This is a genomic window from Pseudomonas alkylphenolica (assembly GCF_000746525.1).
In the GTDB taxonomy this organism is placed as follows: Bacteria; Pseudomonadota; Gammaproteobacteria; order Pseudomonadales; family Pseudomonadaceae; genus Aquipseudomonas; species Aquipseudomonas alkylphenolica.
Genome location: NZ_CP009048.1, coordinates 3,847,501 through 3,904,243, shown reverse-complemented (window position 1 = coordinate 3,904,243; position 56,743 = coordinate 3,847,501). Strand labels below are relative to the sequence as shown.

Here is a 56,743-nt window from a genome sequence, read left to right as displayed (position 1 = left end):
AGTACTACCTGAATGAGCAGATGAAGGCCATTCAGAAGGAGCTGGGCGACAGTGAAGAAGGTCATAACGAAGTCGAAGAGCTGAAAAAGCGCCTCGACGCCGCTGGCCTGCCAAAAGATGCCTACGCCAAGGCTCAGGCCGAGCTGAACAAGCTCAAACAGATGTCGCCGATGTCTGCCGAGGCCACCGTGGTGCGTTCCTACCTCGACTGGCTGGTGCAGGTGCCGTGGAAGGCCCAGAGCAAGGTGCGTCTGGACCTGGCCAAGGCAGAAGAGATCCTCGATGCCGACCATTACGGTCTGGAGGAGGTCAAGGAGCGCATCCTTGAGTACCTCGCCGTGCAGAAACGGGTGAAGAAGATCCGTGGCCCGGTGCTGTGCCTGGTCGGTCCTCCCGGGGTGGGCAAGACCTCCCTGGCCGAGTCGATCGCTAGTGCCACCAACCGCAAGTTCGTGCGCATGGCCCTGGGTGGCGTGCGTGACGAAGCCGAGATTCGTGGTCACCGGCGGACCTACATCGGTTCGATGCCGGGCCGTCTGATTCAGAAAATGACCAAGGTCGGTGTGCGCAACCCGCTGTTCCTGCTCGACGAAATCGACAAAATGGGCAGCGACATGCGTGGCGATCCGGCCTCGGCGCTGCTTGAGGTGCTCGACCCGGAGCAGAACCACAACTTCAACGATCACTATCTGGAAGTCGATTACGATCTTTCCGATGTGATGTTCCTCTGCACCTCCAACTCGATGAACATCCCGCCAGCGCTGCTGGACCGGATGGAAGTCATCCGTCTGCCGGGTTACACCGAAGACGAGAAGATCAACATCGCGGTGAAGTACCTGACGCCCAAGCAGATCAAGGCTAACGGCCTGAAAAAGGGCGAGCTGGAAGTCGACGTCACGGCGATTCGCGACATCATCCGCTACTACACCCGCGAAGCCGGCGTACGGGGCCTGGAGCGCCAGATCGCCAAGGTCTGTCGCAAGGTTGTCAAAGAACACTCAGGCCTCAAGCAAGTAGCTGTGAAGGTCACTGGCGAGCAGCTGGAGCACTTCCTCGGGGTGCGCAAGTTCCGTTACGGTCTGGCCGAGCAGCAGGATCAGGTGGGGCAGGTCACTGGCCTGGCCTGGACCCAGGTCGGCGGTGAGCTGCTGACCATTGAAGCGGCGGTGATTCCCGGTAAAGGCCAGTTGATCAAGACCGGCTCCCTGGGCGATGTCATGGTCGAGTCGATCACTGCGGCGCAGACGGTTGTCCGTAGCCGGGCGAAAAGCCTGGGCATTCCGACCGACTTCCACGAGAAGCGTGATACCCACATCCACATGCCCGAAGGTGCGACGCCCAAGGATGGTCCAAGTGCCGGTATCGGCATGTGCACCGCCCTGGTCTCGGCCCTGACGCAGATCCCGGTACGCGCAGATGTTGCCATGACCGGTGAAATCACCCTGCGTGGGCAGGTGTTGGCCATCGGTGGTTTGAAAGAGAAACTGTTGGCCGCGCACCGTGGTGGGATCAAGACCGTGATCATTCCTGAAGAGAATGTGCGGGATTTGAAAGAAATTCCTGAGAATATTAAGCAGGATCTTCAGATTAAACCGGTCAAATGGATTGACGAAGTCCTTCAAATTGCGCTGCAATACGCCCCGGAGCCCTTACCAGATGTGGCTCCCGAGATTGTCGCCAAGGATGAAAAGCGCGACAGCGATTCCAAGGAAAGAATTAGCACGCATTAGTACGTATTTGGCTGGGGGGCTTTCTTGACAGTATTTTCAGGCCCTTGTTATAAAACGGCGCCTAAGCGTCAATAGGCCACCCAGCGCTCGTTTAGCTTTTCATTACATACTTAGAAACAAACTCAATAGAGATATAAGGGGACTTAGAGTGAACAAGTCGGAACTGATTGACGCTATCGCCGCATCTGCTGACATCCCGAAAGCTGTAGCTGGCCGTGCGCTGGACGCAGTAATCGAATCCGTCACCGGCGCCCTGAAGGCAGGTGACTCCGTAGTACTGGTAGGTTTCGGTACCTTCTCCGTCACCGATCGCCCAGCTCGCACCGGCCGCAACCCGCAAACCGGCAAGACTCTGGAAATCCCTGCTGCCAAGAAGCCAGGCTTCAAGGCTGGCAAGGCACTGAAAGAAGCCGTCAACTAAGACCTTCCTTCAGGCTTACGCCTAACCGAGCTTGGCTCATGCCCGGCTTGGCTGCTGAGCATCGGGACACGCTGAAAAGCGCCTGATGCCCGGCCGGTTACGAGAAGGCGCATCTTCGGATGCGCCTTTCTTCTATCAGGAATCTACCCACGCTCCACGGTTGTTTCATTCAGTACAGCCGTTTCTGGGGGACGCATGCTGCAGAATATCAGGGACAATTCACAAGGTTGGATTGCCAAGACCATCATCGGTGTCATCGTAGCCTTGATGGCACTGACCGGCTTCGATGCCATCTTCCAGGCCACAACCAACAGCCAGGACGCTGCCAAGGTCAATGGTCAAACCATTAGCCAGAACGAGCTGAGCCAGGCCGTTGACATGCAACGCCGACAGCTGATGCAACAGCTGGGCAAGGATTTCGATCCGTCGCTGCTCAACGAGAACATGCTGCGTGAAGCGGCGCTCAAAGGGCTGATCGACCGCAAGTTGCTGCTGCAAGGCGCCGAAGACGCCAAGTTCGCCTTTTCCGAAGCTGCACTTGACCAGTTGATCCTGCAAACGCCTGAGTTCCAGGTTGATGGCAAGTTCAGCGCCGAGCGTTTTGATCAGGTGATTCGTCAGATGGGCTACGGCCGTCTGCAATTCCGCGAAATGCTGGCTCAGGAAATGCTCATTGGGCAACTGCGCGCAGGCCTGGCCGGCAGCGGTTTTGTCACCGATGATCAGGTCAACGCTTTCGCCCGTCTGGAAAAGCAGACCCGCGATTTTGCCTCGCTGACCTTCAAGGCCGATCCGGCTGCGGTCCAGGTGACCGACGAGCAGGTCAAGGCGCACTACGATGAGCACGCCAAAGAGTTCATGAGCCCGGATCAGGTGGTCATTGACTACATCGAGCTGAAGAAGTCGGCGTTCTTCGATCAGGTCAATGTCGACGAAGACGAGCTCAAGGCACTGTACGAGAAAGAAATCGCCAACCTGGCCGAGCAGCGCCATGCCGCGCACATCCTCATCGAAGTCAACGACAAGGTGAACGAAGCGCAGGCCAAGGCGAAGGTCGAAGAGATCCAGCAGCGCCTGGCCAAAGGTGAAGACTTTGCCGCACTGGCCAAGGAATTCTCCCAGGACCCGGGTTCGTCCAACAACGGCGGTGACCTCGGTTATGCCGGGCAGGGCGTTTACGACCCGGCCTTTGAAGAGGCGCTGTATGCGCTGAACAAAGACCAGGTTTCGGCGCCGGTGCGCACCGAATACGGTTTCCATCTGATCAAGCTGCTGGACGTGCAGGCACCTGAAGTGCCGAGCTTCGCCAGCCTGAAAGACAAGCTGACCCGCGAACTCAAGACCCAGCAGGTCGAGCAGCGCTTTGTCGAAGTGACCAAGCAACTGGAAGACTCTGCATTCGAAGCGTCCGACCTGGCTCAGCCAGCTCAGGATCTGGGTCTGAAGGTTCACACCTCGGCGGCCTTCGGTCGTGAAGGTGGCGAAGGCATCACTGCCAACCGTGCCGTGATCCAGGCCGCTTACAGCACTGAAGTGCTGGAAGAGGGTGCCAACAGCACTGCCATCGAACTGGATCCGGAAACCATCGTGGTCCTGCGCGTCAAGGAACACCGCAAGCCTGAGCAACTGGGGCTGGACGTGGTGTCTGACAGCATCCGTAAGCACCTGGCCAAAGAGCAGGCGACTGCCGCCCTGAAAGCCAAGGCTGACAAGCTGATCGCCGGTCTGCGTGACGGTAGCATCGCACTGGGTGCTACCCAGGAAGGTCAGAGCTGGAAGGTCCAGGAAGCGGTCTCGCGCAGCCAGGAGGGCATTGATCCGGTCGAGCTGCAGGCAGTGTTCCGTATGGCCAAGCCAGAGGCCAAGGACAAGCCGGTCTACAGCAGCGTGACGCTCAACGACGGCAGCCTGGTGGTATTGCGCCTCAATGGCGTCAACGAAGGCGCTGCGGCCACCGACGAAGAGAAATCGGCATACCGTCGCTTCCTCGCTTCGCGTGCTGGTCAGCAGGACTTCGCTGCTTACCGCAAGCAGCTGGAAGCCAAGGCCGACATCACTCGCTATTGAGTGATCCGCGCCAGAAACAGAAAAGGCCGCTTATGCGGCCTTTTCTGTTTTCGCTGTTTGGCCCCTGTGGGAGCGGGCTTGCCCCGCGATTGCGGTTTGTCAGTTACATGGCATCGCGGGGCAAGCCCGCTCCCACAGCCCCCGCAGGCGCCAGGAAGGCTGCCTCCAGCAGCTGTCGGGTATAGGCATGCTGCGGTGCGGCGAAGATATCCGCCGCTGCACCTTGTTCCACCACCTTGCCCTGCTTGACCACCATCAACTGATGGCTCAGCGCCTTGACCACCGCCAGGTCATGGCTGATGAACAGGTAGGTGAGGTTGTATTTGCTCTGCAGTGAACGCAACAGCTCGACCACTTGGCGTTGCACTGTCCGGTCCAGTGCCGAGGTCGGCTCGTCCAGCAGGATCAACGCCGGCTTCAACACCAGTGCGCGGGCGATAGCGATGCGCTGGCGCTGGCCACCAGAGAACTCATGCGGGTAGCGGTGGCGGGCCTGGGGATCCAGGCCAACTTCGTGCAGTGCGGCGATGATTGCCTGCTCCTGTTCGGCCGCAGTACCGATGCGATGAATACGCAGGCCTTCGCCGACGATGTCGCTGACGCACATGCGCGGGCTGAGGCTGCCGAACGGGTCCTGAAACACCACCTGCATCTGCCGGCGTAGCGGACGCACCTGTTGTTGATTCAGGCTTTCAAGCGCGGTGCCCTGGAAGCGAATGGCACCCTGGCTGCCGAGCAAGCGCAGGATCGCCAGACCGAGGGTGGATTTGCCCGAACCACTTTCGCCCACAATTCCCAGGGTTTGCCCTTGCGGCAAGCTGAAGTTGATACCGTCCACCGCCTTGACGTGATCGACGGTGCGCCGCAGCAGGCCTTTTTTGATCGGGAACCAGACGCGTAAGTCTTCGACTTCCAGCATCGGCTTGCCTGCCGGGTTGCCGGCCGGACCGCCGCTGGGCTCGGCACCGAGCAGCATCTGTGTGTACGGGTGCTGCGGGCTGTGGAACAAGGTCTCGCAGTCGGCCTGTTCGACGATGCAGCCGCGTTGCATTACGCACACCCGGTGAGCAATGCGCTTGACCAGGTTGAGGTCATGACTGATGAGCAGCAGGGCCATCCCCAGGCGCGCCTGCAGCGATTTGAGCAATTCGAGAATCTTCAGCTGCACGGTGACGTCCAGCGCCGTGGTCGGCTCGTCGGCAATCAGCAGCTCCGGCTCGTTGGCCAGGGCCATGGCAATCATTACCCGCTGGCGCTGGCCGCCTGAGAGCTCGTGTGGCAGGGCTTTGAGGCGTTTGTGTGGCTCAGGGATGCCTACCAGGTCAAGCAGCTCCAGCGTGCGCGCAGTGGCCTCCTTGCCACGCAGGCCCTTGTGCAGCAGGAGGATCTCGTTGATCTGCTTTTCGATGTTGTGCAGCGGGTTGAGCGAGGTCATCGGCTCCTGGAAGATCATTGCGATGCGGTTGCCACGAATACGGCGCATCTGCTTTTCATCCAGGGTCAGCAGGTCGCGCCCTTCGTAGTGAATCGTGCCGGACGGATGGCGCGCCAGCGGGTAGGGCAACAGGCGCAGGATCGAATGGGCGGTCACCGACTTGCCCGAGCCGCTCTCACCGACCAGGGCCAGGGTTTCGCCGCGGCGGATGTCGAAGCTGATGCCTTCGACCACCCGTTGGCTCTGCTCGCCGGTGATGAACTCGACCGCCAGGTTGCGCACTTCGATCAAGGTTTCATTGCTCATGTCATTTCCTCGGGTCGAAGGCGTCGCGGGCGGATTCGCCAATGAATACCAGCAGGCTGAGCATCAGCGCCAGCACAGCAAAGGCGCTGATGCCCAGCCAGGGCGCTTGCAGGTTGGACTTGCCCTGGGCCACCAGTTCGCCCAGCGATGGCGCTCCGGGTGGCAGGCCGAAGCCGAGGAAGTCCAGGGCGGTCAGGGTGCCGATGGCGCCGGTGAGAATGAAGGGCATGAAGGTCATGGTCGAGATCATGGCGTTGGGCAGGATGTGGCGGAACATGATCGGGCCGTCCTGCATGCCCAGGGCGCGCGCCGCACGAACGTACTCCAGATTGCGGCCCCTCAGGAACTCGGCGCGCACCACATCGACCAGGCTCATCCAGGAAAACAGCAGCATGATCCCCAGCAGCCACCAGAAGTTGGGTTGCACAAAGCTGGCAAGGATGATCAGCAGGTACAGCACCGGCAGGCCCGACCAGATTTCCAGGAAGCGTTGCCCGGCCAGGTCCACCCAGCCGCCGTAGAAGCCCTGCAGGGCGCCGGCTATCACGCCAATGATCGAGCTGAGAATGGTCAGGGTCAGGGCGAACAGTACCGAGATGCGGAAGCCGTAGATCACCCGCGCCAGCACGTCACGGCCCTGATCGTCGGTGCCCAGCCAGTTCTGGGTCGAAGGCGGCGCCGGAGCGGGCACCTTGAGGTCGTAGTTGATGCTCTGGTAGCTGAACGGGATCGGCGCCCAGAGTACCCAGCTGTCCTTGGCGGCCAGCAATTCGCGGATGTAGGGGCTCTTGTAATTGGCCTCCAGCGGGAATTCGCCGCCAAAGGTGGTTTCCGGGTAGCGCTTGAGTGCCGGGAAATACCATTCGCCGTCGTAACGCACAGCCAGGGGCTTGTCGTTGGCGATCAGTTCGGCGCCCAGGCTCAGGCCGAACAGGATCAGGAACAGCCACAGCGACCACCAGCCGCGGCGGTTGGCCTTGAAACGCTCGAAGCGTCGACGGTTGAGGGGGGACAAGGTCATCTCAGTGCTCCCGGCTGTCGAAGTCGATACGGGGGTCGACCAGGGTATAGGTCAGGTCGCCGATCAGTTTCACCACCAGGCCGAGCAGGGTGAAGATGAACAGGGTGCCGAAGACTACCGGGTAGTCACGGTTGATGGCCGCTTCGAAACTCATCAGGCCCAGGCCGTCGAGGGAGAAGATCACCTCGATCAACAGCGAGCCAGTGAAGAAGATGCCGATGAAGGCCGAGGGGAAGCCGGCGATCACCAGCAGCATGGCGTTGCGGAACACGTGGCCATAGAGCACCCGGTTCGGGCTCAGACCTTTGGCTTTGGCAGTGACTACATACTGCTTGTTGATCTCGTCGAGGAAGCTGTTCTTGGTCAGCAGGGTCATGGTGGCGAAGTTGCCGATCACCAGTGCGGTTACCGGCAGGACCAGATGCCAGAAGTAGTCGAGGATCTTGCCGGTGGTGCTGAGTTCGTCGAAGTTGTTCGAGGTCAGGCCGCGCAGGGGGAACCAGTCAAGGTAGCTGCCACCGGCAAACACCACGATCAGCAAGATCGCGAAGAGGAACGCCGGAATCGCGTAGCCGACGATGATCGCCGAGCTGGTCCAGACGTCGAAGTGGCTGCCGTGACGGGTGGCTTTGGCGATTCCCAGAGGAATCGACACCAGGTACATGATCAAGGTGCTCCACAGGCCCAGGGAGATCGACACCGGCATCTTTTCGATGATCAGGTCGATGACCTTGGCATCGCGGAAGAAACTGTCACCGAAATCCAGGCGGGCGTAGTTGTTGATCATGATCCACAGACGTTCCGGCGCCGACTTGTCGAAACCGTACATCTTTTCGATTTCCTTGATCAGAGCAGGGTCCAGGCCTTGCGCGCCGCGGTAGTTGGAGCCTGCCACCGAGACTTCGGCACCGCCACCGGCGATGCGGCTGGTGGCACCCTCGAAGCCTTCGAGCTTGGCGATCATCTGCTCGACCGGGCCGCCGGGTGCGGCCTGGATGATCACGAAGTTGATGATCAGGATGCCCAGCAAGGTCGGAATGATCAGTAGTAGACGCCGGAAAATGTACGCCAGCATGTTATTGCGCCCCTGCGGTCGGTGGCGCATCTGGCGCTGGATTCAGCGGCACGGCCGGTTCTACGTCCGGCTTGATCCACCAGGTGTTGATGCCGATGTCGTACTTGGGCGATACCTTCGGGTGGCCAATGTGGTTCCAGTAGGCAACTCGCCAGGTCTTGATGTGCCAGTTGGGGATCACGTAGTAGCCCCACTGCAGGACCCGGTCGAGGGCGCGGCAATGCTCGATCAGGCTTTGCCGGGAGTCGGCATTGATCAGGCCTTCGACCAGGACGTCGATGGCCGGGTCCTTGAGGCCAATGAAGTTGCGGCTTCCCGGGTTGTCGGCTGCGGCGCTCTGCCAGAACTCGCGTTGTTCGTTACCCGGCGAGTTGGACTGCGGGTAGCCACCGACAATCATGTCGAAATCACGCGAACGCAAGCGGTTGATGTACTGGGAGACGTCGACCCGGCGAATCACCAGGTCGATACCGAGGTCAGCCAGATTGCGTTTGAACGGCAGCAGAATCCGTTCAAATTCAGTCTGGGCCAGGAGAAATTCGATGGACACCGGTTTGCCCTGAGCGTCGACCATCTTGTCGTCGACGATGCGCCAGCCGGCTTCCTGCAGTAGCTTGTAGGCCTTGCGTTGCTGTTCGCGGATCATGCCGCTGCCATCGGTGACCGGATTGGCGAAGGCCTGGCTGAAGACCTGTTCGGGGACCTTACCGCGCAAGGGTTCGAGAATTTTCAGCTCGGCTGCATCAGGCAAGCCCTTGGCGGCCATTTCGGAGTTTTCGAAGTAGCTGTCGGTGCGGGTGTAGGCACCGTTGAACAGTTGTTTGTTGGTCCACTCGAAGTCCAGCAGCAAGCTCAGGGCCTCGCGCACCCGCACATCCTGGAACACCGGGCGGCGAAGGTTGAAGACGAAGCCTTGCATGCCGGTCGGGTTGCCATTGGGCAACTCCTCCATGATCAGGCGCTTTTCACGGACGGCGGGCACGTCATAGGCGGTGGCCCAGCTTTTCGCCGCCGTTTCCAGGCGGTAGTCGAACTGACCGGCCTTCAACGCTTCGAGGGACACGGTACTGTCACGGTAATAATCGGTGGTCATCACATCAAAGTTGTAAAAGCCGCGATTGACCGCCAGGTCCTTGCCCCAGTAATCCTTGACCCGCTCGTAGCGGACCGAGCGTCCGGCCTTGACCTCGGCGACCTTGTACGGGCCGCTGCCCAGCGGAATCTCCAGGTTGCCTTTGGTGAAGTCGCGCCCCTCCCACCAGTGCTTGGGCAGTACCGGCAACTGCCCGAGGATCAACGGCAGTTCGCGGTTGTTGCTGTGCTTGAACTTGAACAGCACCCGCTGCGGGTCTTCGGCGATCACTTCGGCGACATCGGCGTAGTAACCACGAAACAGCGGCGCACCACTCTTGATCAGGGTGTTGAAGGTGAATACCACGTCTTCGGCGTGAACCGGGTGGCCATCATGAAAGCGTGCTTGCGGGCGCAGGTAGAAGCGCACCCAGCTGTTGTCCGGCGCCTTTTCAATCTTGCCGGCCACCAGGCCGTACTCGGTGAAGGGCTCGTCCAGGCTCTGGGTCATCAGGGTGTCGTAGATCAGGCCGATGTCATCGGCCGGGACGCCCTTGTTGATGAACGGGTTGAGGCTGTCGAAGCCACCAAAACCGGCCTGGCGGAAAGTGCCGCCTTTTGGGGCGTCCGGGTTGACGTAGTCGAAGTGTTTGAAGTCGGCCGGGTACTTCGGTGCTTCGTCGTACAGGGTCAGGGCATGTTGCGGGGCAGCCAGTGCCTGGAAACTGAAGCAGGCCAGCAGCAGGGCGAAGGCCTTCAGGCGCAGGCCGGGCAGTGACATCATTGGGCGTTCTCCGAAGGCTTTATCCACCAGCTGTTGAGCCCCAGGGTGTAGGGCGGCGTGGTGACGAAGGCGAACCGGTTACGGTAGGCCAGACGGTGATTGTCCAGGTACCAGTTGGGAATCATGTAGTAGTGCCACAGCAACACCCGGTCCAGAGCCCGTGCTGCTGCCACTTGTTCGTCGCGGCTTTGGGCGGCAAGCAGGGTATCGAGCAGGTGATCGACCACCGGGTCTTTGACCCCAGCGTAGTTCTTGCTGCCTTTGGTCGAGGCCTGGCTGGAGTGAAAGTACAACCATTGCTCAAGGCCGGGGCTGAGGGTCTGGTTCAGGGTCATCAGAATCATGTCGAAGTCAAACTGGTCCAGACGTTGTTTGTACTGGGCCCGGTCCACGGTACGCAAGCGCGCATCGATGCCGATGCTGGCAAGATTTTCGACATAAGGTTGCAGGATCCGCTCCAGGTTCGGATTGACCAGCAACAGCTCGAGCTTCAGCGGGTTGCCTTTGTTGTCGAGCAGGCGCTGACCATTGAGTTTCCAGCCAGCCTGACCGAGCAGCTTAAGGGCTTGGCGTAGCGTCTGGCGGTTGATGCCGCGCCCGTCGGTGTGGCTGACTTTGTAGGGCTCGGTGAACAAGGCGGCAGGCAACTGCTCGCGATAGGGCGCAAGTAGCAGCCACTCTTTGCCTACCGGCAGGCCACTGGCCGCGAATTCGCTGTTGGGGTAGTAGCTGCTGGCGCGGCGATAGGCACTGCTGAACAGGGCGCGGTTGGTCCACTCGAAATCCAGCATCAGTCCCAGGGCCTGGCGCACCCTTGCGTCGCTGAAGGCTGCGCGGCGGCTGTTCATGAACAGGCCTTGGGTCTGGGTCGGGATCTTGTGTGGAATCTGCGCCTTGATCACCTGGCCACGGCGCACCGCCGGGAAGTTATAACCGTTGGCCCAGTTCTTGGCCTGGTGCTCGATGTAAATATCGAACTCGCCGGCTTTGAACGCTTCGAAGGCCACGGCGCTGTCGCGGTAGAACTCGTACTCGACCCGGGCGAAGTTGTATTTGCCGCGGTTGACCGCGAGGTCCTTGCCCCAGTAATCCTTGACCCGCTCAAACACCAGGCGCCGCCCCGGCTGGACCTGGGTGATGCGGTAGGGGCCACTGCCCAGCGGCGGCTCGAAGGTGGTGGCCTTGAAGTCTCGGCCTTTCCAGTAATGCGCCGGCAGCACCGGCATCTCGCCCAGGCGCAGGATCAGCAACGGATTGCCGGCGCGCTTGAACACGAAGCGGATACGCCTTGGGTTGAGGATGTCGACCCGCTGCACTTCCTGCAGGTTGGTACGGTAGATCGGGTGACCTTCCTTGAGCAGGGTGCGATAGGAAAAAGCCACGTCGCTGGCCGTGATGGGATGGCCGTCATGAAAGCGCGCTTCCGGGCGCAGGTTGAACACCACCCAGCTACGATCCTCGCTGTACTCCACGGAGCCTGCAATAAGGCCGTAGCTTGAGGTCGGCTCGTCGCCCGAGGGGTCGTACTGTCCGGTGCCGACCATCAGGGGTTCATTCAGCTCGGTTACCCCGTACTGCAAGAAGTTGGGGGTGGTGACCGGGCTTGAACCCTTGAAAGTGTAGGGGTTGAGCGTATCGAACGTGCCGAATGCCATGGCGCGCAAGGTGCCGCCCTTGGGCGCTTGCGGATTGACCCAGTCGAAGTGGGTGAATTTGGCTGGATACTTGAGCGTGCCGAACTGGGCGTAACCATGGCTTTCGCTGATTGTTGCGCCCGCGGGAAAGCTCAAGACCAGGCTGATTGACAGCAACAGGAGGGGACGTATCAAGTCGGCGATCCGATCCAGGCGGCTTGGGCTTTGTTCCAGCTACAGTAACAGCTTGTATCGGCTGGAAAAAGAGGTCCGCCAGGACGGTTGGTGTGGCTCCGGTCTAGGGGGCGGAGCCTGGTGCTCAGTGTGGCAGGTAAACAGTCAGGGTCTGGCCTGGCTTGAGGGCATGGCCGCTGCGCGGATTCCAGCGCTTGAGGTGCTGCATTTCGACGTTGAAACGCTTGGCCACCAGGTACAGCGAGTCGCCTTTGCGGACCTTGTACTGGGTGGATTTTTTCTGGTTCTTGTCCTGCACCGGCTGGGTGCTTTGCATGACCAGCGTCTGTCCGGCCTTGAGGCCATGACCAGACAGTTTGTTCCAGCGCTGCAGGTCTTTGACGCTGACCTTGTTGGCCTTGGCGATGCTGCCCAGGCTGTCGCCACGTTTGACCCGGTAACGGCTGTTGCGGGTTGTGGTTGTGCGCGGTGCGGCTTCGGCCAGTGCGGCCTCGAATACGGCCTTTTTCGGCTGCAGCGAGAGCAGCTCTTCGGGTTTCATGTTCGACAGGCTGGCGGTCAGCAACTGCGCCTTGGCGGTCGGTACCAGCAGTTGCTTGGGACCATCGACGGTCATGCGTTTCTTGAACGCCGGGTTGAGCTGGAACATCTCGTCTTCGTCGATATCGGCCAGCTCGGCGACCCGCGACAGGTCCAGGCGGTCATTGATGGCGACGGCTTCGAAGTAGGGTTCGTTGGCGATCGGGTTGAGATTCACGCCATAGGCCTGCGGCGTCATCACTACTTGCGACAGGGCCAGCAACTTGGGCACATAGTTGCGGGTTTCCTGAGGCAGTGGCAGGTTCCAGTAGTCGGTCGGCAGGCCGAGCCTCTCGTTGCGCTCGATGGCCCGGCTGACGGTACCTTCACCGGCGTTGTAGGCGGCCAGGGCGAGCAACCAGTCGCCATTGAACATGTCATGCAGGCGGCTCAGGTAGTTCAGTGCGGCGTTGGTCGAAGCGGTGATGTCGCGACGGCCGTCGTAGAAACGGGTCTGGCGCAGGTTGAAGTGGCGACCGGTGGACGGAATGAATTGCCACAAACCTACCGCATGGGCCCGGGAGTAGGCCATGGGGTTGTAGGCGCTTTCGATGGCCGGCAACAAAGCCAGCTCAAGCGGCATGTTGCGTTCTTCGAGGCGCTCGACGATGTAGTGGATGTACAGGCTGCTTCGGTCGCCGGCGGTTTCCAGGAACGAGGGATTGCTGGCGAACCACAGGCGTTGCTGCTCGATACGCGGGTTGGCCGCCATGTCGTCCTGCAGGGCGAAGCCCTGGCGCATGCGCTCCCAAACATCCTGGGGTGCCTGCTCGGCCTGCTTGACCGGCACAAACACCGGTTTCTGCTTCATCCTCGCCTGGTAGTTGTGCGCGCGAACGCTCTCGGATTCGTCGAGCTGACGGGTGCTCTGGCAGCCCACCAAGGTGGCGGCCAGGGCCAGCGCACTGGCTTGGGCCAGGCGCGTCAGGGCGACGGAATTGAAGGTTATGCGGCTATTGGACGACATTGGCTGGGACAAAGTTCCGGGCAAAAATGTCGGGCGATTCTAGAAAGCAGGCCCTCTGTGGTCAACCTTTGAGAACTTTCAGGACCTAGCAGCGGCTGTTTAGAAGCTGTCCTTCCAAGCACGCAACCCAGCAAAAACAGCACTTGGCGTAGGGTTTATCAGGGCGTTCCGTTCGTCTAGTTTTTCTTTAACGGATGTTTCGGTGGTACGTAAAAAGGGGTTGGTCAGCTTTTCCAGGGCCAGGGTTGATGGCAACGTGATGCGATCGTGCGCCCTCAGTTGGGTAACGTCGTCGAAGCGTTGGGCAATGTGCTGGTTATCGGGCTCAACTGCCCTGGCAAAACGCAGATTGCTCAGGGTGTATTCGTGAGTGCAGTACACCAGGGTCTGGGCAGGCAGGGCCGCCAGGCGCTCGAGGGAGTGGTGCATTTGCTCGGGGGTGCCTTCGAACAGACGGCCGCAGCCCGCAGCGAACAGTGTGTCGCCACAAAACAGCAGCGGTGTGGCGGTTTGCCCGCAATAATAAGCAATGTGTCCCAAGGTGTGTCCGGGAACCGCAATGATCTGGAAATCCACTCCGAGGACGCGCACGCTTGCGTTGTCGTCCAGGGCCAGGTCACGGCCTGGGATGCGTTCCTGCGCTGGCCCGCACACCCGAGCGCCGGTGGCTGCTTTGAGCTGCTCGACCCCGCCGACATGGTCGTGGTGGTGGTGAGTGACCAGAATGTCGCTCAACTGCCAGCCCGGATGACGCTCGAGCCAGGCCAGCACCGGTGCCGCATCGCCCGGGTCGACCACCGCACAGCGCTGGTTGGCAGAATCCTGTAACAACCAGATGTAGTTATCGCTGAAAGCGGGCAGGGCATCGATCTGTATCATGGTGCGATTCGCCAAACGTTGGACATGGGTGCATCTTAGTAGTTATGCACGCTGTCGAGAACCTTCAAGGGAGACTGCAATGACCGATCAAGCCTTCGCCCAGGCCGATCCGCAGTGGCTGGAGCTGATCAGCCTGGCCCGCGACTGGTTCGCCGGCCCCCTGGGGCAGTTGATGCTGCATGAAGAACAACGCCTGCTCGAAGAAGAGCTGGGGCGCTACTTCGGCGGCTATCTGGTGCACTACGGTCCCTGTGCCGAAGCGCCGCCCAAGGCTCCGCAAGTGCAACGCAACGTGCGTCTGGGCGCACCGTTGCCCGGGGTCGAGATCGTCTGCGAAGAACAGGCCTGGCCGCTGAGCGAGCACGCCGCCGATGTGGTGGTGCTGCAGCATGGCCTGGACTTCAGCCTGTCGCCCCACGGCCTGCTGCGTGAAGCCGCCAGTAGCGTGCGTCCGGGTGGGCACCTGGTGATCATCGGTATCAACCCCTGGAGCAGCTGGGGTGTGCGTCGGGTGTTTGCCCATGATGCCCTGCGCAAGGCACGCTGCATTTCCCCGTCACGGGTCGGAGACTGGCTTAACCTGCTGGGCTTCGCGCTGGAGAAACGCCGCTTCGGGTGCTATCGTCCGCCGCTCGCATCGCCGGCCTGGCAACAGCGCCTGGCGGGCTGGGAGCGGGTCGCCGGTGGCTGGCAAGGCGCGGGTGGCGGCGTCTACCTGCTGGTGGCGCGCAAAATGGTGGTCGGCCTGCGGCCACTGCGTCTGGAACGTCGTGAACCGATGGGCAAACTGCTGCCATTGCCGATGGCCAAGGTCAACCGGCGCCATTCCGAACCCTGAGTTCCGGGCCCGCAAGGCGCGGGCTCCAATCATTGATGAATAGGCTGTAAATGAGCGATAGCGTCGAGATCTTTACCGATGGTGCCTGCAAGGGCAATCCTGGCCCGGGCGGCTGGGGAGTCCTGATGGTCTGCAAGGGCGTCGAAAAAGAGCTATGGGGCGGCGAGCCGGAGACCACCAACAACCGCATGGAGCTGATGGCAGCGATCAAGGGCCTGGAAGCGCTCAAGCGCGAGTGTGAAGTGCTGCTGGTCACCGACTCCCAGTATGTGATGAAAGGCATCAACGAGTGGATGGTCAACTGGAAAAAGCGCGGCTGGAAAACCGCTGCCAAGGAGCCGGTGAAGAACGCCGACCTCTGGCAGTTGCTCGATGAGCAGGTCGGGCGCCACAAGGTGACCTGGAAGTGGGTGCGCGGGCACATCGGCCATCACGGCAACGAGCGTGCCGACCAGCTGGCCAACCGTGGCGTTGACGAAGTACGCGGGCTGCGCTGAGCACACCAGCCGCCACTTGCCCACCAGCTGAGGTAGAATGCCCGGCTTTCACCAGACAAGCTGTACGCGACAGGAGACCACCGGCGTGGAGATTCAGAGCAACAGGTCGGTCGTCCTCGACACCGAAACCACGGGTATGCCGGTTACCGACGGTCACCGGGTCATCGAGATCGGTTGTGTCGAACTGATGGGCCGGCGCCTGACCGGGCGGCACTTCCACGTCTATCTGCAACCGGATCGCGAAAGTGACGAAGGCGCCATCGGCGTACACGGTATCACCGACGCCTTTCTGGTCGACAAACCGCGTTTTGCCGAAGTGGCCGATGAATTCTTCGACTTCATCCAGGGCGCTCAGTTGATCATCCACAACGCGGCGTTCGACGTTGGCTTCATCAACAACGAGTTCGCGTTGATCGGCCAGCAAGACCGCGCCGATATCTCCCAGCATTGCACCATCCTCGATACCCTGATGATGGCCCGCTCGCGGCATCCGGGGCAGCGCAACAGCCTCGATGCATTGTGCAAGCGTTACGGCATCGACAACTCCGGCCGTGAGTTGCACGGCGCGTTGCTCGACTCGGAGTTGCTGGCCGACGTCTACCTGAGCATGACCGGCGGCCAGACCAGCCTGTCACTGGCCGGGCAGGGCGCCGATGGCGAGGAAAACGGCGAAGAAAGCCGTGGCAGTGAAATCCGTCGCCTCATCGGTCGTCAGCCGGGGCGCATCATTCCGGCTACCGAGCAGGAACTGGAAGCTCATCTGGCGCGCCTGGAAGCCATTGCCAAATCGGCGGGTGGTCCGGCGTTGTGGCAGCAATTGTCCGAAGCCAACTGAGGCAGAATCCGCGCAAGGGGGCTGGCGAGCTTCTACCCTGAAATGACCGACCCGTCATTCGGAGCAGGCGCCCCCTCATGTACAAGGACCTCAAGTTCCCTGTTCTGATCGTTCACCGCGACATCAAGGCCGATACCTTAGCCGGTGAGCGCGTGCGCGGCATTGCCGAGGAACTGGCCCAGGATGGCTTCAGCATTCTTCCGGCGATCGATTATGCCGAAGGCCGCTTGCTGGCCTCGACCCATCATGGCCTGGCCTGCATGTTGATCGCTGCCGAAGGCGCTGGCGAAAATACTCATTTGCTGCAGAACATGGTCGAACTGATCCGTCTGGCCCGGCTGCGTGCGCCGCATCTGCCGATCTTTGCCCTGGGCGAGCAGGTGACCCTGGAAAATGCCCCTGCCGATGTCATGAGCGAGCTGAACCAGTTGCGTGGCATTCTCTATCTGTTCGAAGACACTGTGCCGTTTCTGGCCCGGCAAGTGGCGCGCGCGGCACACAACTACCTGGACGGCTTGCTGCCCCCGTTTTTCAAAGCACTGGTGCAGCACACCGCACAATCCAACTACTCGTGGCACACGCCGGGGCACGGCGGCGGGGTGGCCTATCGCAAGAGTCCGGTGGGGCTGGCGTTTCATCAGTTTTTCGGTGAGAACACCTTGCGCTCGGATCTCTCGGTTTCAGTCCCCGAGCTCGGCTCGTTGCTGGATCACACCGGTCCTTTGGCAGCGGCTGAAGTCAGGGCGGCAAAGAACTTTGGTGCCGACCACACGTTCTTCGTCATCAACGGCACTTCCACCGCCAACAAGATCGTCTGGCATTCGATGGTCGGTCGCGATGACCTCGTGCTGGTGGATCGCAACTGCCACAAGTCGGTGGTGCACGCGATCATCATGACGGGTGCCATTCCCTTGTATATGTGCCCGGAGCGCAATGAGCTGGGCATCATCGGGCCGATTCCGCTGAGCGAGTTCAGCCCCGAGTCGATTCGCGCCAAGGTTCAGGCCAACCCCCTGACTCAGGGGCGGGCGCCCAAGGTGAAACTGGCGGTGGTAACCAACTCCACCTATGACGGGCTTTGCTACAACGCCGAACTGATCAAGCAAATGCTGGGCAGCAGTGTCGAGGTGCTGCATTTCGACGAGGCCTGGTATGCCTACGCGGCGTTTCATCCGTTTTTTGCCGGCCGCTATGCCATGGGCACCTCGTGCACTGCTGACAGCCCGCTGGTGTTCAGCACCCACTCGACCCACAAGTTGTTGGCGGCCTTCAGCCAGGCTTCGATGATCCATGTGCAGGATGGTGGCGCACGACAGCTGGACCGTGACCGTTTCAATGAAGCGTTCATGATGCATATCTCCACGTCGCCGCAGTACAGCATCCTGGCCTCGCTGGATGTGGCTTCAGCGATGATGGAAGGGCCGGCCGGGCGTTCGCTGCTGCAGGAAATGTTCGACGAAGTGCTGAGTTTTCGTCGCGCCATGGCCAACTTGCGCAAGCATATCGCCGCCGACGACTGGTGGTTCAGTATCTGGCAACCGCCGCAGGTCGAGGGTGTGCAGCAGGTGAGTACCAGTGACTGGTTGTTGGCGCCGCAAGCGGACTGGCACGGGTTTGGTGAGGTCAGCGATGACTATGTGCTGCTTGATCCGATCAAGGTCACCCTGGTCATGCCAGGGCTTAACGCAGGCGGTGCCTTGAGCGAGCACGGGATCCCGGCGGCGGTGGTCAGCAAGTTTCTCTGGGAGCGTGGCCTAGTGGTGGAAAAGACCGGGCTCTATACCTTCCTGGTACTGTTCTCCATGGGGATCACCAAGGGCAAATGGAGCACTTTGCTGACCGAGCTGCTGGAGTTCAAACGCAACTATGACGCCAACACCGACCTGCTCGAAAGCCTGCCCTGCGTCGCCCGCCTTGACCCTGAGCGCTATCAGGGGCTGGGCCTGCGCGACCTGTGCGACCAGTTGCATGCCTGCTACCGCAGCAATGCCACCGCCAAGCAGCTCAAACGGCTGTTCACGCGTCTACCTGACGTGGTGATGAAGCCCGCGGATGCCTATGACCGGATGGTGCGTGGGGAGGTGGAAGCGGTGCCGATTGACCAATTGCTCGGGCGTGTTGCCGCCGTGATGCTGGTGCCGTACCCACCGGGGATTCCGCTGGTCATGCCAGGCGAGCGCTTTACCGAGGCGACCCGTTCAATCATTGACTATCTGGCCTTTGCCGCCGCGTTCGACAGCGGCTTTCCAGGCTTTGTTGCCGACGTTCATGGCCTGCAACATGAAGCCAGCGGGCAAGGGCGGATCTACACTGTCGATTGCATCACGGGATGCGGATGATCTCGACACCGCTGCGCGCCAGTTCGAAGCGGTTGTCGCCCAGGTGGTTGACCTTGTCACCGATGGCCAGTTTGTAAGTGGTGACAGGCAGGGATGCGGCACTACCGTCGGCCTCAAGGGTGGCTTCCTGAAACTCATGAACGGGGTAGATGCGGCCTTCTGCGTCCCGTGCATGAAACTGTCCGACCAGTACTGCTGTCATTTACCGTGCAACCTCTAAAAGTTTTCTGTCAGGCATAGACCACTGATTTGCCGGGTAAGTTTTGCTTGTGTGGAAAAAAACTTCAGGCGCTGGGTAGATCATCTATACCTACAAGTTCCTTTGTCCTACATGTCAGGAAATCGCCATGAGCCAGGTGTATTCGGTAGCCGTTGTCGTCGGCAGCTTGCGCAAGGAGTCCTTCAATCGCAAAGTCGCCCTGGCGCTGGCGGAGCTCGCGCCCTCGAACCTCAAATTGACGATAGTCGAAATCGGCAATCTGCCTCTCTATAACGAAGATATTGATGTCGACCCGCCAGCGGCTTACCAGGCTTTCCGCGAGCAGATCCGCCACAGTGATGCGGTGCTGTTCGTCACCCCGGAGTACAACCGCTCGGTGCCGGGGGTGTTGAAAAACGCGATTGATGTGGGCTCAAGGCCTTATGGAAAGAGTGCCTGGAGCGGCAAGCCAGGTGCGGTGATCAGTGTTTCGCCAGGGGCGGTGGGCGGTTTTGGGGCCAACCATCATCTGCGCCAGTCATTGGTGTTTCTCGATGTGCCGTGCATGCAGCAGCCTGAGGCGTATATCGGTGGGGCAGCCAGCCTGTTCGACGAAAATGGCAAGCTTTCGGAGAAAGTCCAGCCGTTTTTGCAGACTTTCATTGATAAGTATGCCAGTTGGGTGGAGCGGCATAAGGGCTGAAATGGTACGAGCGGGCTTGCTCCGCGATGCGATGTGACTGACAGATCGCAATCGTGGGGCAAGCCCGCTCCCACAGAGTGTCTTACACTGACTGCGGCATCTCTCCGCGGGCCAGACGCTTGTTGATGTCGGCGATCACTTCCGGCAACTCGTTGATGGTGTCGATCAGGTAATGCGGGCGTGAGCCTTCGAACAGCGCGTGGATGCGCTTGCGCTCGCTGTCCAAGGTGTCCGAGGCCAGGGCACGGTAGCCTTCGTAGGTCAGGCCCAGGGCATTGCCCGAGCACACCAGCGCCACCGTCCACATGCCGGCGCGGCGGCCTTCGAGAATACCGGGCACGGTATCGTCAACCTTGACGCAGGCTGCGACATCGTCGATCCCTAAGGCAATCACGTTAGCCAGTGCCTGCGCAGGCCAAGGGCGGCCGTTAGGGGTTTCATCGGTTGCCACGACGTGATCGGCGACATAGCCATTCTGTGCGGCCAGCTCAACCACCTTGTCCATCACCACTTTTGGGTAGCCGGAGCAGGAGCCGATCTTCAGGCCGTCCTTGCGCAGGCCGGTCAGGGTGTCGAGGGCGCCGGGGATCAGTGCCGAGTGCACGGCGATCTTCTCGATCTGCAAGGGCATGAAGCGCTCATAGATGGCCGTGACATCGTCGTCGGTCGGGGTGCGACCAAACACCTTGCGATAACGTTCAGCAATCTGCGGTTGGTCGCACAGGGTGCGGATATGGTCCCACTTGCCCATGCCCATCGGGCCACGGGCTTCTTCGATGGATACTTCGACGTCGAATTCGGCAAAAGCTTCGACGAAGATCTGGGTCGGCGCGAAGGAGCCGAAATCGACCACGGTGCCGGCCCAGTCGAGGATGGCGGCTTGCAGTTGCGTTGGGTTGCTGTAGTTCATGTGCGAATTCCTAGAGAAAGTGGCAACGCTTCAGATATCCAGTACTTCCATTTCCCGCAGCACTTCGGCCACCGCATTCACCGCGGCTTGCATGCCGTCCGGGCCGACGACGCCGATGCAACCGACGCGGAAGGTTTCGACCTGGGTCAGCTTGCCCGGGTAGAGGATGAAACCCTTGGCCTTGACCCGTTCGTAGAAATCCTTGAACTGATAGCGTGGGTCGTTCGGAGCGTGAAAGGTCACGATGATCGGTGCCTGGATCTCGCTCGGCAGAAAGCTGCGCAGGCCGATCGCCGCCATGCCGTCGAGCAGCACTTTGCAGTTGCTGGCGTAGCGCTGGTGACGGGCAGGCAGGCCGCCTTCCTCGTTGTATTGCAGCAACGCCTCGTGCAGCGCGGCGACCACATGGGTGGGGGGAGTGAAGCGCCACTGGCCGGTCTTGGCCATGTAGGCATGTTGATCCTGCAGGTCCATGGCCAGGGACGGCGAGTTACCTTCGGCGGCGGCCAGGGAGGCTTTGTTGGCGAAGACGAAACCCATGCCAGGCACACCTTCCAGGCACTTGCCGGAGGCGGCGATCAGGGCGTCGAATGGCACTTCGCGGGCATCGATCGGCAGTGCGCCGAATGAGCTCATGGCATCGATGATCAGACGCTTGCCGTGACGGGCGATCACCTCGGCGATTTCCGGCAGTGGATTAAGGATGCCGGTGCTGGTTTCGCAGTGGATCAGCGCCACATGGGTGATGCTGCTGTCAGCGGTCAACAGGCGATCGACATCGGCAGCAGTGGTCGGTTGGTCTTCAGCGGTTTCAAAGGTGCTGTAGGCGCGGCCCAGGACCTTGCAGATCTTCGCCAGGCGCTGGCCATAGGCACCGTTGATCAGTACCAGAACCTTGCCATCGCGAGGTACCAGGGTGCCGATGGCGGCTTCCACGGCGAAGGTGCCGCTGCCTTGCAGGGGCACACAGTGGTGGCTGTCGGCGCCGTTGACGATGGCCAGCAATTGTTCACACAGGCTGGCGGTCAGCTGGTTGAAGTCACGGTCCCAGGAGCCCCAGTCCACCATCATCGCTTGGCGGGTGCGGGACGAGGTGGTCAAAGGACCAGGGGTCAGCAGGATAGGGGCGTTGCTCATTCCGAAGTTCCTCACAAGCGGTGGGCTGAAACTACGGGGCCTAAGTTGCAATTCTGCGCGCCATCAATCAAATTGTTTGTTGTTATGCCAGCCATAAGTCAGGCCGATAGATATGAATTTGTTCCAGCTCCGCGCGTTTGACGCCGTGGCCCGCGAGGGCAGCTTTACCCGTGCTGCGGCGCGGCTGTTCATCAGCCAGCCGGCGGTCACCGGGCATATCAAGGCTTTGGAAGAGCATTACCAGATCACGTTGCTGCGGCGCACCGCACGGCGCGTCGAGCTGACGGAGGAGGGCACGCGTCTGGCGGCGATCACCCGGGCGATGTTTGGTCTGGCCGAGGAGGCCCAGGCCATGCTTGAGGCCAATCGCCAGTTGCTTACCGGGCGCCTGGAGGTGGCTGCCGATGGACCGCACCGGGTCATGCCGATGCTTGCCCAGCTCCGTGCACGTTACCCTGGCATTACCGTCAACCTGCGCTTGGGCAATGCCCAGGAAACCCTGGCCGCACTGCTTAGCGAGCATGCGGATGTGGCCGTGTTGACCGAAGTCGAGCCGCGCAAGGGGCTACACCTGCAAAGCCTGGGTGAGTCGCGGATGTGTGCTCTGTTGCCCGTCGGCCATCCGTGGGCGGATGGCAAGGGCGAGTTGCCGCTGGCCAAGCTTGATCGGCAGATCATGGTACTGCGCGAACCCAGTTCGATTACCCGGCGCACATTCGATCAGGCCTGCGCCGAGGCCGAGGTGCAGCCACGGGTGTTGCTGGAGCTGGACAGCCGCGAAGCGGTCACCGAGGCGGTGGCGGCGGAGCTGGGCATCGGCATCGTCTCGTCGGTGGAAGTGGCTCATGATCCGCGGGTGGTGGCGCGTCCGATTGCCGGCAACGGCCTGATCAACCGGCACATGATCGGTTGTTTGCAACGGCGTCGTGAGTTGCGGCTGATCCAGGCGTTCCTGAGTCTGGCTGAGCAGCATTGATGCAGCGCTGGCATTCTTCACCGGTCGGCCTAAGATGGCCGGCACCGAGCAACCTGGCGCTGGATGGCCGATGAGCGAGAAAGACACGATTTCCATGCAGCTTGTGCGCGAAGCGCTGTTGCAGACCTGTCCATCGGGATTGCCCGATGCCGGTATGCTGCTGCGTGCCGGTATCGATCCGGAACAGCTCGAGTTGCCCCAGGCACGGGTTTCCGCGGACGCCTATGCACGACTGTGGCGGTTGCTGGCGCGGCGCTGCAACGATGAATTCTTCGCCATGGACCAGCGCGGTCTGCCCAATGGCAGCCTGGCTTTTCTGTGTCGTGCGGCGATGGCCCAGCCGACTTTGGGGACGGGCCTGGATGTCGCCTTGAGCTTTTTGTCGTTGATGCTCGAAGACTTGCAGCCGGCACTGGTCCGGCAGCAGAGTCTTGCCGAAATCGTCATTGGCGAACCGCGTGAACAGCCGCGGCGCGCTTTCACCTATTTCACTTTCTGGATGATTGTCCACGGCGTGGCCTGTTGGCTGGCCGGACGGCGTATTCCAATCTTGGCCATCGAGCTGCGCTGTGGCGAGCCACCGTTTTGTGACGACTACCGGGTGATGTTCTCGGAAAACCTGCAGTTCAATCGCCCGCGCACGCGGATGATTTTCGCCGCGGACTGCCTTGACCTGCCCCTGCGACGCAGCGAAGAAGAATTGCAACGCTTCCTCGCCGAGGCGCCCGGAAACATCCTGGTCAAGTACCGCGACCCGGCCAGCCTGGCACGTCGTATCCGCCATGACTTGCGGCAGTTGGACCCTGGTCACTGGCCTGACGTCGACAGCCTGGCACGTCATCTGTGCCTTTCGGCATCTACCCTGCGCCGCCGTCTGGCTGAGGAAGGGCAGACCTATCAAGGGCTCAAGGACAGTGTGCGCAGGGAGCTGGCGATTACCTGGCTGGCTGAAGTAGAACTCGGGTTTACCGAAATTGCCGAACGCCTTGGCTTTGCTGACAGCAGTTCGTTCTACAAGGCATTTCGCAAGTGGTTCGGTTGCAATCCGGGCCACTACCGAACGGTGATCCTGCAAGGACAGGCACCGGGCTGAGGGCGAGTGTTTTCCATCTGCATTAGTGGTAATGGGCGGTGGAAGCTTGATGGTTACGACTATCACAGGGAAGACCATCATGACCCAAAGCCAACCTAGCGCTGAGCCGGTTGCCGTTGCGCAAAAAATTGCCAATGCCACCGATGATTTCATCCAGGCACGTCATCCTGCCTGGTTGCTGCGCGCTTCACCTGAGCAGATCAATGCCGTGCGCGATTGTATGCAGGCCCATGCTTTGACTCAGGATCACTTGCATCAGGCATGCGCCGGGCTCACGTCCCCGGACGAGCTTGCCGTCAGCAGGCTTCAGCCGTTGTTGCAGGGTCCCCTCAAGGTAAAGGCAAAGCTACGTGAGCTTTATTGGCGGGAGCTGAGACGCTCATTTCGAGTTCCCCCTGGAGGGCTGCTGCCTGAGGACACTATCCGCTATGTCCATCAGCCAGCGTTGCAGCGATTGATGCAGAACTTCGAGCCTGATGCGAGTTTCTTCCTCGGCACCGGCCTCGCTTCTTCGGACAAGGATCCGGTGACCGACCAGGCTGATCTGGTCAGTACCGAGGTTGACGTCTTGGCCTTGTTTTGTCGCGAAGATGATATGGGCGAGGACTACCAGAGGCATCTTGGGCAGGCCTTCGATGAGCGAACGCAGAGCATCCTGGCCCAGGACAAGCGAAAAGGGCTGGCGCTGGCGGCGGAGATCGCCGTGATCAAGGATGAGATTGTTCAGTCGGACTTGCTGATGTTACGCCAACTGGTGGCGGAATCGTCGTTGCCTCACGCGCCGGGGCCTGATTGGCGCGTCATGCAGTTCAAACTACTGGGCTGTCAGATTGATGGCGCTTTGGCGGTTGAGCATCGCGATGCTAGCGGACAGGTGCAGCGCGTAATGCTGTACCTGCCTGACGCTCCGGGGCGCTCCTTGTTCGGTTTCGATTCCTGGGCGCAGTTGAATGCCGGCTTAGCTGTGGATCTGCGCCGTGCGGACATTGATGGCTACTTTCGTCAAAGAGTCAGTCTTGGGCAGTTGCCAGGCTTTCTCAACACCTTGGGTCAACGCCTGGCGGATTCCTCTCCTGACCTGGAACCGACCGGTGCGATTCCCTCTATTGATATCTTCGACAGTCTGGCTGCTCATCAGGTCTGGCGCATCAAGGATGATGCCCGCAAGATCCTGGTGCCGACAGCGGATGCCGATCACGCGGCATCCCGGCAGCGTATTGAGGCGTTGCAGGGCGTCGGCCTGATCCTGGTCAACGTGGCAGGGTTGTTCGTACCTGTAGTGGGGGGGCTGTTGCTGGCGCAGACGGCCGTGCAAATACTCTCGCAAACGTTCGAAGGCGTGCGTGACTGGTCTCGAGGCCATCAGCACGAAGCCCTGGAACACCTGCTTGGCGTGGTTGAAACCGTGGCGGTCGGGGCCGCGGTAGCGGCCGGGGCGCAGGTAATAGCCCGGGGTTTCAAACGCAGCAGTTTTGTTGACGGTTTGGTGCCCATCAATACAAACGAAGGTGCCAAACGGTTGTGGTCCGACGACTTGCGTGTCTATGCAGCGTCAGATGTGCCCGCGCAGACACAGGTGCTGGACAACGGTCTGCACGGCAATGGTCAGCGCCAATGGTGGCGGCATGACAATGCTTACTACGAGGTTCGCCAGCGCCAGGGTCGTTGGCATTTGCAGCATCCGCAACGGGAAGGGGCCTACGCACCTTTGTTGCAGTTCAACGGAGAACGCGGCTGGCGCCTGGGCTTTGAGCGTCCTCTTGAGTGGCAAGGCAGCGCACTGCTGTTGAGTCGGCTGTGGCCCGAAGCCGCCAATCTCGATGCTCAGCGGATCGGGCAGATCCTGCAGGTGGCAGGCGTCGATGAAGATGAACTGCGCGGTCTGCTGGTGGAGAACCGGTCAATGCCGGTGAGCCTGCGCGACACGCTGGAGCGCTTCAGTGTCGATGCAAGGATCGAGGTGTTTTTCACGGCGCTGGCACAATCCTTGACTGCCCAAACGGATCTGGAGTTTTACAGCTGGTGTCAGACGCAAATCGATACTGCTGGCCTGAGTGCAGCCGAGCAGCGTGCCGAAATACTGGATCAGACCAACTATTTGCGCGAGGGGCTGTTTGCGCACTTCACCCGCCAGTACTTGCCCGCTGATGACGGGTTGGCATTGCTCCGCCGGGATTTCCCCGGGTTGCCGGATGCTTATGCTTTGCACCTGCTGCAGCAAGCGAATGACGCCGATCGGCTGCGCATGGCCGAGGAACAACGCATTCCGCTGGCGTTGGCAGAGCAGGCGCGGTCGCTGCTTCGCCATGCCAGATTGACCCGGATGCGTGAAGGATTGTTTCTACGCAGCAGCTACCAGGCCGACTCGATTGACCTGGCCTTTAACCTGTTGCGCAAGCATGCGAGTTGGCCGGGTAGCATCAACCTTGAGTTACGCGAAGGTTCCGACAGTGGCCGCCGCCTTGCGGTGCTGGACCCGCAGAACGAAGACGTGCGTGTGATGGTGTGGCGCGGCGGACGCTTTTGGCTGTACGACAACCTGGGTCGGCCATCGGGTCTCGAGATCCGCGAGCCGGCAGGCTTGCCTGAAGTGCTGCTTGCCGTCTTGCCGGATACCGAGCGCACGCGTTTGCGCTGGACTGGAAGTGATGCCGCAGATCAGGTAGAGCGAGACTTGCAACGCTGGTTGCCGACAAGCCGCCAGCAACTCGAGCGGCTGCTGGGCTGGCGTGAGGTCAAGCCCTGGTTCAATCCAGGTCAGCGCCTGGCCGATGGTCGGGTTGGCTATTTGCTGAGTGGGCGTGGGGCAGGGCGCAACCAGGCCGAAAGCACGCTGCGTGACCGGATCCGTACGCTTTATGTCGGTTTCAGTGAAAATGAGGTGGAAGATTACCTCAACATGCTGCTGCAGTCGCGTGTTTCGGCCTTCGATGTTCTGCTGAACCAGGAGCACCAGTACCAGCTCTTGGATGCGGCTCTGGCTAGTTGGGAGACCGACACCACACAACGGTCCACACATCGTGCGCGCCAGGCCATTGCCGAAGAGTTGCGGCGTTGCTGGCGATTGCAGGGCGATCCACTCAGGGATCACAGTGGGCAATCGCAGGGCATGCGGCTGAGCTTGGCCGGCTCGGCAATTCATGAGTTACCGGAGCTGCCCGTAGGGGTTGATTTCACCCATGTCTCCGATCTCAGGCTGATCGGCCTCCAATTGCAGCGACTTCCAGCCAACTTCCTGCAGTGTTTCAGTGGGGTTCGCTGGCTGAACCTGAGCAGTAATGTGCTGACTGTGCTGCCTGCGGGTATTGAACGGCTCAACGAGCTACGTGTTCTGCGACTGAACGAAAACCGTATTCAAATGACCCAACTCAGCACGCAGGTACTGGTCAACTTGCCACGGCTAGGCGTCTTGAACCTAAGTGACAACCCGCTTGGGTCGATCAGCCTGCAGACTCCCCAGCGTTCACGCTTGAGTGAGTTGTATCTGCGCAACTGCAGGCTACGGGTCTTGCCATCCGGTCTAGTCGGGTGCGGATTGCTTGAGCATGCTGACCTGCGCGATAACCAGATTACCAATGTACCGGCAGAGATACTTCGAGCGCCGTACTCATTCCGACGAGCGTTGTCATTGCAGGGCAATGCCCTGCCCAGGGCGATCATGACGAGTCTGCGTGCACCCGATCCATTGGTTATCCGCCCCTTGGCGTCCGACATGCAGCCCAGCAGAGATACGTGGACTCAGGCCATGGACCCCCAATTGCAGCAACAACGCGGCGCATCATGGGACCGTTTGCAGGCCGAGCCAGGTAGCCAGGATTTCTTCCAGTTAATCAGCGAGCTGTCCGGTACCAGCGACTTTCGACAGGCCCGCGAGGATCTGGGGCGACGGGTATGGGAGGTACTCGACGCGGCACTGGAAAACACAGAACTTCGTCAGGAGTTGTTCAACCTGGCCGCCAGCCCGCGCACCTGTGTGGATAGCGTCGCTTCGTGTTTCAGTACACTGGAAGTCCGGGTCTTTGTTGCGCGCGCCTTGCAGCGCAGCGTGCCTGAGCAGGCCCGGGCTGCGCGCCTGGACATGGCCAGACGACTGTTCCGCCTGGATCAGGTCGAGCAGATCGCACGTGCGGACATCCAATCGCGCAGCGCTGCCGGGCGGGGCGTCGATGAGATCGAGGTGAGCCTGGCCTATCGCAGTGGCCTTGCGCATCAGCTTGGTTTGCCGGGGCAGCCCAGCACGATGCAGTTTCAGGCCGTTGCCAGGGTCAGTGACGCACAACTTGCCGATGCTGCCCAGGCTGTTCGGGACGCCGAAAACAGTGAAGCGCTGGCGGCACATATCAGTCAGCGGGACTTTTGGCTGGAGTATCTGCGCCGCGAGTACGCTGAGCGTTTCAGCGCTGTTGAGCAACCTTTCTGGGATCGGCTAGGCGAACTGAGCGAAGAGAATGAAGGTGTTTATCTGGAGCAGGCCAATCAGCTGGCCAGCGAGCGCGAGCAGGCGCTCAAGACGTTGGCACTGGACCTGACCCGTGAGGCACTGGCCGCTGACCGGGCTGGCGAAGGGGGCAATTGAGAGCAGCCTCGGGGCGCGGCCAAACCAGTCATCCAGTTTGACAGCTTTGGCCATTGTCCCTGGGACCGTCCGGCGCGACTATCGTCAGATTCATGGTGCTACTCCAACAATAAGAACCAGGAGTCTGACGATGCGTGATTATTCCGTGGCCGCAAGCAGCTTCGACTATCCCCGGGTGGCCAGCGCAACCCTGTTTGGCAGTCTCGATGCGCTCAATGCCTGTGTCGAATGCTGTGACCGGCATGTCGGCGGCAATCGTGTTGCACTGAACTGGGAGGGCCGCGATGGCAGCAGCGCCCAGTACAGCTTCGAGCAGTTGCAACAGTCCGCCGCGCGCCTGGCCAATGTGCTCAAGGCCCAGGGGGTGGGCGTCGGGGACCGGGTCGCCGGGTTGATGCCGCGTACCGCCGAGTTACTGATCACCGTACTGGCCACCTGGCGCCTGGGTGCGGTGTATCAACCTTTGTTCACTGCCTTCGGACCTAAAGCCATCGAGCATCGGCTGGAACAGTCGGGCGCCAAGGTAGTGGTCACCGAGCCACTCAACCGCAGCAAGCTCGACGATGTGCATGGGTGTCCGACGATTATCTGCGTCGGTGCCCGGGACGGATCCGGTGATGTCGATTTCCACACGGCGCTGGCGGCTGCCAGTGATCGCTGCGAGCCGGTGTTGCTGGGTGCCGACGCGCCGTTCCTGCTGATGTTCACCTCCGGTACCACCGGCCCGGCCAAGCCGCTGGAAGTACCGTTGCGTGCCATCGTCGCCTTCCAGGGCTATATGCGCGATGCCATCGATTTGCGCCCTGAAGACAACTTCTGGAATCTCGCCGACCCGGGCTGGGCCTACGGCCTTTACTACGCCGTCACCGGACCGCTGGCACTGGGCCATTCCACGACCTTTTTCGATGGCCCGTTCAGCGTTGAAAGCACCTGCCGGGTCATCAACAAATACGCCATCAGCAATCTTGCCGGCTCGCCTACCGCCTACCGTCTGTTGATCGCGGCCGGCAGCGAATTCAGCGCACCGATCAAGGGCCGTCTGCGGGTGGTCAGTAGCGCCGGCGAGCCGCTCAACCCGGAAGTCATCCGCTGGTTTGCCGATGAGCTGGGGGTAACCATTCACGACCATTACGGGCAAACCGAGCTGGGCATGGTGCTGTGCAACCACCATGGCCTGCAGCACCCGGTGCACCTGGGCTCGGCGGGGTTTGCCATTCCCGGTCACCGCATCGTCGTGCTGGACGAGCAGGCCAACGAGCTGCCGGCCGGCCAACCTGGCATTCTCGCTGTGGACCGCGAACAGTCGCCATTGTGCTGGTTCGCTGGCTATCACGGTTTGCCGACCAAATCCTTCGTCGGCAAGTACTACCTCAGCGGTGACACTGTCGAACTCAACAGCGACGGCAGCATCAGTTTTGTCGGCCGCAGCGACGACGTAATCACTACCTCCGGTTACCGGGTCGGGCCCTTTGATGTCGAGAGTGCGCTGATCGAGCACCCGGCAGTGATCGAGGCTGCCGTAGTTGGCAAGCCGGACCCGGAGCGTACCGAACTGATCAAGGCCTTCGTGGTGCTGGCGAGTGGTCAGCAGCCCAGCGAGGAGCTGGCCGAAGCACTGAAACAGCATGTGCGTCAGCGCCTCTATGCCCACGCGTATCCACGCGAAATCGAATTCGTCAGCGAGCTGCCCAAGACCCCGAGCGGCAAGCTGCAGCGTTTCATCCTGCGCAACCAGGAAATAGCCAAACAACAAGCCGCCCTGGCCTCGACCGCCGGCGCCTGAGGAAAGACCATCATGCAGATTGCCAACAAGAACTTCATCGTCAGCGGCGCCGCCTCAGGGCTGGGCGCTGCTACCGCGCAGATGCTCATCGAAGCCGGTGCTCAGGTGATGCTGGTCGACCTCAATGCCGAGGCGGTCGCCGCCAAGGCTCAGGAGCTGGGCGCCAAGGCGCGCTTTGCGGTCGCCGACATTAGCCAGGAAGCCGCCGCCAAGGCGGCGGTGGATGCGGCGACTGGCGCTTTCGGCAGTCTCCACGGGCTGGTTAACTGCGCAGGCATTGTCGGTGCCGAGAAAGTCCTGGGCAAGAACGGCCCACACGGTCTGGAAAGCTTCAGCCGAGTGATCAACGTCAACCTGATCGGCAGCTTCAACCTGCTGCGTCTGGCCGCCGCGGCCATGGCCGAAGGCGAAGCGGCTGCCGATGGTGAGCGAGGGGTGATCATCAATACCGCCTCGATTGCCGCCTACGACGGGCAAATCGGTCAGGCCGCCTACGCCGCGTCCAAGGGCGCGATCGCCAGCCTGACCCTGCCGGCGGCGCGTGAACTGGCGCGCTTTGGCATCCGCGTGATGACCATCGCCCCGGGTATTTTCGAGACGCCGATGATGGCTGGCATGACTCAGGAAGTGCGCGACTCGCTGGCCGCCGGAGTGCCGTTCCCGCCACGCCTCGGTCGTCCACAGGAATACGCTGCGCTGGCGCGGCATATCATCGAAAACAGCATGCTCAACGGCGAGGTGATCCGTCTTGACGGTGCCTTGCGTATGGCCGCCAAGTAATTGCAGGAGTACCTATCATGACCCTCGCCAATGATCCGATTGTAATCGTCAGCGCCGTGCGCACCCCCATGGGCGGCCTGCAGGGCGATCTGAAAAGCCTCACCGCGCCACAGCTGGGCGCTGCGGCCATCCGTGCTGCGGTCGAGCGTGCCGGGGTTGCCCCGGACAGCGTCGAACAGGTTCTGTTCGGCTGCGTGTTGCCAGCCGGTCTGGGCCAGGCGCCAGCACGCCAGGCGGCGTTGGGCGCCGGGCTGAGCAAGAGCACCACCTGCACCACCCTGAACAAGATGTGCGGCTCGGGTATGCAGGCGGCGATCATGGCGCACGACCTGCTGCTGGCCGGCAGTGCCGATGTGGTGGTGGCCGGCGGCATGGAGAGCATGTCCAATGCCCCGTACCTGCTGGACAAGGCGCGCAGCGGCTATCGCATGGGCCACGGCAAGATCATCGACCATATGTTCTTCGACGGCTTGGAAGATGCCTACGACAAGGGCCGTCTGATGGGCACTTTTGCTGAAGACTGCGCCGAGGGCAACGGCTTTACCCGTCAGCAGCAGGACGACTTCGCCATTGCCTCGCTGACTCGCGCCCAGCAGGCGATCAAGGACGGCAGCTTTGCCAGCGAAATCGTCCCGGTAGAAGTGACCGAGGGCAAGACGCAACGCCTGGTCAGTGACGACGAGCAGCCGCCCAAGGCGCGGCTGGACAAGATTCCCCAGCTCAAGCCGGCGTTCCGTGACGGCGGTACGGTTACGGCAGCCAACTCCAGCTCCATTTCCGACGGCGCTGCGGCCATGGTGCTGATGCGCCGTTCCCAGGCTGAAAAGCACGGCCTCAAACCACTGGCAGTCATCCATGGCCACGCTGCCTTTGCCGATACCCCGGCGTTGTTCCCGACTGCACCGATTGGCGCTATCGACAAACTGATCAAGCGCACCGGCTGGAACCTGGCCGAGGTCGATCTGTTCGAAATCAACGAGGCGTTTGCCGTGGTCACGCTGGCGGCGATGAAGCACCTGGACCTGCCGCACGACAAGGTCAATATCCACGGTGGCGCCTGCGCCCTGGGCCATCCGATTGGCGCTTCGGGCGCACGAATCCTGGTCACCCTGCTGGCCGCCCTGCGCCAGAAAGGCCTGCGTCGCGGTATTGCGGCGATCTGCATCGGTGGCGGTGAAGCAACTGCCATGGCCGTCGAGTGTCTGTACTGAGGTGCACCATGCTAGTCAATGACGAACAACAGCAAATCAGTGACGCGGTCCGTCAGTTCGCTCAGGAGCGCCTGCGGCCGTTTGCCGAACAATGGGACCGTGAGCATCGCTTTCCCAAGGAGGCCATCGAGGAGATGGCCGAACTGGGTCTGTTTGGCATGCTGGTGCCGGAGCAATGGGGCGGCAGCGATACCGGCTACGTGGCCTACGCCATGGCGCTGGAAGAGATTGCCGCTGGCGATGGCGCTTGCTCAACCATCATGAGCGTGCACAACTCGGTGGGTTGTGTGCCGATCCTCAAGTTTGGCAACGACGCGCAGAAGCAGCAGTTCCTCAAGCCTCTGGCCAGTGGCGCAATGCTCGGTGCCTTTGCGCTGACCGAGCCCCAGGCCGGCTCCGATGCCAGCAGCCTGAAGACCCGCGCCCGGCGTGAGGGTGATCATTACGTGTTGAACGGCTGCAAGCAGTTCATCACTTCCGGGCAGAATGCCGGGGTGGTGATTGTCTTCGCCGTGACTGATCCCGCTGCTGGCAAACGCGGCATCAGCGCCTTTATCGTCCCGACCGACTCCCCCGGCTATCAGGTTGCCCGGGTCGAGGACAAGCTCGGCCAGCACGCTTCCGACACCTGTCAGATCGTTTTCGACGATGTGCGGGTGCCGGTCGCCAATCGCCTTGGCGAGGAAGGCGAAGGCTACAAGATCGCGCTGGCCAACCTCGAAGGCGGCCGTATCGGTATCGCATCGCAGTCAGTGGGCATGGCTCGCGCCGCCTTTGAAGTGGCCCGCGACTACGCGCGTGAGCGCCAGAGTTTTGGTAAAGCGCTGATCGAGCATCAGGCCGTGGCCTTCCGCCTGGCTGACATGGCAACCCGTGTCGCTGTCGCCCGCCAGATGGTCCTGCATGCCGCCGCACTGCGCGATGCCGGGCGTCCGGCGCTGGTCGAAGCGTCGATGGCCAAGCTGTTTGCCTCGGAAATGGCCGAAAAGGTCTGTTCGGATGCCTTGCAGACCCTCGGCGGTTATGGCTATCTGAGCGACTTTCCGCTGGAGCGTATTTACCGCGATGTGCGGGTCTGCCAGATCTATGAAGGCACCAGCGATATTCAGCGCATGGTTATTGCGCGCAATCTTTGAAGGGAGCAGCTTGCATGTCATTTGAAACCATTTTGCTGGACATCCACGGCAAGGTCGGTCTGATCACCCTCAACCGTCCGCAGGCACTCAATGCGCTCAATGCGCAGATCGTCGGCGAGATCAATCAGGCTCTGGATCAGCTGGAAGCCGACCCGAACATCGGTTGTGTCGTGCTTACCGGCTCGGCCAAGGCCTTTGCCGCGGGCGCCGATATCAAGGAAATGGCTGACCTGCGTTATCCGCAGATCTATGTCGATGACCTGTTCAGCGATGCCGACCGTATCGCCAACCGTCGCAAGCCGGTCATTGCGGCGGTATCCGGTTTCGCGCTTGGCGGTGGTTGCGAGCTGGCGATGATGTGCGACTTCATTCTCGCCGCCGACAATGCCAAATTCGGCCAGCCGGAAATCAACCTCGGCGTATTGCCCGGTATGGGCGGTACCCAGCGTCTGACCCGTGCCGTCGGCAAGGCCAAGGCCATGGAGCTGTGCTTGAGCGGTCGTCTGATGGGCGCCGAGGAAGCCGAGCGGGCAGGGCTGGTGGCACGCGTAGTACCGCAGGCCGAATTGCTCGAAGAAGCCTTGAAGGTGGCGGCAACCATCGCCAGCAAGTCGATCCCGATGACCATGATGGTCAAGGAAAGCGTCAACCGTGCCTTCGAGGTCAATCTGGCAGAAGGCGTGCGCTTCGAACGCCGGGTGTTCCATGCCGCCTTCGCCACCGAAGACCAGAAGGAAGGCATGGCGGCGTTCATCGCCAAGCGCGAAGCGCAGTTCAAGGACCGTTGAAAACAAGGGGCTGCTACGCACCGGTGCGAACCAGCCCCTATTTCTCTTGCTACAAACTGAAGAAGTACTTTGCTGCTGATGCCGCATTGATGGGCGCGCGGTAAACGTCGACGGTTTTTCCGGTGCGGACATCGATCATGCTGGACCCGGCGGCATGGCGCTGGGCGGCAGTTTTCAGGTGCCCGACGATGAAGCCTTCGCGCGGTGTGCTCATGACGGGATAGTGGAAGTGGGCATACCACAGCCCCGTGTCATGGTGGCTGATCTCGTATTCGTCGAGAAAATCGTCTGCCCGGCCTTTGACCTTGGCCAGTTGTCTGCGCGGGCCTGCAGTGCGTACCTGTACCTGATCGTGATCAATCAGGTACTGCACCTCACCCATTCTCGGGTTCTGTCTTAACGCAGCTTGGGTCCGCAGCTCCAGAGCCTGGGCCATGAGGGTTTGGGCCAGCTCGTCGAGTGCCCTCATCGTCAGCGCAGCATCCTCGGCGCGGGTTGCCTCATCGGTCTGGTTATCATCGGTCAAGCGCTGTTCGATGGCCTGACGCTCGGTTTTCAACAGCGATTGCTGGTGTTCAAGCAGCTCCTCGATCTCGATCGGCAGATAGCTGGCCGACGCTGTCGTTTGCAGGCTTTCAAGGACCTGGCGCGCGTTTGCCATCCGCGTACGGCTGTCCTTAAGCAAGCGTTTCAACGATCGTGATGTGCCTTGCGAAAGGCTGGGGGCCGGGCGCTCTGGTACTTCGATCCAGTCATCCTGCTGCCGTCGATAGGTGCGTGAGGGCGTCTTGTTGTCCGGGCCTGGAATGTCGACCAGCGAATCATCACCTGCCCGGGGTTGTGCCAGCAGCAGACCATTCTCGGTTGTCTCGATCAAGCCGGGCGCCTGATTGCGCAGTTGGTTGACTGTGCTGCTGGGCGGGTAGTCAGGAAATTCGGCCAGGTCCTGCTGCACACCATCGGTTATATGTTGTACATCACCACGCAGCTCGCTCAGTACCTGCAACTCAGCGGGGTCATTGAGCCGTGATTTCAGGTTGTCCAGCTGGCGCAACGTGGCACTGAGCTGCTCATCGATGCTACGCAGCAGGCGTACCTTCAATTCGACCGCAAGCTGCTCAAGACCGGTCAGACGCAAGCGTTGCGCGATACTCAGGTTGAGGGACTTCCAGGCACGGTCCAGCCAGTAGGTGCCCAGGTCGTCCAGTGAGTAGAGCAGGCTCAACCGGTTGAAGTTGTTTTCCGCCCGCAGGAAATGCCACATCAGATGCTCTGAGGTGGGTTCCAGGTTTGACTGTACCTGTTGATTGAGCTCGGCGATTTTTGCCTGGTGTCGACTGGCCAAACGCTTTAGCTGCCCGCGAGCGTCGTTCAGCGCCTCAGTACCGATGATCAATTGGTCAAGCAGCGACTTCATGGTGTCCAGGCGATTTCTGCTGATTCGCTTATCGGCTTCGGGAAGCCCTTCAAGCTCAGGCGTCTGATTGACCAGAGCGACCAGTTGCAAGCGCAGTGGACGATAGAGTTTTTTCAGTGAGCTATAGCTCGACCGCTCGCAGCGAACAAGCTCGTATAGCGCCGTTGCCCGCACCACTTTGTACTGTTGGAATGATTCGTCTTTGTTGCTTTCCTGCAGTGTGTGCAGATGCTCGGTCCAGAACCTGGCATAGCCTTGGGTTTTCTCCAGAAAGCTGCGCACCAGACGTTCATCGGTGGCGGTTAAGGCCATCTCCAGCACCCTGTCGCGTGTCGCTTTCTGGCTTTTGATCTGTTCAACGTCGCTGAGTAGTTTGGTTTTCAGGGCATCGCTTGCTTGCGCTCTTTCCTGTTTACGCTGCTCCACTTGCTTGCTCAACGGCATACCTGCGCGCAACCGCAGCGCCAGGTCAAACCGCCAGCGACCGGCCTCGTCTCGGGCCAGCCAGGGGCCGGCGTCATCTGTGGTGGATGCCCCGACGACGCGCGGCTGCTCACGCTGTGGGTCAATCTCGACCCGGTAGACCTGATTGTCCAGACTTGCCCAGAGCTGATCGTTGTGCAGGAACAGGCCGCGTAGGGGACCGCTTGGTATCGGGCTGCGCAACTGTGACAGGGGGATGTTGGCCTGCAGCTTTGCCAACGCTATGCGTTGCGTTGCGCTGAGCGTGTGATCGGGGCGGGCCCAGCTGAATTCCAACGGGCTTTCATTGGCTTGGACAGGTATCAGCGGGGGTGGTGACGGCTCGGAGGGAATCGCCGGTAGAGGCTCAACGTCCTGCGTGTCCAGGCTCACACCCTGGTAGGAATGGGAGAACAACAGCACCGCGACGTTGACCAGCAGGTTGATCAGGCTGATACGGTGGCCCACCGGGTCGCGCTGGGCATCCGAGCGGATGAAGTCGGCCAGGGCAACACTCATCTGTACCAGCCAGGCGGACTTGGCCAGGGTGCTGCCTGCCAGGGGCAAGAGTGTGTTGAACAGCAGCCAGCCCAATGTCTGCCAGCGCGCCCAGCGCGTCGCCGCAGTGCTGCTGGACTGTGACTTGAAGTGCTGGATGGTTTCCTCGACACATGCCTGGTAGAGCGATGTACCGATGTCCGGTACGGAGGCTTCGAGCGAAAGCCTGGCTGGAGTCGGTGTACCGAATGGCACGCTGAAATCATCCTCGACGGAGTGATACAGGTGGGGCTCCATAAACCCGCCGTGAGCATAAATGCGGCGGGATGCTTCGGGCAGCCGCTGGAGCAGATCGTCCTGCAGCTCTCCCGGGTGACTGATGGCAACGAACAGGGCCAGGCGGTCAGAGAACTCCAGCAAGGGTTGTGGATGCAAGGGGCGATAGAGCACACAAGGGCGTTCAGCCGGATTTTTAGGCTCGATCACCCAGGCGTTGTGCAGCAGGTCCGGCGTTGCCCCGGCCTCGCTGATCAAGCCCAGCGGCCGCATCAGCCAGTCTTCTGGCGTGGCCGGGGGCAACGCCTGGAATACTTGGCTGATGCCGTTCACCGCGGTCTCGCTCAAGCTGTTGTCACGCAGGTGCAGTTCCAGGGCGAATGCGGGGATCTGTGTGCGTAACTGGGCAGCGAACAGGCGCTGGCGTAGTTGTCGCTGGTCAGCGTCATCGAGCATGTTGTGCTTGAGCATTTGCGGGTAGGACGTCCCGATGTCCAGCGTACTGATTAGCTGACGCATGTAGCGTTCGTCCAGCCAGGCAGGCAAGGTCTGCCCTGAAGCCGAGGTCAGTTCGACCCGGCCGGGTGCCAGCAGGCCGAGGTTGCCGATCGCTAGCTGGGCCAGTGAGAAGCGCACTGGATGCACCGTTCCATCGATGATCAACGCGTCCTGGCCGGGTATCGCTGCGGCTTCGACCTGATGGTTGATGACCACAACGTCGCGAACTGCCAGATCGCTGCCCGGATGGTCAGTATTGATTTGCTTCGCCAGCTGCTGGTAGCTGAACGATTCGGCGTCGTCTATTCCATCGAGCCAGAATTGCCCCGCTGCGTCGTCGTAGCTTTGGGCTGCATCGAGGAGCATCGCGCCATAGCGGCGCATGAGTGGACCTGTGGTGTTGCGCAGCCAGTCTGGAAGGTGTTCGACAAGTTGCCTGCGCAGATTCTGCTCCGTGGCACTGCACAGGGTGATCATGGAAGTCAGGCGGTCCATTTCGAGACTCATCAGCGGGGCGCTGTACTCGGATTGATACTGCTGCGCCAATGCGGCAATGGTCCGCAATTGTTGATGGAGTACTCCCTGGGCCTGCGCCTCGAAATTGTTGGTTGTTGTTTGCGTCAGTTGCAGCTTCGGGCGCGAGGCGGTCAGGTTCGGCCAGAGTCGGCCAAGCCCGTCGAGCAGTGCTTGGCGTGAGGCAATCGGAACTAGCTGTCCGGAGGTTGTGTAAATCAGTGTGACAGAACGTTCCGGGGCACTGTCTGGATGTTCGAGCAGTAGCGCACTGGCCAGATCGATATCGAGGTAGGCGCTGGCTGAGGTGTCCAGTTCGAGTTGCAGCAGGTCAAGCTTACTGGCATTGGGCCGGGCGCTACGGTCCTGGGGGGCAGGGTAGCTGTAGATCAGTCTGGCCATGGCAGCGGCACTCTGGCTCAACGTGCCAGCGTCGAAGTTGCTGTCGATGGCTGACTTGAAGTGTTGCCTGAGGTAGTCGGCATACCATTGCCAAGGCGTCTGCCCTGATCGGTCCGCTTCGCTCCAGAACGACACCAGGGCACGCTGGTATTGTTCCAGCAGGAAAGGACCGCATTCATTGATCAGCTGTTCAATGGCATGCAGGTCGATGTCAACGGCGCTTTGCGGGTCTGCGTCTTCATTGAGGCTGAGAAAGTCCTCTCCAGAGGTAAGGTTAAGTGTCGCACGACGGCAAAATCGCTCCGCCAGGGATTGGTACAAGGGCCGCACGTAAGTCTTTTGCGGTGTGCTGTCGATGCTGACCAGAAAGAGCAAGAGAGGGTCGTGATGACTTATCTTGCGCTCGGACCATTGCTCGACCAGGAGGCGTGCGCATACCTCGAACAGGGTCGGGCGCAGACTGAAATGATCGGCGACAGCGCAATCGAGATCGGTGTTGAGGGCGAGACGTTCTTGCAGGCTCATAGGGGCGGCTCCACAAAGGGTGAAGCGCTGATTCAGCCGTAGGTATCGGTCAACAGGGTCGTAACGGGATAGCACCCGCGGCGACAGGACTTTCGGTTTCGGCAAGCGACTCTTGCTTGAGCTGTGTTCAGTGCCCGTTGCTGGGCTGGCAGCAGGGCAATTGTTACTGCATGTTAGGTATTTTCTGCTCCAAGGACGGGTAAACAGGCATGCCTTGGAGCGCTGGCGGGCAGGTCTACGGGGCCGATTGGCGGATTCCAGGCCGTTTAAGCCTGTTGCGCTGTCATTTTTGTTGCCCAGTGCGACGTGGCGCCTTAGACTCCCGCCCCTCGTAAATAGAGTGCCGTAGGGTGCTTGAAGAATTCCGCCGTCGGCGAACTGTCGGTGATGGCAATCCAATCGCTTAAATGCACGTTATTTTCATAGAGAAATCGATGACCAAGGAAAAGTTGCTGGCCATGCCGGCCGATGACTACATGAACGCCGAGCAACATGCGTTCTTCACCAAGTTGCTGCAGTCGATGAAAATCGAGACCCAGGAGCGCATCGAACAGAGCCGCATAGCTATCGAGAGTCTGGACACTCCAGCTGACCCTGCAGATGCCGCCTCTGTTGAAGAAGAACGTACCTGGTTGGTCAACGCTATCGATCGCGACCAGCGCCTGTTGCCACAACTGGAGATGGCCCTGGAGCGAATCAGGGACGACAGCTTTGGTTGGTGTGACGACAGCGGTGAGCCAATTGGCCTCAAGCGCCTGCTGATCAGTCCGACCACCAAGTACTGCATCGAAGCTCAGGAGCGTCACGAGCAGATCGACAAGCACCAGCGTCAGGCCTGACAGCCAGCCTTTCCAAGGCCCCGCGGAGCGATCCTCGGGGCCTTGGTGCTTTTCGTCTGTTTGTTGCTTGCGATGCAATACAGCTATACCGGCAATAGCTTTTTCCGCCGCGGAAGCGGGCGTATGATGGTGATATCGTTAGGTTGCTAATTAAATTCCGGAGGGAATGATGGATAGCCGAGTCGATGTCGCCGTGATGATTGGCAGTGGCGTTCCTGCGTCCCTGCAAACGGTTGGCAAGCGTGTTTGTTGGGTAGTGCTGGTCAATGGCGAGCGGCGTGGCACTGCGTTCGCCAGCCGTGATGAGGCTGAGGAATGCCGGCTTGCATGGCTGGAGCAATTACGCGGCAAGCAACAGCCTGGAGCAGTACGCCAGGCTGTTTGAAGGCGGGCTCAACGCTCCAGTGTTCGCGCCAGTTCGCAGGCATCGATGTGTCGGCAGCGAAAACCTTTCACTTGCCCGGTAGTGTGCTCGGTGATGTGGAAGAAGTTGACCCCGGCAGGCACCACGATGTAGCGCGTGCTATGCGCGCTTGAACCTTGGTTTGTAATATTGAGGTAAGAAATGTTGCTTGCCTCTCGACGGATTTCGGTATTTTCGTGCATATTCCTTCCCTGTGATATGTAGATTGATCCGGGGGCCCGTTCTGCCGAGGGGCCTGGATGTATCTATCGCATTTTCCTGGCAGTTTTGATGTCAGAAAGTACGTTTCCGTTGACGGAAATCCGCCGAATGCCTGTCGTGAGGTTTTGGCTGGCCTGCAAGGATGACGAATCCTTCAGGCTGCAGCACCCGCCCGCACAGACGCTTCGTGCTTATACCCATTAGTCTTTCAGACTTCGACATTGAAGTGACGTTGCCTTCACGGAGCCATGCTGTTCCTGTGGGGAGGCGTCGTGTAATCGGTTTGAGGAATTCTTCATTGGCAGTCAGTAATCTGGATACACACGCCTTGTTTGTGCTTGGCGATCTTCGGGCCAAACTGGTCAAACAGTTTCAATCGCGTTTTGTTTATGTCACCGAACAGAACGCGGAAGGCCTGTACATGGCCGAAATCGACACTGAAACCGCGCTGGTTGTCGATGACAAGCAGCGATTGGAACTCAAGGTCGGTGATCATTTCCGCGCTGCGGTATTGCCCAGTCGCGAAGGTGGCAAGCTGGAAGTTCGTTTCCGTGATATCAAACTTACCGTCTACGGTCTGGGTGATTATGCGTTTGTTTCGGTACCTGAAGGTGAGGGCATCGTCCTGCGTGAAGGCCAGGGCGTGGTGATGATCTTTGCTGCTCACGAGCAACTGCAGGAAGGCCTGGGCAAGATCCTCAAGGCTGCCACCGGCAAGGCGGCGAAATGGCGCAAAGGCGAGCTGACCACGTTCAAGGCCAGCGAGTGAGCGAGCCGGATGATGCCTCACTGGGGCGTGCCGATTTTCATGCGCGGCATCAGGCCCAGGCCCGTGAGCAAGCCGAGCAGTGGCTTGCGCAACGTGAGCGGCTGCAGGGGCGCTGGTTCGATTGGGTGGCCAGCCAGTTGTATCAGTTGAGCCCGCCTGAGTATGCAGCCATGGTCCGCCGCGAACTGCAGGCGCTGACCCAATAGCGCTTAGTGGCCACGATCACGCCCGCTACTGACTTCCTCTGGCACGTCATCACCAGCCATGCGCTTGCGAAACAGTGCAGCGCGTGCCAACAGCAAGGTGGTCACCGGCACCGTGATTGCCATCAGGATCGGGATCAGCCAGGCATGCAGCACAGGCCCTTGCTTGAGCGCCGAAAAATACAGGATCGAGGCCAGTGCGACGCACCAGGTTCCCAGGGTCGAGGCCAGGGCCGGCGGGTGCATGCGCTGAAAGAACGCTTTCAGGCGGATCAAGCCCACCGCCCCGCTCAGGGCGAACAGGCTGCTCAGTAACAGTAATGCGGCAACCAGCAACTCGACCCAGAAAGGCAGTTCGTTCAGGTTATTCATTCGATCACCTCGCCACGCAACAGGAATTTGGCCAGGGCAAACGAGCCGACGAAGCCGAACAAGGCAATCAGTAGTGCCCCCTCGAAGTAGGTGTCGCTGGCATAACGAATACCCAGTACCAGCATCATCAGCATCGCCAGGATGTACAGGTAGTCCAGCGCCAGAACCCGGTCCTGGGCCGAAGGGCCGCGAAACAGCCGGAACAGGGTCAGGGCCATGGCCAGGGCAAAGATGAACAGGCTGGCGAGAATGGCATTGGCAAGCAGGCCAGTCATTCGAAGATCTCCATCAGCGGACGTTCATAGGTCTGTTTGAAGTGTTCGATAAATTGCGCTTCATCGTCCAGGTCGAATACATGCAGCAGCAGGATGCTGCGATCCAGTGCCAGCTCCGACCAGATAGTGCCGGGGATCACCGTGGTGATCATCGACAGCGCCGCCAGGCCGTGGGCGTCGCGCAGGTCCAGTGGAATATGCACGAAGCGAGAACGCGGCGCACGACGCTTGGCAGACCAGACCCCACGAGCCACTTGCAGGTTGGAGATCAGCACGTCAATGCCGACTCGCATGATCAGGCGCAGGACCGTCCAGGGGTGGCGGATGCGTACTGTCACGGGCCGCAACGGTGCCATCAGCAGTGGCGCAAACACGCCCAGCAAGACAGCAAGCAACAGGTTGCCCGGGCTTACCGAGAGGTTCAGCAGCAACCACAACAGGCACAGGGACAACGACAGCAGCGGAGCGGGAAACAGGCGTCTCATGGTTGCACCTGTGCGCTGGCGGCCTGGCTGGTGGGGCCGGGGATTGGCCGGGTAGCGAGCACCGCGCTGACATATTGCTCAGGGTCCTGAAGGCTTGCAGCGGTGTCCTGGGTATAACGCAGCAGCGGTTCAGCGCGTATGCTCAAGGCGATACACAGCCCGAGCAGAACCACGATGGGAATGCACTCATAGCGACGCAGTGCCGGCGAGGGGCGATCCTGAGGTGTCCAGAAGCGCTGGATGCCGACGCGGGCCAGGGCAACCAACGAGGCCAGGCCGGAGAGTATCAGCAGCGCTACCAGGGTCCAGCCCTGGATCGAGAGCGGTTGCTCGGGGGTGGTGCCCAGACCCTGGGGATTGAACAGTGCAGCAATCAGGCTGATCTTGCCGATAAAGCCTGAGAGTGGCGGCATGCCGATGATCAGCAGCGCACAAGCGATAAAGCTCAAACCGAGGAAGGCCATGGTCCAGGGGATCACCTGGCCGATGACGGCCTTCTGTTCGTCATCGAGGTTGATGCCTTTCGGTGGGTGCAAGGATTCGAGCGGTGAAGGGTGGCAGTCGTCGTCATCCAGTGGCAGTTCGTTGGCCGAGCGCGAACGCTCGATCAGCTCGGCCAGCAGGAACAGGGCGCACAAAGCCAGGGTTGAGCTGACCAGGTAGAACAGCGCCCCGGCCGTCAATGCGGTCTGACCAAAGCCGATGGCCGCCATGAGCGTGCCCGCCGAAGCCAGGATGCTTATGCTCGCCATACGCTCCAGGCGCTGGGCGGCAAGGATCGACACGGCTGCGCAGCCCAGCGTTGCCAGGCCGCCATAGACCAGCCATTCGCCACCAAAGAAGGATGAGGCGCCCGCCTGACCGGAAAACAGCAACGTCCACAGGCGTAGCACGGTATAGATGCCAACCTTGGTCATGATTGCGAACAGCGCCGCCACGGGTGCGCTGGCGGCGGAGTAGGCCGGCACCAACCAGAAGTTCAACGGCCAGATCCCGGCCTTGGCCAGGAAGGCCGTGGCCAGGATAGCAGCACCTGCGTGCAGCAGGCCGCGGTCGGCTTCCGGCACCAGCGGGATTTTCAGGGCCAGGTCGGCCATGTTCAGGGTGCCGGTGACACCATAGAGCATCGCGGCACCGACCAGGAACAGCGACGAGGCGAACAGGTTGATGGCGATGTAATGCAGGCCGGCCTTGACTCGCGCCCGCCCGGAGCCGTGCAGCAGCAAACCGTAAGACGCCGCCAGCAGTACCTCGAAGAATACGAACAGGTTGAACAGGTCGGCAGTCAGAAATGCCCCGTAGAGGCCCATCAGCTGAATCTGGAACAGCGCGTGGAAGCTGGCCCCGGCGCCGTCCCAGCGGGCCATGGCGAAAATCAGTGCGCTGACACCGACGATCCCGGTAAGCACCAGCATCAATGCCGAAAGTCGGTCAACCACCAGTGCGATGCCAAACGGTGCCGGCCAGTTGCCCGGCAGGTAAACACCAATCGAGCTGGCTTGCCCCTGGGCCTGGACCCACAGCAGCAAGGTAATCGAGATTGCCAGCCCCAGGAGGCTGGAGAACAGGTTAAGGCGGGCCTTGAGGGGCCTGCGTTTTTCGCCCAGCAGCAACATCAGTGCCGCAGTGAGCAGCGGCAGCAGGATCGGCGCAACAATCAGTTGATTCATGAAACTCATTCGTTGGGCTCCCGGCCGTCCACGTGGTCGGTGCCGGTCAGCCCGCGCGATGCCAGCAGCACCACCAGAAACAGTGCGGTCATGGCAAAGCTGATGACGATGGCGGTAAGCACCAGGGCCTGGGGCAGGGGATCGGTATAGTTGAGCAGGTCCTGGGGCACGCCATCCTTGATGATCGGCTCCTTGCCGATGAACAGGCTACCCATGCTGAAGATGAACAGGTTGACGCCATAGGACAGCAGGCACAGGCCCATCACCACCTGGAAGGTTCGCGGGCGCAGGATCAGCCAGACCCCGGAGGCAGCGAGTACACCAATGGCGATTGCGATGACTTCTTCCATCAGGCGGCTCCTGTCTGGGTGGCTTTGGGCTGGCTGGCCGGACGGTGTCCGCGCACCGACTGGTGAGCCAGGGCAGTAAGAATCAACAGGGTCGAACCGACCACCACGGTGAAGATGCCGACATCGAAGAACAATGCACTGGCGAAATGGATATCGCCCAGCAGCGGCAGATGCAGGTGTGCGGTGTGCGTGGTCAGGAAGGGGTAGCCGAGCAGCATCGCGCCGCCGCCAGTGAGGGTGGCGCAGAGCAAGCCGGTACCCATCCAGCGCAACGGACGCAAGCTCATTTGCGCTTCCACCCACTGGGTGCCTGCGACCATGTATTGGAGGATGAAGGCCACCGACATCACCAGTCCCGCGACAAAACCACCGCCGGGTTGGTTGTGTCCGCGCATGAACAGGTACATCGATACCACCAGGGCAATTGGCAGCAGCAGGCGCACCAGCACCGCCGGAACCATCATGAAGCCCAGCGCCGTGTCGGCAGCCTGACGCGGGTTGACCAGATCGGTGACCACGTCAGGTGCCAGCAGGCGTTGCTGGGCCGGTAGTTGCATGCTCTCGCGGGGAGGACGGAAGCGCCGCAACAGGGCAAACACCGCCAGCGCCACGGCAACCAGCACGGTCACTTCACCCAGGGTGTCGAATCCGCGGAAGTCGACGAGCATGACATTGACCACGTTGCTGCCGCCGCCCTCGGGCAGAGCGCGGCTCAGGTAGAACGAAGAAATGTCGTTGGGGGTCGGGCGCGTCAGCATCGCATAGGACAGCAGCGCCATCCCGGTACCCACCAGCACTGCAAGAATCAGGTCGCGCAGGCGCCGCAGGCGTGCCTGCTCCTGGCTGCCAGGCAAAGGCGAAACCCCCTCGATACGTCGTGGCAACCAGCGCAAGCCGAGGAGGATCAGTACCGTGGTAACCACTTCAACCGCCAGTTGGGTCAGGGCCAGGTCCGGTGCCGAGAACCAGACGAAGGTGATACAGGTCATCAGGCCGCAGACACTGACCATGGTCAGGGCTGCCAGCCGGTGGTACTTGGCTTGCCAGGCGGCGCCCAGGGCGCAGGCAATAGCGATCAGCCAGAGCGTGACGAACACCCCGGAGCCCGGGATTTTCGGCCGGTCACCCCAGCTCAGGCCGCTTTGCAGCATCGGCAGCAGGCCTGCCAGGAACGCTACCAGCACTAGCATGAACAGCTGCTTTTGCAAGCGCCGGGTGGTCATGGTGCGCTCAAAGCGGCGGGCCATGCGCATCAGCTGCACCTGGCCGTGTTCGAACAGACGCTTGCCATTGAATCGTTCGATCAGTGGCGGATAAGGGAAGCGGCCCAGCTTGAGCTGGTTACGCAGTAGCAGGTAGAGCAGGATGCCGCCGCTCATGGCGATCAGACTCATGATCAGCGGCGCATTCCAGCCATGCCAGATCGCCAGGCTGTATTCAGGCAGCGTACCGCCCACTACCGGCAGCGCGGCGGCAGCCAGCAGCGGTCCGACCGACTGGGCCGGAAACATGCCGACCACCAGGCAGGTCAGCACCAGCAACTCGACCGGCGCGCGCATCCAGCGCGGCGGCTCGTGCGGGGTATGGGGCAGGTCGGTGGCCGGCGGGCCGAAGAACACATCGACGGTAAAGCGCAAGGCGTAGGCCACGCTGAACGTGCCGGCCAGGGTGGCGATTACCGGCAGGGCGGCTTCGATCCAGGCGCTGGAGTTGATGAACACGGTTTCGGCGAAGAACATTTCCTTGGACAGGAAGCCGTTCATCAACGGGACCCCGGCCATCGAGGCGCTGGCCACCATGGCCAGGGTCGCAGTGAACGGTATCAGCCGGAACAGGCCGCTAAGGCGCCGGATATCACGCGTGCCGCTTTCGTGGTCGATGATGCCTGCAGCCATGAACAGCGAGGCTTTGAAGGTGGCATGGTTGAGGATATGGAACACTGCCGCCACTGCCGCCAACGGGCTGTTCAGCCCCAGCAGCAGGGTGATCAGCCCCAGATGGCTGATGGTCGAATAGGCCAGCAGGCCCTTGAGATCGTTCTGGAACATGGCCGCGAAAGCACCCAGCAACAGGGTGCAGGCCCCGGCGCCGCCGACGATCCAGAACCATTCTTCGCTGCCGGAAAGTACCGGCCACAGACGTGCCAGGAGAAATACCCCGGCTTTGACCATGGTCGCCGAATGCAGGTACGCCGAAACTGGCGTCGGCGCAGCCATGGCATGTGGCAGCCAGAAGTGGAAGGGGAACTGTGCGCTTTTACTCAGGGCGCCGAGGAGAATCAGGGGGAGCAGGACGGGATACAGGGCATGATTGCGAATCAGCTCACCGGCAGCGAGGACCTTGTCCAGGTCATAGCTGCCAACCACATGGCCGAGCAGCAGCACCCCCGCCAGCAGGCACAAACCGCCAGCACCGGTGACCATCAGGGCCATGTAGGCACCGCGGCGGGCGTCGGCGCGGTGATGCCAGTAGCCGATCAGCAGGAACGAGAAAACGCTGGTCAGTTCCCAGAAGAATACGATCTGGATCAGGTTGCCGGAGATCACCAGGCCGAGCATTGCGCCCATGAACGCCAGGAAAAAAGCGAAGAACCGCGGTACCGGATCTTGCGGCGACATGTAGTAGCGCGCATACAACGACACCAGGGTACCGATACCCAGCACCAGCAGGGAGAACAGCCAGGCAAAGCCGTCCATGCGCAGGACCAGGTTCAGGCCCAGGCTCGGCAGCCAGAGAAATTCTTCGCGGATCACCCCTCCATGGGCAATCTGCGGGTACAGCAGGGCTACCTGGACGGTACCGACCAGAGCGACGAGCCCGGCAAGCAACGACTCGCTGTTGCGGGCGTTGTGCGGCAAGACAGCCGCCAGGCAGCTGCCGATGAACGGCAGAAGCAGTAGCACTATCAAGGACATAGATTTCTAATCTGCAGGAGTTTGTAAGGGATCATACGTGGCGTACCGTCGATCACCAACACAGAAGCTGTGGCAGAATTCTACAAAGGCGCTGTATCAAACGTTTTTTTTATAACAGTTTTTTTCAAAGGATAGACCGGTTTTGGCCTCTACAGCCCCGCTTCTTGTCCTTGTTCAGGCGCTTCAAGTACGTTGGGCGCCTGTTCCCGGCGTTTGATTTTCAGTTCGCTGACGATCACGGCAATGACAATCAGCAACCCGCCAAACAGCGCGATACCCGGCAAGCGCTCGCCTGCGATGCGTCCAACGATACCGGCCCAGACCGGTTCGCCTGCATAGATCAGCGTTGCCCGGGTCGGTGAAACCGATTTCTGCGCCCAGTTCATGGCCACCTGAATGACCGCGCTCATGGCGCCAAGACCCAGGGCGCTGAGCAGCAGCAGCCAGGAGAAATCCGGCAGTGGTTCCTGGGTAGGCAGCACCATCAAGAACGACAGCACCGAGGCCGTTGCCAGTTGCACCACTGTGACCCGGCGTACATCGACCTTGCCGGCATAGCGGCTGATCAGGATGATTTCCGCGGCGATTGCCACGGCACTGACCAGCGTGACGATCTCGCCGGTACTCAACTGCAGCGAGCCGCCTTCCGGGCCAGCCAGCAACATCAGGCCGACAAAGGCCAGGCCAATCCCCAGGCTTGGCATCAGGCCTGGACGCCGGCCCAGTACCAGCCATTGCAGCAAAGGCACAAAGGGCACGTACAAGGCAGTGATAAAGGCCGACTGGCTGCTGCTGATGGTCTGTAGTCCATAGGTTTGCAAGCCATAGCCGAGCATGATCGAGATCCCGATCAGTACGCCGGCTTTGAATTCGGTAGCAGTCAGTCCCGACAAAGCACGGGCCGAGACCAGGCCGACGAACAGGGTGGCAGCGGCAAAACGCAGGCCGACAAAGAACATCGGTCCGCTGACGGTCATGACGTTATGTACCAACAGGAAGGTTCCGCCCCAGAGCATGGTGATAAACACCAGGACCAGTTCGGCCCTGCTCAGCCGGAACGAAACGGAAGGGCGATCTGCGCGGTTAATGGAAGTCATGGCCTTGCACACGGAAGAAGGGCGACGCACAATTGCGGCGAAGTGGGCAGTATACTGCGCAAATACTATTGGTGAGCAATATAGTGCACAAACATTCCAGCCAGCGCGCCTCGGTGCTGCAACATGTCAGCCAAAACGTTCGTCGCCTGCGCCACGCCGCTGAACTCAGTCAGAATGCTCTGGCAGAAAAGTCCGGCGTCAGCCGACGCATGCTTGTGGCCATCGAGGCCGGGGAGAACAATGTCAGCCTGACCACCCTGGATCGCCTCGCCGAGGCGCTGGGAGTGGCCTTTACCGATCTGATCCAGGCCCCTGACAACCGCGACCCGAGCCGTATCAACGAGCTGGCCTGGGCCGGGGTCCATCCCGGCAGCCGCGCGGTTTTGCTGGCCAGTTCGGTCGCCAGTCGCGAGGTGGAGCTGTGGGAGTGGCGACTGGAGCCGGGCGAGGTTTATCAATGCGAAGCTGACGCCGATGGCTGGAGTGAGCAACTGTATGTGGCCGAGGGTTGCCTGACCCTTGCCATCGGCGATCAGCAACACGTGCTCCGGGCCGGTGACTTTTTCAGTTATGCCAGCAATTGCATTCATGCCTATCGCAACGATGGCGAGGTGGCTACGCGCTTTGTGCGCAACGTAGTGATCTAGTTGGCCGCATCGCGGTGGTTGCCAGACAGATAGTCCTCGGTGGTGATCACCTGGGCATAGGCGAATGCCAGTGAAGCCATGTAGGCCGCATGCACCTGGGCGGCAGGCACGGCCACACCATTGAATTCCAGGTCTCGGCTGGCGCAGGCATCATGGATCACTGTGACGGTATAGCCGAAGTCGGCTGCGGCACGGGTGAAGCCGTCAATGCACATATGGCTCATGCTGCCGATCACCGTCACCGCTTCGACTTTGTGCTCGTCCAGCAGCGCCTTGAGTTCAGTGTTCAGGAACGAATTGACTTTATGCTTGAGCACGACGGGTTCACTTGCCAGCGCGGCAACCTTGGGGTGGATCTGCGCACCTTCTGATCCCGGGGTGAAAAACGGTGCATCAGCCGATTCGAACTCATGGCGCACATGCACCACCAGGTCACCTTTGGCCCGGGTTGCGGCAAGAATTCTGGCGGCATTGTCGGCGGCGCGATCGGCACCATCCAGAGTCCACTTGCCACCTGGGAAGTAGTCATTCTGAATGTCGATGATGATCAGGGCGTGCTTGCTCATTTCAAAAGCCTCTATGGGTGAGTGGTTGTGGCCTGGTGATAGTTATAGGCTTGAGCGCTAGGCTTGCAGATTGGCGCGAACGACAAATTGGCGGGAAAAACTGACAATGACAAAAGGCTGCGACACGCTGGAAATCGGTCTGTTGGTCTACCCTGGCGCACAGGCGGCAGCGGTGCATGGGTTAACCGACCTGTTCGCTATCGCCAATCGCCTGCGTCATGAACTGGGTGCGCTGGAGCGCCCGGAGCTGCGTATCAGTCATTGGAGCGAAACCACAGCTCAGCAGCTGACAGCGGTGTTCGATAGCCACCCAGGGGGGCACCATCGGCTGCGGGTAATGATCATTCCGCCGAGCCTGACCCAGACGCCGTCCCCTGAATTACTCGAACGTTATCGCCAGGATCTGCGCCAGTGGCATCGCGATGGCGCCTTGCTGGTGTCGGTGTGTGTCGGGGTGTTTTTCATTGCCGCCAGCGGCCTGCTCGATGGACGGCCAGCCACGACTCACTGGAATTTCGCTCAATCCCTGGCTGAGCGCTTCCCGGCAGTAAAAGTCGAGGCCAATCTGCCACTGCTCGATGACGGTGACATCATTACCTCAGCCGGACTGATGGCCTGGACAGACTTGGGTTTGAGGTTGGTTGAGCGTTACCTGGGCGAGACCCTGGCTGCCGAGACTGCACGGTTCCTTGCGGTGGAGCGCGTGAGTGGCAGCGCTCCCGGCAGTGTTTTCAGTCCGCGCCTGGATCATGGCGACGAAGCGGTGCTCAAGGTTCAGCACTGGTTGCAAAGCAGCGGTGCGCGGGATGTGAGCCTGAAAGTCATGGCTGATTGCGCAGGCCTGGAATCGCGTACTTTTCTGCGTCGGTTCCGCAGCGCCACGGGCCTCAAGCCTACCGAGTACTGCCAGCAGGTGCGGGTTGGACGTGCTTGCCGGATGCTCGAGTTCACCAACCGCAGCATCGACCAGATCGCCTGGGGAGTGGGGTATCAAGACCCGGGTGCCTTTCGCAAGGTCTTCCACAAGGTTACCGGGCTTGCGCCCAGTGACTATCGGCGGCGGGTGGCGGGCAGTATCGGCTGATCCTGCTTGCTGGGGGCTGGTCCTGAACCTGGCCTAATCGGCTGCTTCCGGTCCGGGCTCCAGTAACTGCGGACCCGGTCCGTGCTCACTCAACTGGTCATCACAATTGCGCAGCGGGCAACTCTGCAGCGACATGCAGCCGCAGCCAATGCAGCCATCAAGCTGGTCGCGCAGCACCAGCAGTTTGTCGATACGCCGGGTCAGGTCCTGGCGCCATTGCTCGGACAACCGTTGCCAGTCCGTGACGCTGGGCGCACGCCCCACGGGCAGTGTCTGCAATGCAGTATGAATGGTCGCCAGAGGGATACCCAGGCGCTGCGCCATCTTGATCACCGCCACCCGGCGCAGGGTTTCACGGGGGTAGCGCCGTTGGTTGCCGCTGCTGCGGGTGCTGTGGATCAGCCCCTTGCTTTCGTAGAAGTGCAGGGCGGTGACCGCAACCCCGCTGCGGGCAGCCAGCTGGCCGACGGTCATGATCTTCTCGGCGGTGCAAGGTTGAGGCATGGTGATAAATCTCTTGACCTTGAGTTAACTAGAGGTTTTACCCTGCCTGCCGTCGCGTCGCAAGTTCAATGGCAGGGAGAAAATGCCGATGATGGTTTCAGAGCGCAGCTTGTGCTTTATCCAGATGATCGAATTCGAGGTGATGCCAGAGCGTCAGCATGCTCTGGCCCAGGCGCTGAACGAGCGAAGTGAAGCGCTGGTACTGCGCCATTCGGGCTTGCTTGGTGCGAGCATCCAGGCCAGTGTCGATGGCTGCCGTGTACTGCAGTACCTGCAATGGCAGTCGCGTAGCGCCTGGGAGGCGGCGGCCAGCAGCTTTGCACAGGAACCCTTCCTGCAATTGATTCAGCAGCATCAGGCCAAAGGTGTGAATTTCGCCGCTTTCCAGACCTTGAGCAGCTTGTCACGTAGCGCGACGGAGGGACTGCATTGTCAGCTGCCGGTCGCTCAGGAATACCAGGGCGAGTGGTGAGGGTAGTGGTCCAGGCGGGCACCGATGACCATTTCGCTGATCCAGGCGCCGAGAATCGAGCTGTAGGCTTTCTGGCTGCGGTCGCTGGATAGCGCGTGATCAGCACCGTCAACGATGCGATGGGTCAGGGAATGGGCGCTGACGAACGCTGAGCGGTAACTCATCAGCGTGCTGTGCGGGACATAATCGTCCTGCTCCGACTCGACCAGCAGCACGTCACCGGCGAATTCGGCGCAGGCCCCCAGGGCGCGATTATCGGCGGGCCCCAGCGGGCGTCGGCGATAGTCGTTCAAACGTTGGCGATCAAGGCCGTGCTTGGGCATTGTCCAGTCATCGTCCCAGTACAGCGCCGGCACCCTCAGGGCCAGCCACTTGACTGGTCTCAAGGCGGTCAACAAGGTCGCCAGGTAGCCCCCGTAACTGCTGCTGATTATGGCAATCGCACGAGTGTCGACGGCAGGATGGCTGACCAGTCGGTCATAGGCAGCCAGCAGATCTGCCAGGTTCTGCTCACGAGTGACACTCAGGCGCTGGCTCTCGGTTTTTTCATGGCCGCGCAAGTCGAAGGTCATGCACACGCAACCCAGGCCAGTGATCTGCTTGGCGCGGGCCAGGTCGCGCTGCTGGCTACCGCCCCAGCCGTGAACGAAGAGAATGCCCGGCACCTTGTCGCCAGGACTGACGATGGTTGCGACAATTGTCTCATCGTCGACGTGGATCTCGATGGGCTCGCTATGGATGGTCATAGTCGCGTAACCGTGCATATTTGCAGACTCTTCCGAGTTCACTGTCATCCCCCTGATAGAAAATGGTCGCATCGGCAGGCAGGTCGGGTGTGCCAAAGACTTCATGGGTCGAGGCGCGCAGGCGTGTCAGTGCAGGGCCCGCTGCAAATGCCTGCAAGGCCAGGATTTCGGCGCTGCTGGCACCGCCGATGCGCCAGGATTGCTCGAGCACGCCGCTACGCGGTCTGCCCTCACAGTTCAGGCCCCGGGCGACGTCATAGTTGCGGCGTGAAGCGATAAAACCGGGAAAGTTCTGCAAGGCCGCCTGCTCATAGGTTCTGGCCTGCGTGATGGCGAGGCGCAGAGCGTCTTCGAGCCCGAGTTGCAGCAAAGTGTCGTAGTCACCGCGTACCAGCACCAAGTCCGAACCACCGTAGATTTCTTCGCCGCTATGGTCGTGAGTCAACTGCTGGGTGCCGTAGTAGCTGCACAGGATGCCAGCCACCAGAGCCTGGCCGACACTGAAGGTCTGCACCTGGGTCAGGTTCTCTTCCAGGGTAAGCCCCCAGAGCGCGAGCTCTTTCTCATCAAGGCCGGTAAGTGCCTGTTCGACCTCCGCCATCGATGTGACCATGGTTTGCCCTCTGCCTGCCGTGGCGCGAACCGGTTTGATCCGTAATGGGCCGTCACGCAGCAACAGTGCGGCTGCATGCGCAGCGTCCTCCAGGCTGAACGCCGTGTAGCCGCGCAGCAAGGCATCACTGGCCTGACGCGCAAAGTCATCGGTCCAGCCTAGCGGATAGCGGGCATTGGCGGGCAAGGGGTGGGAAATGGCTTTGGTGGCCATGTAGGGTCTGGCCACCACACCACCGAACAGGTCCTGGGCCGAGGCAATGCCGATTTCTTGATAACGGGCGGGATCGATCAGGGTTTCGGTGGGTAGGTAATAGAAGTTGTCATGTGCGGTTGGAAGGTGGGTTGGCACAACCACCTGTGTATCGAGCAACTGCGCCAAGCGTTCGGCAAGCTTCAGGTGCACGATGTGTTCGTGTTCGGGTGTGTGCTGGCGGGTATCGAGCAGCACGACGCCTTGCTTGTGGTCGGTCGAACGGGGCATGGGCGAGTTCCTCGGCGACGTCAGGTCGTCCAGGCATGAGGTAATTCCCCATGCAAGGACTGTAATGTTGTGAAGGCCTGAGGGCTCGGAAGTTCACTAGAACTGAAGCGAAATTGATTTTGAGTTATATAAATATATTTATTGATAATTTATTGTTCTAATAGGTTGTGAGGCACAATAGAGTCAATGCTTGCCTGCGCATATAAAAGCAGCGTCTTCTTTACTAGGCATGGACAACCAGAGAGCCTGCAGCAATGAACAGCTTCCCGTTGTATTTCGACTACGCCGCCACGACACCTGTCGACGAGCGAGTCATCCAGGTGATGGTCGAGTGCCTTGGTGCCTCGGGCAACTTTGGCAATCCGGCATCCGGGTCGCACCGCTATGGTCAGCAAGCACGCGTGGCTGTGGAACAGGCGCGTGTCCAGGTTGCCACGCTGGTCGGTGCCGAGGCCGGGCAGATTGTCTGGACTTCGGGGGCTACCGAGTCCAACAACCTTGCGCTCAAAGGCGTTGCCCAGGGGTACCGGGCAGGCCATATCATCACCAGCCAGATCGAACACAAGGCTGTGCTTGATAGCGTTTTTCAACTGGAGCAGGCAGGCTTTGCCGTGACGCGTCTGGCCCCTGACGCCCAGGGCCTGATCAGCCCTGAGGCTGTAGCTGCGGTGCTGCGCGATGACACCGTGCTGGTCTCACTGATGCTGGTCAACAATGAGCTGGGCACCGTCAATGATGTTGCTGCAATCGGCCAGCTTGTTCGTGATCATGGCGCGTTGCTGCATGTGGATGCTGCCCAGGGGGCCGGCAAGGTCGGTATCGACTTGAGGCAGTTGCCTGTAGATCTGATGTCGTTCTCGGCCCATAAGGTCTACGGGCCCAAGGGGATCGGCGCCTTGTATGTCGGTGAGCGCGCCCGGCCGTTGCTTCACGCGCAGATTCATGGTGGCGGACACGAGGGCGGCTTGCGTTCAGGAACGCTGGCCACCCATCAGATTGTCGGTATGGGCGCGGCGTTTGCCCTGGCGGGTGATCTGCAGGCAGACGAAGCGCAGCGCATTGGCCAGTTGCGCCAGCGCTTGCTTGAAGCTCTTGGTGAAATCTCCGGACTTCAGATCAACGGTAGTCCTGTGCAGCGCATCGACCATACCCTGAGCCTGACCTTCAAAGGCGAGAGTCCGCACTTTGCGACCCTGGCCGATAGCCTGGCGTTCTCTTCGACCTCGGCCTGCAACTCGTCCAGCAATAAGCCCTCGCATGTGTTGCTGGCATTGGGGCTTACACCGCAGTTTGCGCGCCAGACCATGCGCTTGAGCCTTGGGCGCTATACCCGGGAGCAGGATGTCGATCAGGCTGCAGTGGCAATCAAAGCCTCGTTACAGTCGCAACCTTTCTGGGCGGTTGCCGGGGGCTGAAGCCTGCTCCATTATCTGCGGCTACAACAACGGATGCCGTGGTAGCAGGAGTCAGCATGAACAGTCAGTCTTCAACGCAGGGAGCGGTGAACGCACGCCTGGCAGCGATTCGCCAGGTGATGAATCGGGAAGGGGTCGACGCCCTGCTGGTGCCGTCGGCTGACCCGCATCTTTCCGAGTACCTGCCAGAGTATTGGCAAGGCCGGCAATGGTTGTCCGGCTTCCAGGGCTCGGTAGGCACTTTGATTGTTACGCCAGCATTCGCAGGCCTGTGGGCTGATAGCCGATATTGGGAGCAGGCCGAGAAAGAGTTGGCCGGTAGCAGTATTCAGTTGATGAAGTTGCAGCCGGGCAAGCCGGGTCCTCTGGACTGGCTGGCCGAACAAGTGCCCGAGGGCGGTGCGGTAGCGGTTGATGGTGCGGTCATGGCGTTGGCTTCGGCGCGCCAGCTGGCCGAGCGCCTTACTGCCCGCAATGCACGCCTACTGACAAAGAGCGACCTGCTTGCCCAGGTTTGGAATGATCGTCCAGAGTTGCCAGGCAACCCGGTGTACCAGCACCTGCCGCCCGAAGCGACGGTGAGTCGCGCCGAAAAACTTGCCCGGCTGCGCCAGACGCTACGCGAACGTGGCGCCGATTGGCACTTCATTGCCACCCTTGACGATATCGCCTGGCTGTTCAACTTGCGTGGCAGTGACGTCTCCTACAATCCGGTGTTCGTATCCTTTGCACTGGTCGGCCAGGATAAGGCGATCCTCTTTGTTGCGCTCAGCAAGCTGGATGCATCGCTGTGCCAAGTGCTCGAGGCCGATGGCATTGAAGTGCGCGATTACACGGCTATCCATGCGGCATTGGCCGCCGTTCCGGGCGGCGATAGCCTGCTGATCGATCCGGCGCGGGTTACCCAGGGATTGATTGACAGTTTGTCGACTGAAGTACGTTTGGTCGAAGGTATCAACCCCACGACCCTGGCCAAATCGCAGAAAAGTACGCAGGACCTGGCCCACATCCGCAATGCCATGGAGCAGGATGGTGCAGCCTTATGTGAGTTCTTTGCCTGGCTCGAGGCCGCGCTGGGGCGTGAGCTGGTTACTGAGCTGACCATCGATGAGCAGCTCAGCGCTGCCCGTGCCCGTCGCCTCGGTTTCGTGTCGTTGAGCTTTTCGACCATTGCCGCTTTCAATGCCAACGGAGCCATGCCGCACTACCGTGCGACCGAAGCGTCCCATGCACGTATTGAAGGCGATGGCTTGCTGCTGATTGATTCGGGTGGGCAGTATCTGGGCGGTACCACGGATATCACCCGCATGGTGCCAGTGGGCACACCAAGCCTTGAGCAGAAACGGGACTGTACCCGGGTGCTCAAGGGCGTGATTGCACTGTCACGTGCGCGCTTCCCGCGAGGCATCCTTTCACCGTTGCTCGATGCCATCGCCCGGGCGCCGATCTGGGCCGACCAGGTCGATTATGGTCATGGTACCGGGCATGGTGTCGGTTACTTCATGAATGTGCATGAAGGACCACAGGTCATTGCCTACCAGGCGGCAACGGCACCGCAGACAGCGATGCAGGCCGGAATGATTACCTCAATCGAGCCGGGCACCTACCGTCCAGGGCAGTGGGGGGTACGAATCGAGAACCTGGTTTTCAACCGTGAAGCGGGGAGCAGCGAGTTTGGCGACTTCCTTGAGTTCGAAACCCTGACGCTGTGCCCGATCGACACTCGCTGCCTGCTGCCGGAGCAGTTGAGCGAGCAGGAGCGCAGTTGGCTCAATGACTACCATCAACAGGTGCGAGAGCGTCTTGCACCACTGCTTGATGGGGCAGCGCTGCAATGGCTGCAGGCGCGCACTCAAGCGCTCTGATCCTGAAGGTATCGGCGTAAGCACAAAGGGCAGCCATCTGGCTGCCCTTTGTGCTGAATGTTCTTTATTTGCAGATGACGATCATGCTGCGACTGGTGTATCCGGCCGGGTTGAGTCCGAAAAGGAAGTCACCGGACTCCGCGTCGTCGTCGCCAGAGCGGGCAATCACCTTGTAGCCTTTTTCGCCGCAGG

The 56,743-nt window shown here is 60.6% G+C and carries 49 protein-coding genes (2 of these 49 running past the window's edge); 25 read left to right on the top strand and 24 right to left on the bottom strand.

Features of this window, described 5'->3' with window-relative positions; all coding sequences use genetic code 11:
• The 3 genes from lon to PSAKL28_RS17885 form a co-directional block, all read left to right on the top strand.
• Positions 1 to 1,730: the 3' portion of an endopeptidase La gene (gene lon, locus PSAKL28_RS17895; protein WP_038613040.1), read on the top strand. The gene continues 667 nt to the left of window position 1, outside the view; only the last 1,730 of its 2,397 coding nucleotides appear in the window; its start codon lies beyond the left edge, outside the window; its stop codon occupies positions 1,728 to 1,730.
• 148 nt (positions 1,731 to 1,878) lie between these two features.
• The gene (locus PSAKL28_RS17890; RefSeq protein WP_038613039.1) at positions 1,879 to 2,151 is read left to right on the top strand and encodes an HU family DNA-binding protein; all 273 of its coding nucleotides are present in this window, start codon (positions 1,879 to 1,881) and stop codon (positions 2,149 to 2,151) included.
• 195 nt (positions 2,152 to 2,346) lie between these two features.
• The gene (locus tag PSAKL28_RS17885) at positions 2,347 to 4,218 is read left to right on the top strand and encodes a SurA N-terminal domain-containing protein (protein ID WP_038613037.1); all 1,872 of its coding nucleotides are present in this window, start codon (positions 2,347 to 2,349) and stop codon (positions 4,216 to 4,218) included.
• A gap of 103 nt (positions 4,219 to 4,321) precedes the next feature.
• Here PSAKL28_RS17885 and PSAKL28_RS17880 read toward each other — a convergent pair whose 3' ends face one another.
• The 7 genes from PSAKL28_RS17880 to gloB all read right to left on the bottom strand — a co-directional run bounded on the left by PSAKL28_RS17880 (position 4,322) and on the right by gloB (position 14,164).
• Entirely contained in the window at positions 4,322 to 5,959 is a 1,638-nt protein-coding gene (locus PSAKL28_RS17880) for an ABC transporter ATP-binding protein (protein ID WP_038613035.1), read from the bottom strand.
• Position 5,960: 1 nt separating this feature from the next.
• A complete protein-coding gene (locus tag PSAKL28_RS17875) occupies positions 5,961 to 6,980 on the bottom strand; it encodes an ABC transporter permease (RefSeq protein WP_038613033.1) in 1,020 nt (339 codons plus the stop codon).
• A gap of 1 nt (position 6,981) precedes the next feature.
• Positions 6,982 to 8,055 carry a microcin C ABC transporter permease YejB gene (locus PSAKL28_RS17870; protein ID WP_038613031.1) on the bottom strand — a complete coding sequence of 358 codons (1,074 nt, stop codon included), beginning with the start codon at positions 8,053 to 8,055 and terminating at the stop codon, positions 6,982 to 6,984.
• A 1-nt stretch (position 8,056) separates the two neighbouring features.
• Complete coding sequence (locus PSAKL28_RS17865; protein ID WP_038613029.1) at positions 8,057 to 9,910, bottom strand: extracellular solute-binding protein; 1,854 nt, start codon at positions 9,908 to 9,910, stop codon at positions 8,057 to 8,059.
• A complete protein-coding gene (locus tag PSAKL28_RS17860) occupies positions 9,907 to 11,736 on the bottom strand; it encodes an extracellular solute-binding protein (protein ID WP_075226640.1) in 1,830 nt (609 codons plus the stop codon). Before PSAKL28_RS17860 ends, PSAKL28_RS17865 begins: the two co-directional genes overlap by 4 nt.
• Before the next feature lie 127 nt (positions 11,737 to 11,863).
• Positions 11,864 to 13,285 (bottom strand): transglycosylase SLT domain-containing protein, encoded by a 1,422-nt coding sequence (locus tag PSAKL28_RS17855; RefSeq protein ID WP_038613025.1) that lies wholly within the window; start codon positions 13,283 to 13,285, stop codon positions 11,864 to 11,866.
• A gap of 99 nt (positions 13,286 to 13,384) precedes the next feature.
• Complete coding sequence (gloB, locus tag PSAKL28_RS17850; protein WP_038613023.1) at positions 13,385 to 14,164, bottom strand: hydroxyacylglutathione hydrolase; 780 nt, start codon at positions 14,162 to 14,164, stop codon at positions 13,385 to 13,387.
• Between the two features lie 79 nt (positions 14,165 to 14,243).
• Between gloB and PSAKL28_RS17845 the strand changes: the two genes are divergently transcribed.
• The 4 genes from PSAKL28_RS17845 to PSAKL28_RS17830 all read left to right on the top strand — a co-directional run bounded on the left by PSAKL28_RS17845 (position 14,244) and on the right by PSAKL28_RS17830 (position 18,673).
• The gene (locus PSAKL28_RS17845; protein ID WP_038613021.1) at positions 14,244 to 15,002 is read left to right on the top strand and encodes a class I SAM-dependent methyltransferase; all 759 of its coding nucleotides are present in this window, start codon (positions 14,244 to 14,246) and stop codon (positions 15,000 to 15,002) included.
• A 50-nt stretch (positions 15,003 to 15,052) separates the two neighbouring features.
• A complete protein-coding gene (gene rnhA, locus PSAKL28_RS17840; RefSeq protein WP_038613019.1) occupies positions 15,053 to 15,499 on the top strand; it encodes a ribonuclease HI in 447 nt (148 codons plus the stop codon).
• A 91-nt stretch (positions 15,500 to 15,590) separates the two neighbouring features.
• Positions 15,591 to 16,334 carry a DNA polymerase III subunit epsilon gene (gene dnaQ / locus PSAKL28_RS17835; protein ID WP_371262005.1) on the top strand — a complete coding sequence of 248 codons (744 nt, stop codon included), beginning with the start codon at positions 15,591 to 15,593 and terminating at the stop codon, positions 16,332 to 16,334.
• A 77-nt stretch (positions 16,335 to 16,411) separates the two neighbouring features.
• Entirely contained in the window at positions 16,412 to 18,673 is a 2,262-nt protein-coding gene (locus PSAKL28_RS17830) for an Orn/Lys/Arg family decarboxylase (protein ID WP_038613015.1), read from the top strand.
• Here the strand turns inward: PSAKL28_RS17830 and PSAKL28_RS17825 are convergent.
• Positions 18,657 to 18,875, bottom strand: coding sequence for a hypothetical protein (locus PSAKL28_RS17825; protein WP_038613013.1), 219 nt, complete (start codon positions 18,873 to 18,875; stop codon positions 18,657 to 18,659). The genes PSAKL28_RS17830 and PSAKL28_RS17825 overlap by 17 nt on opposite strands.
• Before the next feature lie 145 nt (positions 18,876 to 19,020).
• Here PSAKL28_RS17825 and PSAKL28_RS17820 point away from each other — a divergent pair, with 145 nt between their 5' ends.
• A complete protein-coding gene (locus PSAKL28_RS17820; protein WP_038613011.1) occupies positions 19,021 to 19,575 on the top strand; it encodes an NADPH-dependent FMN reductase in 555 nt (184 codons plus the stop codon).
• An 82-nt stretch (positions 19,576 to 19,657) separates the two neighbouring features.
• Here the strand turns inward: PSAKL28_RS17820 and phnX are convergent, their stop codons facing one another.
• Positions 19,658 to 20,485: a phosphonoacetaldehyde hydrolase gene (gene phnX, locus PSAKL28_RS17815; RefSeq protein ID WP_038613009.1), complete on the bottom strand. Its 828-nt coding sequence runs from the start codon at positions 20,483 to 20,485 to the stop codon at positions 19,658 to 19,660.
• Between the two features lie 30 nt (positions 20,486 to 20,515).
• Positions 20,516 to 21,622, bottom strand: coding sequence for a 2-aminoethylphosphonate--pyruvate transaminase (locus PSAKL28_RS17810; protein WP_038613007.1), 1,107 nt, complete (start codon positions 21,620 to 21,622; stop codon positions 20,516 to 20,518).
• 112 nt (positions 21,623 to 21,734) lie between these two features.
• Here PSAKL28_RS17810 and PSAKL28_RS17805 point away from each other — a divergent pair, with 112 nt between their 5' ends.
• The 8 genes from PSAKL28_RS17805 to PSAKL28_RS17770 all read left to right on the top strand — a co-directional run bounded on the left by PSAKL28_RS17805 (position 21,735) and on the right by PSAKL28_RS17770 (position 33,965).
• On the top strand, positions 21,735 to 22,598 hold the full coding sequence (locus PSAKL28_RS17805; protein ID WP_038613005.1) for a LysR substrate-binding domain-containing protein: 864 nt from the start codon (positions 21,735 to 21,737) through the stop codon (positions 22,596 to 22,598).
• Positions 22,599 to 22,668: 70 nt separating this feature from the next.
• Positions 22,669 to 23,691, top strand: a complete 1,023-nt coding sequence (locus PSAKL28_RS17800) for an AraC family transcriptional regulator (RefSeq protein ID WP_038613003.1) — start codon at positions 22,669 to 22,671, stop codon at positions 23,689 to 23,691.
• Between the two features lie 31 nt (positions 23,692 to 23,722).
• Entirely contained in the window at positions 23,723 to 28,267 is a 4,545-nt protein-coding gene (locus tag PSAKL28_RS17795; protein ID WP_084589129.1) for an NEL-type E3 ubiquitin ligase domain-containing protein, read from the top strand.
• A gap of 130 nt (positions 28,268 to 28,397) precedes the next feature.
• Positions 28,398 to 30,050 carry an AMP-binding protein gene (locus PSAKL28_RS17790; RefSeq protein WP_038612999.1) on the top strand — a complete coding sequence of 551 codons (1,653 nt, stop codon included), beginning with the start codon at positions 28,398 to 28,400 and terminating at the stop codon, positions 30,048 to 30,050.
• A gap of 12 nt (positions 30,051 to 30,062) precedes the next feature.
• Positions 30,063 to 30,830 carry an SDR family NAD(P)-dependent oxidoreductase gene (locus PSAKL28_RS17785; protein ID WP_038612997.1) on the top strand — a complete coding sequence of 256 codons (768 nt, stop codon included), beginning with the start codon at positions 30,063 to 30,065 and terminating at the stop codon, positions 30,828 to 30,830.
• A gap of 17 nt (positions 30,831 to 30,847) precedes the next feature.
• Positions 30,848 to 32,041 (top strand): acetyl-CoA C-acyltransferase, encoded by a 1,194-nt coding sequence (locus tag PSAKL28_RS17780; protein WP_038612995.1) that lies wholly within the window; start codon positions 30,848 to 30,850, stop codon positions 32,039 to 32,041.
• 8 nt (positions 32,042 to 32,049) lie between these two features.
• Entirely contained in the window at positions 32,050 to 33,177 is a 1,128-nt protein-coding gene (locus PSAKL28_RS17775; RefSeq protein ID WP_038612993.1) for an acyl-CoA dehydrogenase, read from the top strand.
• A gap of 14 nt (positions 33,178 to 33,191) precedes the next feature.
• Positions 33,192 to 33,965 carry an enoyl-CoA hydratase gene (locus PSAKL28_RS17770; RefSeq protein ID WP_038612991.1) on the top strand — a complete coding sequence of 258 codons (774 nt, stop codon included), beginning with the start codon at positions 33,192 to 33,194 and terminating at the stop codon, positions 33,963 to 33,965.
• Positions 33,966 to 34,014: 49 nt separating this feature from the next.
• On the opposite strand, the gene PSAKL28_RS17765 is transcribed toward PSAKL28_RS17770, so the two are convergent.
• On the bottom strand, positions 34,015 to 38,556 hold the full coding sequence (locus tag PSAKL28_RS17765) for a DUF6543 domain-containing protein (protein WP_051939465.1): 4,542 nt from the start codon (positions 38,554 to 38,556) through the stop codon (positions 34,015 to 34,017).
• Positions 38,557 to 38,990: 434 nt separating this feature from the next.
• Here PSAKL28_RS17765 and PSAKL28_RS17760 point away from each other — a divergent pair, with 434 nt between their 5' ends.
• Both PSAKL28_RS17760 and PSAKL28_RS17755 read left to right on the top strand, forming a co-directional pair.
• Complete coding sequence (locus tag PSAKL28_RS17760) at positions 38,991 to 39,395, top strand: TraR/DksA family transcriptional regulator (protein WP_038612989.1); 405 nt, start codon at positions 38,991 to 38,993, stop codon at positions 39,393 to 39,395.
• A 169-nt stretch (positions 39,396 to 39,564) separates the two neighbouring features.
• Entirely contained in the window at positions 39,565 to 39,780 is a 216-nt protein-coding gene (locus PSAKL28_RS17755) for a hypothetical protein (RefSeq protein WP_038612987.1), read from the top strand.
• An 8-nt stretch (positions 39,781 to 39,788) separates the two neighbouring features.
• On the opposite strand, the gene PSAKL28_RS17750 is transcribed toward PSAKL28_RS17755, so the two are convergent.
• Complete coding sequence (locus PSAKL28_RS17750) at positions 39,789 to 40,001, bottom strand: hypothetical protein (protein WP_038612985.1); 213 nt, start codon at positions 39,999 to 40,001, stop codon at positions 39,789 to 39,791.
• Positions 40,002 to 40,318: 317 nt separating this feature from the next.
• On the opposite strand from PSAKL28_RS17750, the gene PSAKL28_RS17745 reads away from it, so the two are divergent.
• Positions 40,319 to 40,789 carry a hypothetical protein gene (locus PSAKL28_RS17745; protein ID WP_038612983.1) on the top strand — a complete coding sequence of 157 codons (471 nt, stop codon included), beginning with the start codon at positions 40,319 to 40,321 and terminating at the stop codon, positions 40,787 to 40,789.
• Positions 40,786 to 40,995 (top strand): hypothetical protein, encoded by a 210-nt coding sequence (locus PSAKL28_RS17740; RefSeq protein ID WP_038612982.1) that lies wholly within the window; start codon positions 40,786 to 40,788, stop codon positions 40,993 to 40,995. Before PSAKL28_RS17745 ends, PSAKL28_RS17740 begins: the two co-directional genes overlap by 4 nt.
• 3 nt (positions 40,996 to 40,998) lie before the next feature.
• Here the strand turns inward: PSAKL28_RS17740 and PSAKL28_RS17735 are convergent, their stop codons facing one another.
• From PSAKL28_RS17735 to PSAKL28_RS17705, 7 genes are all read right to left on the bottom strand, one after another.
• Entirely contained in the window at positions 40,999 to 41,364 is a 366-nt protein-coding gene (locus PSAKL28_RS17735; RefSeq protein ID WP_038612980.1) for a Na+/H+ antiporter subunit G, read from the bottom strand.
• Positions 41,361 to 41,639: a K+/H+ antiporter subunit F gene (locus PSAKL28_RS17730; protein ID WP_038612978.1), complete on the bottom strand. Its 279-nt coding sequence runs from the start codon at positions 41,637 to 41,639 to the stop codon at positions 41,361 to 41,363. The genes PSAKL28_RS17735 and PSAKL28_RS17730 overlap by 4 nt, the downstream gene beginning before the upstream one ends.
• The gene (locus PSAKL28_RS17725; RefSeq protein ID WP_038612976.1) at positions 41,636 to 42,124 is read right to left on the bottom strand and encodes a Na+/H+ antiporter subunit E; all 489 of its coding nucleotides are present in this window, start codon (positions 42,122 to 42,124) and stop codon (positions 41,636 to 41,638) included. The genes PSAKL28_RS17730 and PSAKL28_RS17725 overlap by 4 nt, the downstream gene beginning before the upstream one ends.
• Positions 42,121 to 43,803, bottom strand: coding sequence for a monovalent cation/H+ antiporter subunit D (locus PSAKL28_RS17720; protein ID WP_038612974.1), 1,683 nt, complete (start codon positions 43,801 to 43,803; stop codon positions 42,121 to 42,123). Before PSAKL28_RS17720 ends, PSAKL28_RS17725 begins: the two co-directional genes overlap by 4 nt.
• Complete coding sequence (locus tag PSAKL28_RS17715) at positions 43,800 to 44,144, bottom strand: Na+/H+ antiporter subunit C (protein ID WP_010224297.1); 345 nt, start codon at positions 44,142 to 44,144, stop codon at positions 43,800 to 43,802. The genes PSAKL28_RS17720 and PSAKL28_RS17715 overlap by 4 nt, the downstream gene beginning before the upstream one ends.
• Positions 44,144 to 47,059 carry a monovalent cation/H+ antiporter subunit A gene (locus PSAKL28_RS17710; protein WP_038612971.1) on the bottom strand — a complete coding sequence of 972 codons (2,916 nt, stop codon included), beginning with the start codon at positions 47,057 to 47,059 and terminating at the stop codon, positions 44,144 to 44,146. The genes PSAKL28_RS17715 and PSAKL28_RS17710 overlap by 1 nt, the downstream gene beginning before the upstream one ends.
• A 149-nt stretch (positions 47,060 to 47,208) precedes the next feature.
• The gene (locus PSAKL28_RS17705) at positions 47,209 to 48,156 is read right to left on the bottom strand and encodes a DMT family transporter (protein ID WP_038612969.1); all 948 of its coding nucleotides are present in this window, start codon (positions 48,154 to 48,156) and stop codon (positions 47,209 to 47,211) included.
• Between the two features lie 83 nt (positions 48,157 to 48,239).
• On the opposite strand from PSAKL28_RS17705, the gene PSAKL28_RS17700 reads away from it, so the two are divergent.
• Positions 48,240 to 48,803 (top strand): helix-turn-helix domain-containing protein, encoded by a 564-nt coding sequence (locus tag PSAKL28_RS17700; protein ID WP_038612967.1) that lies wholly within the window; start codon positions 48,240 to 48,242, stop codon positions 48,801 to 48,803.
• Here the strand turns inward: PSAKL28_RS17700 and PSAKL28_RS17695 are convergent.
• Complete coding sequence (locus PSAKL28_RS17695; protein WP_038612965.1) at positions 48,800 to 49,369, bottom strand: cysteine hydrolase family protein; 570 nt, start codon at positions 49,367 to 49,369, stop codon at positions 48,800 to 48,802. The genes PSAKL28_RS17700 and PSAKL28_RS17695 overlap by 4 nt on opposite strands.
• Before the next feature lie 106 nt (positions 49,370 to 49,475).
• Here PSAKL28_RS17695 and PSAKL28_RS17690 point away from each other — a divergent pair, with 106 nt between their 5' ends.
• On the top strand, positions 49,476 to 50,453 hold the full coding sequence (locus tag PSAKL28_RS17690; protein ID WP_038612963.1) for a GlxA family transcriptional regulator: 978 nt from the start codon (positions 49,476 to 49,478) through the stop codon (positions 50,451 to 50,453).
• 33 nt (positions 50,454 to 50,486) lie between these two features.
• Here the strand turns inward: PSAKL28_RS17690 and soxR are convergent, their stop codons facing one another.
• Positions 50,487 to 50,957, bottom strand: coding sequence for a redox-sensitive transcriptional activator SoxR (gene soxR, locus PSAKL28_RS17685; RefSeq protein ID WP_038612961.1), 471 nt, complete (start codon positions 50,955 to 50,957; stop codon positions 50,487 to 50,489).
• A gap of 88 nt (positions 50,958 to 51,045) precedes the next feature.
• Here soxR and PSAKL28_RS17680 point away from each other — a divergent pair, with 88 nt between their 5' ends.
• Positions 51,046 to 51,429: an antibiotic biosynthesis monooxygenase gene (locus PSAKL28_RS17680; protein ID WP_038612959.1), complete on the top strand. Its 384-nt coding sequence runs from the start codon at positions 51,046 to 51,048 to the stop codon at positions 51,427 to 51,429.
• Here PSAKL28_RS17680 and PSAKL28_RS17675 read toward each other — a convergent pair.
• Both PSAKL28_RS17675 and PSAKL28_RS17670 read right to left on the bottom strand, forming a co-directional pair.
• Positions 51,405 to 52,175, bottom strand: a complete 771-nt coding sequence (locus tag PSAKL28_RS17675; RefSeq protein ID WP_038612956.1) for an alpha/beta hydrolase family protein — start codon at positions 52,173 to 52,175, stop codon at positions 51,405 to 51,407. The two genes, PSAKL28_RS17680 and PSAKL28_RS17675, sit on opposite strands and share 25 nt — an antisense overlap.
• Entirely contained in the window at positions 52,162 to 53,271 is a 1,110-nt protein-coding gene (locus PSAKL28_RS17670; protein WP_038612954.1) for a DUF3182 family protein, read from the bottom strand. Before PSAKL28_RS17670 ends, PSAKL28_RS17675 begins: the two co-directional genes overlap by 14 nt.
• Positions 53,272 to 53,525: 254 nt before the next feature.
• Between PSAKL28_RS17670 and PSAKL28_RS17665 the strand changes: the two genes are divergently transcribed.
• Both PSAKL28_RS17665 and PSAKL28_RS17660 read left to right on the top strand, forming a co-directional pair.
• Positions 53,526 to 54,686 (top strand): cysteine desulfurase family protein, encoded by a 1,161-nt coding sequence (locus PSAKL28_RS17665; RefSeq protein ID WP_038612953.1) that lies wholly within the window; start codon positions 53,526 to 53,528, stop codon positions 54,684 to 54,686.
• A 56-nt stretch (positions 54,687 to 54,742) separates the two neighbouring features.
• Positions 54,743 to 56,551, top strand: coding sequence for an aminopeptidase P family protein (locus PSAKL28_RS17660; protein ID WP_038612951.1), 1,809 nt, complete (start codon positions 54,743 to 54,745; stop codon positions 56,549 to 56,551).
• A 64-nt stretch (positions 56,552 to 56,615) separates the two neighbouring features.
• Here PSAKL28_RS17660 and PSAKL28_RS17655 read toward each other — a convergent pair whose 3' ends face one another.
• On the bottom strand, positions 56,616 to 56,743 hold the final stretch of the coding sequence (locus PSAKL28_RS17655) for a hypothetical protein (RefSeq protein ID WP_038612949.1). The gene runs 154 nt beyond the window's last position; only the last 128 of its 282 coding nucleotides appear in the window; its start codon lies off the right edge, out of view — the gene reads right to left on this strand; the stop codon is at positions 56,616 to 56,618.

Excerpts from the sequence above, each read along its gene's own strand:
- PSAKL28_RS17885 (WP_038613037.1), top strand. The coding sequence starts at position 2,347 with ATGCTGCAGAATATCAGGGACAATTCACAAGGTTGGATTGCCAAGACC.
- PSAKL28_RS17880 (WP_038613035.1), bottom strand. The coding sequence starts at position 5,959 with ATGAGCAATGAAACCTTGATCGAAGTGCGCAACCTGGCGGTCGAGTTC.
- PSAKL28_RS17875 (WP_038613033.1), bottom strand. The coding sequence starts at position 6,980 with ATGACCTTGTCCCCCCTCAACCGTCGACGCTTCGAGCGTTTCAAGGCC.
- PSAKL28_RS17870 (WP_038613031.1), bottom strand. The coding sequence starts at position 8,055 with ATGCTGGCGTACATTTTCCGGCGTCTACTACTGATCATTCCGACCTTG.
- PSAKL28_RS17865 (WP_038613029.1), bottom strand. The coding sequence starts at position 9,910 with ATGATGTCACTGCCCGGCCTGCGCCTGAAGGCCTTCGCCCTGCTGCTG.
- PSAKL28_RS17855 (WP_038613025.1), bottom strand. The coding sequence starts at position 13,285 with ATGTCGTCCAATAGCCGCATAACCTTCAATTCCGTCGCCCTGACGCGC.
- gloB (WP_038613023.1), bottom strand. The coding sequence starts at position 14,164 with ATGATACAGATCGATGCCCTGCCCGCTTTCAGCGATAACTACATCTGG.
- PSAKL28_RS17845 (WP_038613021.1), top strand. The coding sequence starts at position 14,244 with ATGACCGATCAAGCCTTCGCCCAGGCCGATCCGCAGTGGCTGGAGCTG.
- rnhA (WP_038613019.1), top strand. The coding sequence starts at position 15,053 with ATGAGCGATAGCGTCGAGATCTTTACCGATGGTGCCTGCAAGGGCAAT.
- PSAKL28_RS17830 (WP_038613015.1), top strand. The coding sequence starts at position 16,412 with ATGTACAAGGACCTCAAGTTCCCTGTTCTGATCGTTCACCGCGACATC.
- PSAKL28_RS17825 (WP_038613013.1), bottom strand. The coding sequence starts at position 18,875 with ATGACAGCAGTACTGGTCGGACAGTTTCATGCACGGGACGCAGAAGGC.
- PSAKL28_RS17820 (WP_038613011.1), top strand. The coding sequence starts at position 19,021 with ATGAGCCAGGTGTATTCGGTAGCCGTTGTCGTCGGCAGCTTGCGCAAG.
- phnX (WP_038613009.1), bottom strand. The coding sequence starts at position 20,485 with ATGAACTACAGCAACCCAACGCAACTGCAAGCCGCCATCCTCGACTGG.
- PSAKL28_RS17810 (WP_038613007.1), bottom strand. The coding sequence starts at position 21,622 with ATGAGCAACGCCCCTATCCTGCTGACCCCTGGTCCTTTGACCACCTCG.
- PSAKL28_RS17805 (WP_038613005.1), top strand. The coding sequence starts at position 21,735 with ATGAATTTGTTCCAGCTCCGCGCGTTTGACGCCGTGGCCCGCGAGGGC.
- PSAKL28_RS17800 (WP_038613003.1), top strand. The coding sequence starts at position 22,669 with ATGAGCGAGAAAGACACGATTTCCATGCAGCTTGTGCGCGAAGCGCTG.
- PSAKL28_RS17795 (WP_084589129.1), top strand. The coding sequence starts at position 23,723 with ATGGGCGGTGGAAGCTTGATGGTTACGACTATCACAGGGAAGACCATC.
- PSAKL28_RS17790 (WP_038612999.1), top strand. The coding sequence starts at position 28,398 with ATGCGTGATTATTCCGTGGCCGCAAGCAGCTTCGACTATCCCCGGGTG.
- PSAKL28_RS17785 (WP_038612997.1), top strand. The coding sequence starts at position 30,063 with ATGCAGATTGCCAACAAGAACTTCATCGTCAGCGGCGCCGCCTCAGGG.
- PSAKL28_RS17780 (WP_038612995.1), top strand. The coding sequence starts at position 30,848 with ATGACCCTCGCCAATGATCCGATTGTAATCGTCAGCGCCGTGCGCACC.
- PSAKL28_RS17775 (WP_038612993.1), top strand. The coding sequence starts at position 32,050 with ATGCTAGTCAATGACGAACAACAGCAAATCAGTGACGCGGTCCGTCAG.
- PSAKL28_RS17770 (WP_038612991.1), top strand. The coding sequence starts at position 33,192 with ATGTCATTTGAAACCATTTTGCTGGACATCCACGGCAAGGTCGGTCTG.
- PSAKL28_RS17765 (WP_051939465.1), bottom strand. The coding sequence starts at position 38,556 with ATGAGCCTGCAAGAACGTCTCGCCCTCAACACCGATCTCGATTGCGCT.
- PSAKL28_RS17760 (WP_038612989.1), top strand. The coding sequence starts at position 38,991 with ATGACCAAGGAAAAGTTGCTGGCCATGCCGGCCGATGACTACATGAAC.
- PSAKL28_RS17755 (WP_038612987.1), top strand. The coding sequence starts at position 39,565 with ATGGATAGCCGAGTCGATGTCGCCGTGATGATTGGCAGTGGCGTTCCT.
- PSAKL28_RS17750 (WP_038612985.1), bottom strand. The coding sequence starts at position 40,001 with ATGCACGAAAATACCGAAATCCGTCGAGAGGCAAGCAACATTTCTTAC.
- PSAKL28_RS17735 (WP_038612980.1), bottom strand. The coding sequence starts at position 41,364 with ATGAATAACCTGAACGAACTGCCTTTCTGGGTCGAGTTGCTGGTTGCC.
- PSAKL28_RS17730 (WP_038612978.1), bottom strand. The coding sequence starts at position 41,639 with ATGACTGGCCTGCTTGCCAATGCCATTCTCGCCAGCCTGTTCATCTTT.
- PSAKL28_RS17725 (WP_038612976.1), bottom strand. The coding sequence starts at position 42,124 with ATGAGACGCCTGTTTCCCGCTCCGCTGCTGTCGTTGTCCCTGTGCCTG.
- PSAKL28_RS17720 (WP_038612974.1), bottom strand. The coding sequence starts at position 43,803 with ATGAGTTTCATGAATCAACTGATTGTTGCGCCGATCCTGCTGCCGCTG.
- PSAKL28_RS17715 (WP_010224297.1), bottom strand. The coding sequence starts at position 44,144 with ATGGAAGAAGTCATCGCAATCGCCATTGGTGTACTCGCTGCCTCCGGG.
- PSAKL28_RS17710 (WP_038612971.1), bottom strand. The coding sequence starts at position 47,059 with ATGTCCTTGATAGTGCTACTGCTTCTGCCGTTCATCGGCAGCTGCCTG.
- PSAKL28_RS17705 (WP_038612969.1), bottom strand. The coding sequence starts at position 48,156 with ATGACTTCCATTAACCGCGCAGATCGCCCTTCCGTTTCGTTCCGGCTG.
- PSAKL28_RS17695 (WP_038612965.1), bottom strand. The coding sequence starts at position 49,369 with ATGAGCAAGCACGCCCTGATCATCATCGACATTCAGAATGACTACTTC.
- PSAKL28_RS17690 (WP_038612963.1), top strand. The coding sequence starts at position 49,476 with ATGACAAAAGGCTGCGACACGCTGGAAATCGGTCTGTTGGTCTACCCT.
- soxR (WP_038612961.1), bottom strand. The coding sequence starts at position 50,957 with ATGCCTCAACCTTGCACCGCCGAGAAGATCATGACCGTCGGCCAGCTG.
- PSAKL28_RS17680 (WP_038612959.1), top strand. The coding sequence starts at position 51,046 with ATGATGGTTTCAGAGCGCAGCTTGTGCTTTATCCAGATGATCGAATTC.
- PSAKL28_RS17675 (WP_038612956.1), bottom strand. The coding sequence starts at position 52,175 with ATGACCATCCATAGCGAGCCCATCGAGATCCACGTCGACGATGAGACA.
- PSAKL28_RS17670 (WP_038612954.1), bottom strand. The coding sequence starts at position 53,271 with ATGCCCCGTTCGACCGACCACAAGCAAGGCGTCGTGCTGCTCGATACC.
- PSAKL28_RS17665 (WP_038612953.1), top strand. The coding sequence starts at position 53,526 with ATGAACAGCTTCCCGTTGTATTTCGACTACGCCGCCACGACACCTGTC.
- PSAKL28_RS17660 (WP_038612951.1), top strand. The coding sequence starts at position 54,743 with ATGAACAGTCAGTCTTCAACGCAGGGAGCGGTGAACGCACGCCTGGCA.